The 57,671-nt window shown below is 70.7% G+C and carries 45 protein-coding genes, 1 tRNA gene and 1 pseudogene; 17 read left to right on the top strand and 30 right to left on the bottom strand.

All coding sequences use genetic code 11. The features are described from left to right. The first annotated feature begins 76 nt into the window (after nucleotides 1-76). From ACFWM2_RS37050 to ACFWM2_RS37040, 3 genes are all read left to right on the top strand, one after another. Nucleotides 77-625 (top strand): hypothetical protein, encoded by a 549-nt coding sequence (locus ACFWM2_RS37050; RefSeq protein ID WP_383289608.1) that lies wholly within the window; start codon nucleotides 77-79, stop codon nucleotides 623-625. A gap of 568 nt (nucleotides 626-1,193) precedes the next feature. Then, nucleotides 1,194-1,577, top strand: coding sequence for an RRQRL motif-containing zinc-binding protein (locus tag ACFWM2_RS37045; RefSeq protein WP_383289605.1), 384 nt, complete (start codon nucleotides 1,194-1,196; stop codon nucleotides 1,575-1,577). A 447-nt stretch (nucleotides 1,578-2,024) separates the two neighbouring features. Next, nucleotides 2,025-2,846: a hypothetical protein gene (locus tag ACFWM2_RS37040; protein WP_383289602.1), complete on the top strand. Its 822-nt coding sequence runs from the start codon at nucleotides 2,025-2,027 to the stop codon at nucleotides 2,844-2,846. A gap of 188 nt (nucleotides 2,847-3,034) precedes the next feature. On the opposite strand, the gene ACFWM2_RS37035 is transcribed toward ACFWM2_RS37040, so the two are convergent. The 11 genes from ACFWM2_RS37035 to bldG form a co-directional block, all read right to left on the bottom strand. Further along, a tRNA-Thr gene (locus ACFWM2_RS37035) sits at nucleotides 3,035-3,108 on the bottom strand. Nucleotides 3,109-3,215: 107 nt separating this feature from the next. Further along, entirely contained in the window at nucleotides 3,216-4,856 is a 1,641-nt protein-coding gene (locus ACFWM2_RS37030; RefSeq protein WP_383289599.1) for an alpha/beta hydrolase, read from the bottom strand. 322 nt (nucleotides 4,857-5,178) lie between these two features. After that, nucleotides 5,179-6,384: a DNA polymerase III subunit delta' gene (locus ACFWM2_RS37025; protein WP_383289596.1), complete on the bottom strand. Its 1,206-nt coding sequence runs from the start codon at nucleotides 6,382-6,384 to the stop codon at nucleotides 5,179-5,181. 361 nt (nucleotides 6,385-6,745) lie between these two features. Then, nucleotides 6,746-10,159, bottom strand: a complete 3,414-nt coding sequence (tmk, locus tag ACFWM2_RS37020) for a dTMP kinase (protein ID WP_383289593.1) — start codon at nucleotides 10,157-10,159, stop codon at nucleotides 6,746-6,748. A 148-nt stretch (nucleotides 10,160-10,307) separates the two neighbouring features. After that, entirely contained in the window at nucleotides 10,308-13,121 is a 2,814-nt protein-coding gene (topA, locus tag ACFWM2_RS37015) for a type I DNA topoisomerase (RefSeq protein WP_383289590.1), read from the bottom strand. A 257-nt stretch (nucleotides 13,122-13,378) separates the two neighbouring features. Then, nucleotides 13,379-13,576, bottom strand: coding sequence for a hypothetical protein (locus tag ACFWM2_RS37010; RefSeq protein WP_383289587.1), 198 nt, complete (start codon nucleotides 13,574-13,576; stop codon nucleotides 13,379-13,381). 588 nt (nucleotides 13,577-14,164) lie between these two features. Next, nucleotides 14,165-15,682, bottom strand: a complete 1,518-nt coding sequence (locus ACFWM2_RS37005) for a methyltransferase (protein ID WP_383289584.1) — start codon at nucleotides 15,680-15,682, stop codon at nucleotides 14,165-14,167. Between the two features lie 501 nt (nucleotides 15,683-16,183). Beyond that, nucleotides 16,184-16,783, bottom strand: a complete 600-nt coding sequence (locus ACFWM2_RS37000) for a small secreted protein (RefSeq protein ID WP_383289581.1) — start codon at nucleotides 16,781-16,783, stop codon at nucleotides 16,184-16,186. Between the two features lie 205 nt (nucleotides 16,784-16,988). Beyond that, nucleotides 16,989-19,394: a sodium-translocating pyrophosphatase gene (locus ACFWM2_RS36995; RefSeq protein WP_383289578.1), complete on the bottom strand. Its 2,406-nt coding sequence runs from the start codon at nucleotides 19,392-19,394 to the stop codon at nucleotides 16,989-16,991. A 318-nt stretch (nucleotides 19,395-19,712) separates the two neighbouring features. After that, on the bottom strand, nucleotides 19,713-20,156 hold the full coding sequence (locus ACFWM2_RS36990; RefSeq protein WP_383289575.1) for an ATP-binding protein: 444 nt from the start codon (nucleotides 20,154-20,156) through the stop codon (nucleotides 19,713-19,715). Nucleotides 20,157-20,285: 129 nt separating this feature from the next. Next, entirely contained in the window at nucleotides 20,286-20,627 is a 342-nt protein-coding gene (gene bldG, locus ACFWM2_RS36985) for an anti-sigma factor antagonist BldG (RefSeq protein WP_010986038.1), read from the bottom strand. An 80-nt stretch (nucleotides 20,628-20,707) separates the two neighbouring features. Here bldG and ACFWM2_RS36980 point away from each other — a divergent pair, with 80 nt between their 5' ends. Further along, the gene (locus ACFWM2_RS36980; protein ID WP_383289571.1) at nucleotides 20,708-23,470 is read left to right on the top strand and encodes a DEAD/DEAH box helicase; all 2,763 of its coding nucleotides are present in this window, start codon (nucleotides 20,708-20,710) and stop codon (nucleotides 23,468-23,470) included. Here the strand turns inward: ACFWM2_RS36980 and ACFWM2_RS36975 are convergent. The 7 genes and pseudogenes from ACFWM2_RS36975 to ssd all read right to left on the bottom strand — a co-directional run. After that, nucleotides 23,391-23,738, bottom strand: a pseudogene (locus tag ACFWM2_RS36975) (Rv3654c family TadE-like protein); the annotation flags it as partial. The gene ACFWM2_RS36980 and the pseudogene ACFWM2_RS36975 overlap by 80 nt on opposite strands. Nucleotides 23,739-24,028: 290 nt before the next feature. Beyond that, nucleotides 24,029-24,430: a TadE family type IV pilus minor pilin gene (locus tag ACFWM2_RS36970; RefSeq protein WP_383289568.1), complete on the bottom strand. Its 402-nt coding sequence runs from the start codon at nucleotides 24,428-24,430 to the stop codon at nucleotides 24,029-24,031. Continuing rightward, nucleotides 24,417-24,635, bottom strand: coding sequence for a DUF4244 domain-containing protein (locus tag ACFWM2_RS36965; RefSeq protein ID WP_383289565.1), 219 nt, complete (start codon nucleotides 24,633-24,635; stop codon nucleotides 24,417-24,419). Before ACFWM2_RS36965 ends, ACFWM2_RS36970 begins: the two co-directional genes overlap by 14 nt. A gap of 148 nt (nucleotides 24,636-24,783) precedes the next feature. Continuing rightward, nucleotides 24,784-25,557, bottom strand: coding sequence for a type II secretion system F family protein (locus ACFWM2_RS36960; protein ID WP_383289561.1), 774 nt, complete (start codon nucleotides 25,555-25,557; stop codon nucleotides 24,784-24,786). Continuing rightward, entirely contained in the window at nucleotides 25,554-26,426 is an 873-nt protein-coding gene (locus ACFWM2_RS36955; protein ID WP_383289558.1) for a type II secretion system F family protein, read from the bottom strand. The genes ACFWM2_RS36960 and ACFWM2_RS36955 overlap by 4 nt, the downstream gene beginning before the upstream one ends. Beyond that, nucleotides 26,407-27,882, bottom strand: a complete 1,476-nt coding sequence (locus ACFWM2_RS36950) for a TadA family conjugal transfer-associated ATPase (RefSeq protein WP_383289555.1) — start codon at nucleotides 27,880-27,882, stop codon at nucleotides 26,407-26,409. Before ACFWM2_RS36950 ends, ACFWM2_RS36955 begins: the two co-directional genes overlap by 20 nt. After that, the gene (gene ssd, locus ACFWM2_RS36945) at nucleotides 27,879-28,973 is read right to left on the bottom strand and encodes a septum site-determining protein Ssd (RefSeq protein ID WP_383289552.1); all 1,095 of its coding nucleotides are present in this window, start codon (nucleotides 28,971-28,973) and stop codon (nucleotides 27,879-27,881) included. The genes ACFWM2_RS36950 and ssd overlap by 4 nt, the downstream gene beginning before the upstream one ends. A gap of 585 nt (nucleotides 28,974-29,558) precedes the next feature. Between ssd and ACFWM2_RS36940 the strand changes: the two genes are divergently transcribed. After that, on the top strand, nucleotides 29,559-30,392 hold the full coding sequence (locus tag ACFWM2_RS36940) for an HAD family hydrolase (RefSeq protein WP_383289549.1): 834 nt from the start codon (nucleotides 29,559-29,561) through the stop codon (nucleotides 30,390-30,392). A 402-nt stretch (nucleotides 30,393-30,794) separates the two neighbouring features. Here the strand turns inward: ACFWM2_RS36940 and ACFWM2_RS36935 are convergent, their stop codons facing one another. Continuing rightward, entirely contained in the window at nucleotides 30,795-31,619 is an 825-nt protein-coding gene (locus ACFWM2_RS36935) for an oxidoreductase (RefSeq protein WP_383289546.1), read from the bottom strand. A gap of 147 nt (nucleotides 31,620-31,766) precedes the next feature. On the opposite strand from ACFWM2_RS36935, the gene ACFWM2_RS36930 reads away from it, so the two are divergent. Then, nucleotides 31,767-32,747 carry an ATP-binding protein gene (locus tag ACFWM2_RS36930; RefSeq protein ID WP_383289543.1) on the top strand — a complete coding sequence of 327 codons (981 nt, stop codon included), beginning with the start codon at nucleotides 31,767-31,769 and terminating at the stop codon, nucleotides 32,745-32,747. 66 nt (nucleotides 32,748-32,813) lie between these two features. Here the strand turns inward: ACFWM2_RS36930 and ACFWM2_RS36925 are convergent, their stop codons facing one another. Next, complete coding sequence (locus ACFWM2_RS36925) at nucleotides 32,814-34,085, bottom strand: hypothetical protein (RefSeq protein WP_383289540.1); 1,272 nt, start codon at nucleotides 34,083-34,085, stop codon at nucleotides 32,814-32,816. A 337-nt stretch (nucleotides 34,086-34,422) separates the two neighbouring features. Between ACFWM2_RS36925 and ACFWM2_RS36920 the strand changes: the two genes are divergently transcribed. Beyond that, nucleotides 34,423-36,864, top strand: a complete 2,442-nt coding sequence (locus ACFWM2_RS36920) for a bifunctional SulP family inorganic anion transporter/carbonic anhydrase (RefSeq protein ID WP_383289537.1) — start codon at nucleotides 34,423-34,425, stop codon at nucleotides 36,862-36,864. Nucleotides 36,865-36,955: 91 nt separating this feature from the next. Here ACFWM2_RS36920 and ACFWM2_RS36915 read toward each other — a convergent pair whose 3' ends face one another. Continuing rightward, entirely contained in the window at nucleotides 36,956-37,672 is a 717-nt protein-coding gene (locus ACFWM2_RS36915) for a hypothetical protein (RefSeq protein ID WP_383289534.1), read from the bottom strand. Next, nucleotides 37,669-38,328: an RNA polymerase sigma factor gene (locus ACFWM2_RS36910; protein WP_383289531.1), complete on the bottom strand. Its 660-nt coding sequence runs from the start codon at nucleotides 38,326-38,328 to the stop codon at nucleotides 37,669-37,671. The genes ACFWM2_RS36915 and ACFWM2_RS36910 overlap by 4 nt, the downstream gene beginning before the upstream one ends. 184 nt (nucleotides 38,329-38,512) lie before the next feature. Here ACFWM2_RS36910 and acs point away from each other — a divergent pair, with 184 nt between their 5' ends. From acs to ACFWM2_RS36885, 5 genes are all read left to right on the top strand, one after another. Beyond that, nucleotides 38,513-40,513, top strand: a complete 2,001-nt coding sequence (acs, locus tag ACFWM2_RS36905; RefSeq protein WP_383289528.1) for an acetate--CoA ligase — start codon at nucleotides 38,513-38,515, stop codon at nucleotides 40,511-40,513. 194 nt (nucleotides 40,514-40,707) lie between these two features. Then, on the top strand, nucleotides 40,708-42,141 hold the full coding sequence (gene nhaA, locus ACFWM2_RS36900) for a Na+/H+ antiporter NhaA (RefSeq protein WP_383289525.1): 1,434 nt from the start codon (nucleotides 40,708-40,710) through the stop codon (nucleotides 42,139-42,141). 61 nt (nucleotides 42,142-42,202) lie between these two features. Further along, on the top strand, nucleotides 42,203-42,691 hold the full coding sequence (locus tag ACFWM2_RS36895) for a phage holin family protein (RefSeq protein ID WP_383289522.1): 489 nt from the start codon (nucleotides 42,203-42,205) through the stop codon (nucleotides 42,689-42,691). Beyond that, entirely contained in the window at nucleotides 42,688-43,638 is a 951-nt protein-coding gene (locus ACFWM2_RS36890) for an alpha/beta fold hydrolase (RefSeq protein ID WP_383289519.1), read from the top strand. The genes ACFWM2_RS36895 and ACFWM2_RS36890 overlap by 4 nt, the downstream gene beginning before the upstream one ends. 160 nt (nucleotides 43,639-43,798) lie before the next feature. Further along, a complete protein-coding gene (locus tag ACFWM2_RS36885) occupies nucleotides 43,799-43,978 on the top strand; it encodes a hypothetical protein (protein ID WP_383289517.1) in 180 nt (59 codons plus the stop codon). A gap of 112 nt (nucleotides 43,979-44,090) precedes the next feature. Here the strand turns inward: ACFWM2_RS36885 and ACFWM2_RS36880 are convergent, their stop codons facing one another. The 3 genes from ACFWM2_RS36880 to nth are packed head-to-tail and all read right to left on the bottom strand — an operon-like array spanning nucleotide 44,091 to nucleotide 47,095. Next, a complete protein-coding gene (locus ACFWM2_RS36880) occupies nucleotides 44,091-45,290 on the bottom strand; it encodes a MarP family serine protease (protein ID WP_383289514.1) in 1,200 nt (399 codons plus the stop codon). Nucleotides 45,291-45,303: 13 nt separating this feature from the next. Then, a complete protein-coding gene (locus ACFWM2_RS36875) occupies nucleotides 45,304-45,999 on the bottom strand; it encodes an NUDIX hydrolase (RefSeq protein ID WP_383289511.1) in 696 nt (231 codons plus the stop codon). Nucleotides 46,000-46,051: 52 nt separating this feature from the next. After that, complete coding sequence (gene nth / locus ACFWM2_RS36870) at nucleotides 46,052-47,095, bottom strand: endonuclease III (RefSeq protein WP_383289508.1); 1,044 nt, start codon at nucleotides 47,093-47,095, stop codon at nucleotides 46,052-46,054. Nucleotides 47,096-47,430: 335 nt separating this feature from the next. Between nth and ACFWM2_RS36865 the strand changes: the two genes are divergently transcribed. Beyond that, the gene (locus ACFWM2_RS36865) at nucleotides 47,431-48,105 is read left to right on the top strand and encodes a Crp/Fnr family transcriptional regulator (RefSeq protein ID WP_016642758.1); all 675 of its coding nucleotides are present in this window, start codon (nucleotides 47,431-47,433) and stop codon (nucleotides 48,103-48,105) included. A gap of 273 nt (nucleotides 48,106-48,378) precedes the next feature. Beyond that, nucleotides 48,379-49,206, top strand: a complete 828-nt coding sequence (locus ACFWM2_RS36860) for a nucleotidyltransferase (RefSeq protein WP_383289505.1) — start codon at nucleotides 48,379-48,381, stop codon at nucleotides 49,204-49,206. Between the two features lie 63 nt (nucleotides 49,207-49,269). On the opposite strand, the gene ACFWM2_RS36855 is transcribed toward ACFWM2_RS36860, so the two are convergent. The 4 genes from ACFWM2_RS36855 to ACFWM2_RS36840 all read right to left on the bottom strand — a co-directional run bounded on the left by ACFWM2_RS36855 (nucleotide 49,270) and on the right by ACFWM2_RS36840 (nucleotide 51,688). Then, nucleotides 49,270-50,100, bottom strand: coding sequence for an MBL fold metallo-hydrolase (locus ACFWM2_RS36855; protein WP_383289502.1), 831 nt, complete (start codon nucleotides 50,098-50,100; stop codon nucleotides 49,270-49,272). Further along, nucleotides 50,097-50,966: an NUDIX hydrolase gene (locus ACFWM2_RS36850; RefSeq protein ID WP_383289499.1), complete on the bottom strand. Its 870-nt coding sequence runs from the start codon at nucleotides 50,964-50,966 to the stop codon at nucleotides 50,097-50,099. Before ACFWM2_RS36850 ends, ACFWM2_RS36855 begins: the two co-directional genes overlap by 4 nt. Nucleotides 50,967-51,065: 99 nt before the next feature. Beyond that, the gene (locus ACFWM2_RS36845; protein ID WP_383289496.1) at nucleotides 51,066-51,533 is read right to left on the bottom strand and encodes a RidA family protein; all 468 of its coding nucleotides are present in this window, start codon (nucleotides 51,531-51,533) and stop codon (nucleotides 51,066-51,068) included. Beyond that, on the bottom strand, nucleotides 51,530-51,688 hold the full coding sequence (locus ACFWM2_RS36840; RefSeq protein ID WP_019063748.1) for a DUF4177 domain-containing protein: 159 nt from the start codon (nucleotides 51,686-51,688) through the stop codon (nucleotides 51,530-51,532). Before ACFWM2_RS36840 ends, ACFWM2_RS36845 begins: the two co-directional genes overlap by 4 nt. Nucleotides 51,689-51,760: 72 nt before the next feature. On the opposite strand from ACFWM2_RS36840, the gene ACFWM2_RS36835 reads away from it, so the two are divergent. After that, on the top strand, nucleotides 51,761-52,738 hold the full coding sequence (locus ACFWM2_RS36835) for an ArsA family ATPase (protein ID WP_383289493.1): 978 nt from the start codon (nucleotides 51,761-51,763) through the stop codon (nucleotides 52,736-52,738). Next, entirely contained in the window at nucleotides 52,735-54,153 is a 1,419-nt protein-coding gene (locus ACFWM2_RS36830; protein ID WP_383289490.1) for an ArsA family ATPase, read from the top strand. Before ACFWM2_RS36835 ends, ACFWM2_RS36830 begins: the two co-directional genes overlap by 4 nt. Before the next feature lie 333 nt (nucleotides 54,154-54,486). Here the strand turns inward: ACFWM2_RS36830 and wblA are convergent, their stop codons facing one another. After that, nucleotides 54,487-54,825, bottom strand: a complete 339-nt coding sequence (gene wblA / locus ACFWM2_RS36825; protein ID WP_383289487.1) for a transcriptional regulator WblA — start codon at nucleotides 54,823-54,825, stop codon at nucleotides 54,487-54,489. A 408-nt stretch (nucleotides 54,826-55,233) separates the two neighbouring features. Between wblA and ACFWM2_RS36820 the strand changes: the two genes are divergently transcribed. Next, on the top strand, nucleotides 55,234-57,516 hold the full coding sequence (locus tag ACFWM2_RS36820; protein WP_383289484.1) for a transglycosylase domain-containing protein: 2,283 nt from the start codon (nucleotides 55,234-55,236) through the stop codon (nucleotides 57,514-57,516). Nucleotides 57,517-57,671: the final 155 nt, after the last annotated feature.

Below are 57,671 nucleotides of genomic sequence, written 5' to 3'. Positions count from 1 at the left end.
GGCGATGAGCAAGTCTGCCAAAGTCGAGGAGCCTGGAGAGGACCTCCTACGGGAAACGATCAGACACACTCTCGCGGTGCTGGTCTACGTTACCGGCGCGGTGGCTATCGAGTACGGTAGGCGATTCCTAGAAGCCAGCAAAACACCGACCGTGGTAGCAGTGACTGTCTTATGTCTAGAGTTCGGGTTCACCCTGAGTGCTATTACTACAATGGTTCGAGCACTTATCGAGCTCGTTCAGGCATTGCGAGAATTGGGCGGCCATGTTGGTTTGCACAAGGCACTTAAGGCTTTGAGGGCGGTTGATCTACGGAGACTACTCCTGAGGGTGCCCGTTGTAGGTGTGATAGTCGCTCTTCTTGCTTACGCAATCATATTGGTGGGCGAATTTATTGCTGCTGGAAACTGGTTCGCCCTCATCTTCGTTCTGATTATGATTCCCGTCTTGCTGTATATTGCTGCCACCTTCAGCATCACAGGAGGCGAACTGCCTATCGAAGCAGACATCATCTCAACAGGCGCCTTTGTTTGCCTAGCAGTGTTGCTAGGGGGCGTCATTTTGGGCATTCCATTCAAGTTGTTGGGAGCCGACGTATTGGGATTCTTTGCGGGGCTGATTAACTGACCAACCTGTGCCGTTCGGAAACCAATGCTGCCGCTCGGAGTGGGTCCGACGCATCCCGAGTGCACTGCGGATCTCTGTGCGATGCGAGATTTGGGAGGGGAGATTTTCGAGGCGGCCGATCTCAACGGCGCAGATATCTCGACGGCGCGCGGTTTCACCGTGGAGCAATCGGTTGTTGCGGATACAACGTCGGAGACCATGCTGCCGGAAGGCATGAGCGAGGATCCATGGGGGAACTCGCCCCCGCCGCCGAGCCGGAGGCGCCCGCACCACCCCCCGTGGCGAATCGGCCGGCACAGCCGCCCGCGGCCAAGCCGCGCTCGCGTTGACCGGCCACGCCGAAAGGCAAGGGCACACCGCCGCGCACCTTCGATGAGCTGCTGAGCCAGGCTCGCACACTCGCCGCATCGTGGTTGGACGGGGAGCTGAACGCGGAGGGCATCCGTACCAGGGTGCACTGCTCGGCTGCCAACGCCCTGCGCGACGCGTTGAAGGCCTAGCGCGCCGACGGCCGTCCGCTGCACTCCGTGGACGCGCAGGGCGACGGGCGCGAGGCTGAGGCCGCCTGATGTCCGCCGTCTACGGCAAGTGCTACGACCCGACCGGCGCCCGCTACGGCGTGCCCACCTACCCCCGGCGGCTGGCCCCCGACGGCTACGCCACCCGCCGGCAGCTCCGTGCCAAGGGGCTGCGTCCGGGTGGTCAGCCGATCGCGGCACAGGTGATGCGGGTCAACCGGCGACGCGGCAACGTCCGCGTCGCCTACCTCTACCGGGTCGACCGTGCCCAGCCGGTTCGGCCGATGACGTCGCGCAAGTGGGGTGCGCTCGCGCTGGCGATGCTCGCCCGCCGCACCTGCCCCCGCCGCCTGCTCGATGTCGGCTACTGCATCCCGCGCTCTTACGGCATCTGCGGCATGTGCATCGACGCCGAGGAACAGCACGCCACCTGACCTGCTCAACCACCCTCCGGCGAGGTCCGGTCGCCCACCTCCTACAACGACGGCCGGACCCCGCCTTTCCTCCCCATGGAAGGAACCTCAGTGAAGCACCCCGACGACGACGAACTCTTCAACCGCCTCGAAGCCGAGATGACGGCCGACTCCGGGGGAGAGGTAATCGACCTCGACAAGGCCCGATCCGCCCGCACCGAGTCGGCCAACCCGACCACCCGACCCAGCACCGAACCGTCGGCCGACTCCGTGCCGAATGGGTCGTACCCGCATCCGATCGCCCTGCTGCGATCAAGACTGATCCCGTCGACGCCCGCGCGGCTCGCTCACGACGTCGCTGCATCCGCTGATCAGCAAGCCCCCAGGTTGGAGCCACTCCGGCCTGGGGACAGCGCCGGCAGGAGGCAGGGTTCCCAAGCACAGGCTGTGCCGACATCATGAGCCAGCGTGAAGGACTTCGTGATTCCCCTCGTACTAGCTGTGATCGGGTTTGCTGCAACCGGACTGGGAGCCGTCGTTGGAGCACGATCAACCAAGTTCGGCGCCGAGAAAAGCGCCGAGGCTGTCCGAAGGCAAGTGCAAGACCAGGGGGCCGTTGAGCATGCTCATTGGCTAAGGCAGCAGCGCTTCACTACATATGAAAGCTTCCTCGAAGCCTGGGACGAGTGCCTGCGTATCACCCAAGCATCCGCAGATTCTGATGCGCCAGACTCAACGGGCCTAGACGAGCTTCGGTTGGCCGCGGACCGTATGGCGGAGCGCGCACGACGCATCGCGATCCTAGGTCCCCCGGACGTCACGCATGCGGCTGAGTCTCTGGCGGAGACGATGCAGGAAGACGTCAAAGTCGCCGCCCGGTTCATCGAGGTGACCCAAGCCGCGGTGGCGGAGGTCGATGGACGCCCTGTATCCGCAGATGCCGTCTCCGAGCAAACAGCTGAATACCAGCACCGCATCCAACAGGTTGCGGAACTAGTCACTTCCCATCGCAGTCAGGGGGGTGACCCTCGCGAGCTTGATGGGCACCCCATGCTGCGGGCAGCGATGGAGAGCATGGAGCGATATCGACAGGCCTCGCGAGAGGTGCGGGAAGCACTGAGCACGAACCTTGAGCGACTCTCCGCGGCTGCGAGCGAGGCGTTCTCAATGGGGGACGTACTCACACGCAACAAGGAAGCGCGAGAACTCAGCCGGGAACGGTTCACGAACGCGGCGCGGGAGGCGCTCAGCAGGGCATCCATGCCCGACCTGCGATCCGATCGAGAGTAAGCAATCCCTGCGCTGCTACCTCAGCAGCGGCTCCGGGGCGGAAGCGCTTCACACCCCCATCTGAACCCGTGACTGAGACCAGAACTGAGACCAGCGACACGCAAGAGGCCCGCTTCTGCCCCCACCACCGCATCTGCCAAAAGCAAAAGCCCCAGGTCACGGCGAGTGAGAGTCTGGGGCTTCTACAGAGCCGCCTTCGGGATTCGAACCCGAGACCTACGCATTACGAGTGCGTTGCTCTGGCCATCTGAGCTAAGGCGGCGCGCTGTCCGCACTATGGTGCGATCAGCAACGTCGGTAAGTCTACACAGTTTCCAAGGGTGCTCCGTACACGCCCCGGGGCCTGCGCCACCGGGGCGTGCGGAGGTGCTATGAGCAGCGCTTTCCCTTGCTGGGCGGGGTGCCCTGGAGCAGGTAGCGGTTGATCGCGGAGTCGATGCAAGCGCTCCCGCGACCGTACGCGGTGTGGCCGTCGCCGTTGTACGTGAGGAGGGTCGCGGAGGAGAGCTGGTCGGCCAGGGACTGCGCCCAGGGGTAGGGGGTGGCCGGGTCCCGGGTGGTGCCGACCACCAGGATCGGGGCCGCGCCCTTCGCCTCGATGCGACGGGACTCACCGGTGGGCTTCACCGGCCAGTACGCGCAGTTCAGGGAGGCCCACGCCAGGCCCTTGCCGAAGACCGGGGAGGCCTTTTCGAAGTCGGGCAGCGCCTTGTCCACCTGGTCGGGGCCGGAGAAGGCCGCCGGAAGGTCCAGGCAGTTCACGGCCGCGTTGGCGAACATCAGGTTCGTGTACTTACCGTCCGCGTCCCGCTCGTAGTAGCTGTCCGACAGGACGAGCAGACCGGCGCCGTCCTTCTCCTTCATGGCCGAGCCGAGCGCCTCGCGCAGCTGCGGCCAGGCCCCCTCGTCGTACATCGCCGCGATCACGCCGGTGGTGGCCAGCGCCTCCCCGAGCTTGCGTCCGTCCACGTCGCCCGTCGGGATGGGCTCCTTGTCGAGCCGCGTGAAGAACGCCTTCAGGTTCTTGCCCACCTGGTCCGTGCTCGTGCCCGCGCGGCCCAGCGGGCAGTCGCTCTGGCGCACGCAGTCCTTCGCGAAGGACTGGAACGCCGTCTCGAACCCGGCCGTCTGGTCCTCGTTCATCCTGCGGGCCGACAGCGACGGATCCATCGCCCCGTCCAGCACGAGGCGCCCCACCCGGTCCGGATAGAGCCCGGCGTACGTCGCCCCGAGGAACGTGCCGTACGAGGCGCCCACATACGTCAGCTTCCGGTCGCCGAGCGCGGCGCGCAGGACGTCCATGTCGCGAGCCGCCTCGACCGTCGACACGTGCCGCAGGAGATCGGCCGAGCGCTTGCCGCAGCCCTCAGCGAACTTCTTGTAGGCGCCGACCAGTTGGGTCGTCTCCTGCTTGTCGTCCGGGGTGACGTCCGTCTGCGTGTACGTGTCCATCTGCCGGCCGGAGAGACATTCGACCGGCTCGCTGCGGGCCACCCCGCGCGGGTCGATCGCCACCATGTCGTAACGGGCACGGACCGCCGCCGGGTAACCGATGCCCGCGTACGACTGCAGATAGCCGACCGCCGAGCCGCCCGGGCCACCGGGGTTGACCAGCAGCGAGCCCAGGCGCTCGCCCGGGCCCGTGGCCTTCTTGCGGGCGACGGCCAGCCTGATGCTGCCGGAAGCCGGCTTGGCGTAGTCGAGCGGCGCCTTCATCGTGGCGCACTCGAAGCCGGGGACGCCGCAGGTGCGCCAGCTCAGCTTCTGTCCGTAGTACGGCGACAGCGTCGACGGCGTGGCACGGGGCAGCGCGGCCAGCACCGCGTCCGCCGTCGACGTGCTGGTCGAACCGCCCGATGAGCAGGCGGAGATGAGCAGCGCGGTGGTCGCGAGCAGCGTGCCGCCGGTGCGGAAGGGGGGACGGAAGGGGGTACGGAGGGCCCGGATCGTGCGACGGGACGCGGTCGGCCGGTGGGTACGGATCGGCCCGAGGGGGCGCCTGATGTGCATCCCGCGAGCGTAACCGTGCGCGATGGCTTGATCACCATTAGCGACCGATGCGACTCGTACGAGTGATGCCGTCAACCAGCCGCTCCCGAAGGCCCGATGAACGGCCCCCCGATGGCAGGAGGCGGCCCGACCCACCGACAGGCACGAGGCCAATCCGGCCCGCCCACGGCACGAAGGCCAGCCCGACCGCAGCGACGGCACGAGGGTCAGCTCGACCGCGGCGAAGGCACGAGGGCCAGCCCACACGCAGCGGCGGAACGAGGACCAACCCGACCCACCCACGGCAAGAGGGCGGAGCCCACACGCAGCAACGGTACGAGCGTCAGCCCGCGCGCAGCGACACCGTCATCGCCTCCACCGCGAGCAGCGGTGCCACGTTCCGGTCGAGAGCCTCGCGGCAGGCCCCGATCGCGTCGATGCGGCGCAGGGTCGCCTCAGGCGAGCTGCCGCGCGCTATGCGCTCCAGGGAGTCGTGGACCTCCGTGTTGGCGATGGCCACGCGCGAGCCGAGCTGCAGGGCGAGCACATCGCGGTAGAAGCCCGTGAGGTCGATCAGGGCCAGGTCGAGGCTGTCGCGCTGCGTACGCGTACGCCGGCGCTTCTGCCTGTCCTCGAGGTCCTTCATGACGCCGGCGGTGCCGCGCGGCATCCGGCCGCCCTTCTCCGCCCCGAGCGCCACCTTCAGGTCCTCGGTCTCCTTCACGTCGACCTCTTCGGCGAGCTGCTTGGCGTCCTCCGACGCCGTGTCGATCAGCTCCTGGGCGGCTTTGAGGCAGCCACCGATGTCGTCGACACGAAGCGGCAGCTTGAGGACGGCGGCCCGGCGGGAGCGGGCCCGCTCGTCCGTGGCCAGCCGGCGGGCCCGGCCGATGTGCCCCTGGGTGGCGCGGGCGGCGGCGGCCGCGACGGCCGGCTCGATGCCGTCACGGCGTACGAGGATGTCGGCGACCGCGTCCACCGGCGGGGTACGCAGTGTGAGCAGGCGGCAACGGGAACGGATCGTCGGCAGGACGTCCTCGATGGACGGGGCGCACAGCAGCCAGACCGTGCGGGGGGCCGGCTCCTCGACCGCTTTCAGAATCACGTTGCCCGCGCCCTCGGTGAGGCGGTCGGCGTCCTCCATGACGATGACCTGCCACCGCCCGTTCGCCGGGGACAGCTGGGCGCGGCGGACCAGGTCGCGGGTGTCCTTGACGCCGATGGAGAGGAGGTCGGTGCGGATGATCTGCACATCGGCGTGCGTGCCCACCAGGCTCGTATGACAGCCGTCGCAGAATCCGCAGCCGGGCACGCCGCCCAGCGCGCGGTCGGGGCTCACGCACTGGAGCGCCGCGGCGAAGGCGCGGGCCGCCGTGGAGCGGCCGGAGCCGGGCGGGCCGGTGAAGAGCCAGGCGTGCGTCATCTTCGACGCCTCGGGAGGTGCGGTGCTGGTCGTGTTCGCCGTCACCAACGCGTCGGCGTCACGGGCGGCCGCGGCGAGCTGAGAAGTCACCTTCTCCTGACCCACCAGGTCGTCCCATACGGGCATGGGGCACCGCCTTTTCGTCGCACTTCGCCTTGCCGCGTCCCATTGTGCGGGAGGGGACTGACAACGCCGCCCCGCCGGCCACCCCGACGGGCCTCAGCGCCGGCAACCGCTCCGACCGGCGTCAGCGCCGACGCCCGCCTTGACCAGCGTCAGCGCCGACGCGCCTTGACCAGCCTCAGCGCCGACCGCTGCCTCCACCGGCCCCAACGGCCGACGCCCTCCTGACCGGCCTCAGCACCGTCCCCTGCCCCAGCGCCAGTGCACGCCTTGACCGGCCTCAGCACCAGCGCACGCCTTGACCGGCCTCAGCACCAACCCGTGCCTCCACCGGCCCCAACGCCGACGCCCGCCCCAAGCGGCCTCAGCGCCGACGCCCGCCCTTGCCGCGCCCGTCGTCCCAGTCGTCGTCCTCGTGCGGGCCGAGCAGCTCGTCCGCGAGGGTCGGCAGGTCGTCCAGCGGGGTCTCCTCAGCCCAGTCGGAGCGGGGCCGGCGGCGCGGACTGCCTTCGGCGTCGACCTGAGGGAGTTCACGGGTGCGGTCGTTGCCGTCATCGGGCCGGTGACCCTGGCGCTCGTCGCGGAAGAAGCCCGGCGGGACCCTGTCCGCGGGGTCACCCGCACCGTCGTCCTGCACCGGAGCCGCGCCCCGGTCACGTACGGGCCCGGTGCCCGCGTCCCGCGGAGCGGCACCCCCGTCCCGTACCGGAGGCAGCACAGTCGTCTCGTCCGCGGCCCCCGGAACCACGGGAGGCAGCACCGCCGTCTCATCAGCCCCCGGCGCCACCGGAGGCAGCACCGCCGTCTCGTCCGCCGCGCCCTTCGGCGCCGGCGGAATCGGCAGCTTGGCCGTCTCCTCGGCATCGGACCGCGAGCCGGAACCGGAGCCGGAACCCCGACCCGTACGGGCCTTGGAACCCGAGCGGGACCCGGAACCCGAGCCCCCACCCGTACCCGCCCCGGAATCCGCATCGCCGCGTCCCTCGGAATCGCCGGGCCGGACAGGCCGCAGTACGGCCGTCTCGTCCACCGGCCCGCCGGACGCGTTCGACGGCGTCACGACCGGCGTCGGCACGGTCGTCTCGTTGCCGGAATCCGACGGCGACGCGGACGCGCTCGACGCGGCCGAACCGCCCTCCGACGGCTCCGCCGAAGTCACCGCGGCCGCCGCGGCGGCACCCGCCGCGGCCGAAGCAGCCGCGGCCTCCGCCGCCGCCCGCCGCGCGGACTCCGCCCGCAGCAGGGCCTCCTCGGCCTTCCGCTGCTTCTCCACGCGGCGCGCCTCCGCCTCGGCCCGCAGCCGCGCCTCCTCCTCGGCCTGCTTGCGCAAGCGGTCCTGCTCGGCGGCCCGCGCCTGCTCCTCGGCGAGCTTGCGGACCCGCTCCTCCTCGGCACGGCGGCGGGACTCCTCGGCGCGTACCCGGGCCTCCTCGGCCTGGCGCTCGGCCTCGCGCCGCTGGGCCTCCTCCAGCTCGCGCTGCTTGCGCTCCTCCTCCTCGGCGCGCAGCCGGGCGAGCTGCTCCTGGCGCTCACGCTCCAGGCGCTCCTCCTCGGCCTTGCGCGCGGCCTCCGCCTCGGCCTTGCGGCGCAGTTCTTCCTCGGCCGCCTTGCGGGCCTCTTCCTGAGCCTTCACCTCGGCCTCGGAGAGGGGCAGCATCACGTCGAGGCGGTGCCGGATGACCGTGGTGACCGCCTCGGGCTCCTGGCCCGCGTCGACGATCAGATAGCGGGCAGGTGCGGCCGCGGCGAGCGTCAGGAAACCGGACCGCACGCGCGTGTGGAACTCGGCGGGCTCCGACTCCAGCCGGTCGGGCGCCTCCGTGAACCGCTCGCGAGCGGTCTCCGGCGAGACGTCGAGGAGCACGGTCAGATGCGGCACCAGGCCGTCGGTCGCCCAGCGCGAGATCCGCGCGATCTCGGTCGGCGACAGATCACGTCCGGCCCCCTGGTACGCCACCGAGGAGTCGATGTACCGGTCCGAGACGACGACGGCACCCCGCTCCAGCGCGGGCCGCACCACGGTGTCGACGTGCTCCGCACGGTCGGCCGCGTACAACAGCGCCTCCGCGCGGTGCGAAAGCCCCGCCGACGACACGTCCAGCAGAATCGACCGCAGGCGCTTGCCGACCGGCGTGGCCCCGGGCTCCCGCGTCACGACGACCTCGTGGCCCTTGGCCCGGATCCACTCCGCGAGGGCCTCCGCCTGCGTCGACTTCCCGGCGCCGTCGCCGCCCTCCAGGGCGATGAAGAAGCCGTTCGTGGCCGCCGCCTGCTCCGGGTCGTCGCCGCCGCGCAGCGCGTCCCGCAGGTCGTGCCGCAGTGGCACTCCGGAGCGGTCGTCGACCTTGGCGAGCACCAGCGCGGCGACCGGCAGCAGCAGCGCGCCGACCAGCATCAGCGTGAACGCCGCACCGCCGTGGGCGAAGACGAACTTGCCGTTCTCCAGCCGGTGCGGGCCGATGCCGGCGGCCACCAGGGGCGCAACGAGCGCGCCGAGCGCCACGAACACCCGTACGACCGCGTGCAGATGCTCGGTCGTCCGCGGCCGCCGGTACTCCTCGGTCTCCTGGTCGAGCAGCGTGTGCCCGGTGTTGGCGGCGACGCCCGCGCCGATGCCCGCGAGACCCATGATCAGCAGCACGGTGGTGACGTCCGGGACGAGCCCGGCGGCGAGCAGCGCGATCCCGGTGAAGGCGATCGCCAGCGCGAGCAGCCGGCGCCGCGACAGCGACGGCAGCACGGCGGGCGCCGTACGGATGCCGATCACGACGCCCGCGGTCAGCGCGAACACCAGCAGCCCGTACGTGACCGGTCCGCCGCCCAGGTCCTTGGCGTGCAGCACGGAGACGGCGACGGCGGCCGCGACGGCCCCGGCGACGGCCGCGCAGGCCGGCACCAGCAGCGGGACGGCTCCGGTGCGGCCCTTGTCGACGCCCGAGCCGGTCTTGGGACGGCGCAGGCCCTCGAGGGGCGACCGCGCGCGCGGGGTGCGGGTCTCGGGCAGTTCGAGGAAGGTCAGCACCGACAGCGAGGCGGCGAACAGCCCGGCCGCGACATACGACGCGAGCGCCGCCTGGTGCTGGTCGAACCAGGCGATCCCGGCGCCCAGCAGGTTGTTGAAGAGCGATACGACGACCAGTCCTGCGGCCGCGATCGGCACCGCCACGAAGCTGGTACGCAGGGACAGGCGCCGCAACGCGTCCAGGTGGTCCGGCAACGGGCGTACCGTCGCGCCCTCCAGGGGCGGCGCGGGCAGCAGCGCGGGCGCGGCGCTCTCGCGGCACACCGTCCAGAAACGCTCGGCGACACCGGTCACGAAGGCGGTCACCAGGAGCACGGCCAGCGCGTCGTCCGGGGTCCAGTCGATCCACAGCGGCGCGACGATCAGCAGCCCGGCCCGCAGTCCGTCCGCCCCGACCATGGTCCAGCGCCGGTCGAGCGGGCCGTCCTGGGAGGTGAGCGAACTGAGCGGTCCGAGAAGTACGGCGCCGAAGAGCAGCGTGGCGAGAACGCGCGCCCCGAAGACCGCCGCCACGGCGAGGCTCACTCCGCGGTAGCCACCGCCGAAGGAGCCGCCCGCGATGGCCGCCTGAAGTGCGAGGACCACGAGGACGAGCAGGGCGAGGGTGTCGCCGACACCCCCCACGAGCTGCGCGCTCCACAACCGTTTCAGCTGCGGTTGGCGCAGCAGAGCGCGGACGGCGCGCTCCCGGGAATCTGCGACCAGGGCGTCGTCGGAGGCCGGATGGTGGGCCGTTGGCTGCTCGGCTCGCGTCATCCTGACAGCCTATCCGGAGGCGCCCGGTCCTCGAAGGGGCGGCCCGAACATGTGGACGCCCCCACACCAGGAGGTGTAGGGGCAGACACATAACAAGCCACCGCGCGGACGCGCCTCCGAGAGGCCGAAGCCACCCGCAGTCCCGGAGTCAGCTCTCCGAAGCCGCCGTCTTCTTGGCAGCGGCCTTCTTGGCAGGTGCCTTCTTGGCGGCCGACTTCGAAGTCGTCGTCTTCTTTGCGGCCGTTTTCTTGGCGGGAGCCTTCTTCGTCGCCGTCTTCTTGGCGGGGGCCTTCTTGGCGGTCTTCTTGACCGGGCCCTTGGCGCGCTTCTCGGCGAGCAGCTCGAAGCCGCGCTCCGGAGTGATCTCCTCGACGCTGTCGCCGGACCGCAGGGTCGCGTTGGTCTCGCCATCGGTGACGTACGGCCCGAAACGGCCGTCCTTGACGACGACGGGCTGCCCGCTGACCGGATCCGCGCCCAGCTCCTTCAGCGGCGGCTTGGCGGCCGCACGGCCACGCTGCTTGGGCTGCGCGTAGATCGCCAGCGCCTCTTCGAGCGTGATGGTGAAGAGCTGGTCCTCGGCGGTGAGCGACCGCGAGTCCGTGCCCTTCTTCAGATACGGCCCGTAACGGCCGTTCTGCGCGGTGATCTCCACGCCCTCGGCGTCCTTGCCGACGACCCGCGGCAGCGACATCAGCTTCAGGGCGTCGTCGAGCGTCACCGTATCCAGCGACATCGACTTGAACAGCGAGGCGGTACGCGGCTTGACGGCGTTCTTGCCCGTCTTCGGGGTGCCCTCGGGGAGCACCTCGGTGACGTACGGGCCGTAGCGGCCGTCCCTGGCGATGATCTGGTGGCCCGACACCGGGTCGGCGCCGAGCTCGAAGTCGCCGCTCGGCTTGGCGAGCAGCTCCTCCGCGAGTTCGACCGTCAGCTCGTCCGGGGCCAGGTCCTCGGGCACGTCGGCGCGCTGGTGGTTCTCGGAGTCCTTCTCGCCGCGCTCGACGTACGGCCCGTAGCGGCCGACGCGCAGCACGATGTCGTTGCCGACGGGGAAGGAGGACACCTCGCGGGCGTCGATGGCGCCCAGGTCGGTGACGAGCTCCTTGAGGCCGCCGAGGTGGTCGCCGTCGCCGTTGCCCGCCTCGGCGGCGCCGGTCGCCTCGCCTTCGCCGAAGTAGAACCGCCTGAGCCACGGCACGGCCTGCGCCTCGCCCCGGGCGATGCGGTCGAGGTCGTCCTCCATCTTGGCGGTGAAGTCGTAGTCGACGAGCCGCCCGAAGTGCTTCTCCAGGAGGTTGACCACGGCGAAGGACAGGAAGGACGGCACGAGCGCCGTGCCCTTCTTGAAGACGTAACCGCGGTCGAGGATCGTGCCGATGATCGACGCGTACGTCGATGGGCGGCCGATCTCGCGCTCTTCGAGCTCCTTGACCAGGCTGGCCTCGGTGTAGCGGGCCGGAGGCTTGGTGGCGTGGCCGTCGACCGAGAGCTCCTCGGCGGACAGCGGGTCGCCCTCGGTGACCTGGGGCAGCCGGCGCTCCCGGTCGTCCAGCTCCGCGTTCGGGTCGTCCGCGCCCTCGACGTACGCCTTGAGGAAGCCGTGGAAGGTGATCGTCTTGCCGGACGCGCTGAACTCGGCGTCACGGCCGTCCGCGGAGGTGCCCGCGATCTTGACGGTCACGGAGTTTCCGACCGCGTCCTTCATCTGGGAGGCGACGGTCCGCTTCCAGATCAGTTCGTAGAGCCGGAACTGGTCGCCGGTCAGGCCCGTCTCGGCCGGGGTGCGGAAACGATCACCCGAGGGACGGATCGCCTCGTGCGCCTCCTGCGCGTTCTTGACCTTTCCGGCGTACGTCCGCGGCTGGGCCGGGAGGTAGTCGGCGCCGTACAGCTGGGTGACCTGGGCGCGGGCGGCGGTGATCGCCGTCGCCGACAGGGTCGTGGAGTCCGTACGCATGTAGGTGATGAAGCCGTTCTCGTACAGCTTCTGCGCCACCTGCATGGTCGCCTTCGCACCGAAGCCGAGCTTGCGCGAGGCCTCCTGCTGGAGCGTCGTCGTACGGAACGGGGCGTACGGCGAGCGGCGGTACGGCTTGGACTCGACCGAGCGGACCGCGAAGTCCGTGTTCTCCAGGGCGGCGGCGAGTGCCCGGGCGTTCGCCTCGTCCAGGTGGAGCGTGTTGGCGCCCTTGATCTGGCCGAGCGAGTCGAAGTCGCGGCCCTGGGCGACGCGCTTGCCGTCGACCGCGGTCAGCCGGGCGATCAGGTTGGACGGGTCGCTCGCGTCGCCGGTGCGGCCGGTGCCGAAGGTGCCGGTCAGGTCCCAGTACTCGGCGGAGCGGAAGGCGATGCGCTCGCGCTCCCGCTCGACGACGAGACGGGTCGCCACGGACTGGACACGGCCCGCCGACAGCCGCGGCATGACCTTCTTCCACAGGACCGGCGAGACCTCGTAGCCGTAGAGACGGTCGAGGATGCGGCGGGTCTCCTGGGCGTCGACCATGCGCTGGTTGAGGTCGCGCGGGTTGGCGACGGCCTCGCGGATCGCGTCCTTGGTGATCTCGTGGAAGACCATCCGGTGGACGGGGACCTTGGGCTTCAGGACCTCGAGGAGGTGCCACGCGATGGCTTCGCCCTCGCGGTCCTCATCGGTGGCGAGGAAGAGTTCGTCGGAGTCCTTCAGCAGGTCCTTGAGCTTCTTGACCTGGGCCTTCTTGTCAGCGTTGACCACGTAGATCGGCTGGAAGTCGTTCTCGACGTCCACGCCGAGACGGCGCACCTCGCCGGTGTACTTCTCCGGCACCTCCGCGGCGCCGTTGGGGAGGTCGCGGATGTGCCCGACGCTCGCTTCGACGACGTAGCCGGGGCCGAGATAGCCCTTGATCGTCTTCGCCTTGGCAGGCGACTCGACGATGACGAGTCGGCGGCCGCCGTGTGCGGTGTCGCTGGTCGGGGACAACTTCGCTCTTCTCTCCGGTCGACGCGGGGGTCTCCCCGGGGCTTGCTCCCGGGGGTCGTGTCGTGCTGACGCTGCGGAGTGTGACGGTACATCCCGCCCCCGTGTCAAACGGGAAAAGCCCGCAACGGCCACTCGAACGGTAACCCGACTACCGCCATTCCTGCCGCCCGGAGTGGCCACCAGCCGTTTCTGCCCCATCCGGAGGGTGACCTCTCAATTACGAGGGGCCAGCGGGCGGGCAGCCGGGGAACGAGGCGTCACACGCGCGTGAAGCACCACGCGCCGAGCGCGAGCGCGCCCGAGGCCGCGAGGGTCGCGACCATCGCCGATGCGACGGGGTTCACACCGAGCGCGACGGGCTCGCGGTGGCGCAGCCGCGCCGCGGTCCACGTCACCAGTCCGCCTCCGAACAGGGCGAACACCGCCCCCACGAAGATCGCCGGTCCGCTTTCCATGGGTCTGTCCTTCCGCCCGGGTACCCAGGGTCGGGAGGCTGGCACGCCCGGGAATCGAGCGGGCGACGCCACGGTGAACGCGGGGCGGACGGGAACCCATGGGTCGCCATGGGGCGCTTGTGCCGTGCGGTGCCTGAGCCTTGGCGGCCGGGTGTCCCGTCGTCCGCACGACATCGACGTCCGCCCCAACTGTGGCGAATCTGTCGTTCCGGGCGGCGCGGTCCGGCGTCCGGCCTGTGGTCCGGCACGGGATCGGGCCCGTGGTCCGGCATGGATCGGGTCGAACACCGGGCGCGCCGTGGGGGTTGGCAATTCGACGCGAATACGTCGCCTGCGGGGGACGCGGGTACGTCGCCGGGGGCGTGTCACCGGCGTAGGGGTCGCCCGTGGCCCAGGGCCTGTCGATCCAGGAGCGCGCCCGAGTCGGACGGCGAGGCGGCCTCGCGTCACCGGTGCAGAGAGCAGCAGTCGCGCGTCACCGGCGCGGAGAGCAGCGGCCACGCGTCACCGGCGCAGGGATCAGCAGTCGCGCCCCGCCGGCGCAGAGAGCAGCCGCGCGTCACCCGTACGCCGAGGTGGCCGCGCGCGTCACCCGGTCGGCTCGATGAACCCCTGCTCCACCAGGAGCCGGATCTGCGCCGGCGTCCGGTCGCGCAGCAACACAGGATCCTCGCCGACCAGTTGGGCGATGGCGTCGAGAATGCGCCCGGCGCTCAGCGTGCCGTCGCACACGCCCGCGAAGCCCGCGCCGACGGTGTCCACCTTGGTGGCCCGCCGCATCCCGCGGTGCTGACGCAGCACCACGTGCTCCGGGTCCTCGGCTCCGGGCAGCCCGACCTGCTCCTGGACGACCTCGGCCACCAGCTTGAAGTGCCCCGCGAGCAGCGCCGCGTCGTCGTGGGCTCGCAGATAGTCGACGCGGTCGAAATGCGTGCGCACGGTGTCGCCGAGCGGCTGTTCCACGGAGTGGGGCCACTCCTCGACCGTGACCGACGGCTGCGCGGCCGCAGCCTTCCGCAGCGTGATCCACCCGAAGCCCACCGCCCGCACCTTGCGCGCCTCGAACTCGTCGAGCCAGGCGTCGTACCGCGCCTGGTACTCGGCCGGATCATTGCGGTGGTCGCCCGCGTCGCGCAGCCACAACTCCGCGTACTGCGTGACGTCCTGCACCTCGCGCTGCACGATCCACGCGTCACAGCCGCGCGGCACCCAGGACCGGAGCCGGTCCTGCCAGTCCTCCCCTTCCACGTGCTGCCAGTTGGCGAGGAACTGCGCGTATCCCCCGTCGTTCAGCCGATCCCCCGCCTGCTGAACGAGCGTGCGGCACAGATCGTCCCCGCCCATCCCGCCGTCCCGGTACGTGAGCCGGCCGCCGGGAGAGATCACGAACGGCGGGTTCGAGACGATCAGGTCGTACGTCTCCTCGCCCACCGGCTCGAAGAGGGAGCCCTCCCGCAGATCGGCCTGAGGCGCACCGGAGAGCGCGAGGGTGAGCGCGGTCATCTGCAGGGCGCGGGGGTTGAGGTCGGTCGCCGTCACGCGCGTGGCGTGCTGCGCGGCGTGCAGCGCCTGGATCCCGGAGCCGGTGCCGAGGTCGAGCGCGGAGGCGACGGGCGTCCGCACAGTGATGCCGGCGAGCGTCGTGGAGGCCCCGCCCACACCGAGTACGACGCCTTCGTCCCGGCTGCCGATGCCGCCGGCGCCGCCGACCGCGCACCCCAGGTCGGACACGATGAACCAGTCCTCGCCGTCCGTCCCGCCGTACGGCCTGACGTCCACGGTCGCGGCCACTTCGTCCCCGCCGACCGCGGTCAGCCAACCACTGTCCAGACAGTCGGCGACGGGCAGTACGTCCGCCACGCGCGCGTGCGGCACGGGCTGCTGCAACAGGAAGAGCCGTACGAGCGTCTCCAGCGGCGTGTCCCCGCGGGTCGCCCGGAGCGCGGGAACGGTCTCGCTCCGCGCCAGCGCCGCGTACGCGGGAGCGCCGAGCAGGTCGAGCATCCCGTCGACGGTGAAGGAGGCCCCGAGCAGGGCCTCGCGCAGTCGCGCGGCAGCGTCGGGACGGTCGGACGAGGGCAACGGGGACAGGCTGGTGTGACTCACCCATCCATTGTGACCCGCAACGCCTCCCCGGGCCGTCGGGTCCCCCGAGCACGGACACCGAGAATCGTCCCGCGGAGCGGGCGGGCGCAGCACCGGCGGGCGTACGGGCGTTCGGGCGCCTCACCCGGCGCCCCGCCCTGCACCCTCACGCCCTGAGCGCCTCGCACGCGGGGCGCATCGCACGTATCTCACGCCCAGCGCATCGCACACACATCACGCCGGGCGCATCACACGCGCGCCCCGCGCCTCGCACACACCTCACGCCGGGCGCACCGCGCGCAAGCGCAGCGCACGCACCACAGGCGGGGCGCACCGCACGTGGCACACGCCGGGCGCACGCCAAGCACCCTCGCGCCCGGACGCCGGCCTCGCGCACCACGCGCCACGCGCCTCACCCCACGCCCCACCCAGAGACTCGCCCAGGCGCCGCCAGGTGTCCCCGGGAACCCCCGGACCCACCCCCGACCCCCGGGACCCCCCGGAGGGTCCCCAAACCGAAGCTCAGCCCTTGGTGGCCCCAGCCCCCGCCGACGCGGACGCGGACTTGCAGCTCTCCTGCTTCGCCATCGCCTTGCCCACGTCTCCCTCCTCGAGCTTCTTCAACGCGTCGTTCCCGCTCTTGCTCAGCTTGTCGAGCTGGGTGGCGATGCCCTTGAGACCATCGGCGAATTTCGCCTGGTCCTTGGTGTCGAGCCCGTCGACCTGCTTCTTCAGGTCGGCATACGACGAGGAGATGCCGTTGAGTTCGTTGACCGCGTCCGTCTGCTTCTTCTTGCCGTTCTCGACGTCCGGGGCCCCCGCCTTGTCGACGGCGCCGCCGATCGCCTTGTAGGCGTCGGACATGTCCTGGAAGGCCTTGGAGTCGGTCGACTGGACGGCTGCCGGCGTGCTGTTGTCCGAGGTCTCCTTCTGGATCGCGGCGTTGGCGGCCTCGATCTTCTGCGCCTGCGGCTGCACCGCGTCGCAGACCTGCTTGGCCCAGGAGTTCAGCTTGTCGTTGTTGCCGCTGTCGCTGCTGCATCCCGACAGCGCCATCACCAGTACCGCACCGCCGGACACAGCGGCCGCGAGCTTCTTGTTCACCGGATTGGTCCCTTCCATGGCTCTCGGCCCCGGAACATACACGCCAAGTGGGCGACAGCCCCGTGTCCAACGTCTGCTTTATGCGTTATTGCAGCCATTTGCACCAGAGAGAGAAGGCTCACGGAGAGGGCGTGCACACACACGGACGGGCGGGCGGCACGTCAATGCGCGCCGCCCGCCCGCCCGTTGGCCGGTATCCCGACCAGCAGTGAAGTCCCGTGAGCTACGAAACCACTGCAGGATCAGCCGACTTGGCCACCCTTTCCGAGTTGCCTTCGTCACCCACGGCGATACCGCGCCGCTTGGAGACGTACACCGCCACCACGATCACCAGCAGCGAGAGCACTGCGATGAGGACGCGCATGCCCACGCTCTTGTCGTCGCCGTAGGAGAACTTGACGACCGCGGGCGCGATCAGCAGCGCCACCAGGTTCATCACCTTCAGCAGCGGGTTGATCGCGGGACCGGCGGTGTCCTTGAACGGGTCGCCGACCGTGTCGCCGATCACCGTCGCGGCATGGGCCTCGCTGCCCTTGCCACCGTGGTGACCGTCCTCGACGAGTTTCTTCGCGTTGTCCCACGCACCGCCGGAGTTGGCGAGGAAGACCGCCATCAGCGTGCCGGTGCCGATGGCGCCCGCGAGGAACGACCCGAGCGCGCCGACCCCGAGCGTGAATCCGATCGCGATCGGGGTGAGCACGGCGAGCAGACCGGGAGTGGCCAGCTCGCGCAACGCGTCCTTGGTGCAGATGTCGACGACGCGCCCGTACTCCGGCTGCTCGCTGTAGTCCATGATCCCGGGGTGCTCGCGGAACTGCCGCCGCACCTCGTAGACCACGGCCCCGGCGGACCGCGACACCGCGTTGATCGCCAGCCCCGAGAAGAGGAAGACGACCGCGGCGCCCGCGATGAGACCCACCAGGTTGTTGGGCTGCGAGATGTCCATCATCAGGTTCAGCGGCGCGCCCGCGCCGGAGACCTTCTCGCCCACGTCGTCCGCGGCCGTGAAGATCGCGTCGCGGTACGACCCGAAGAGCGCCGACGCCGCGAGTACGGCGGTGGCGATGGCGATGCCCTTGGTGATGGCCTTGGTGGTGTTGCCCACGGCGTCCAGGTCCGTGAGCACCTGCGCGCCCGCGCCCTCGACGTCGCCGGACATCTCGGCGATGCCCTGCGCGTTGTCGGAGACCGGCCCGAAGGTGTCCATGGCGACGATGACGCCGACCGTGGTGAGCAGACCGGTGCCGGCCAGTGCCACCGCGAAGAGCGCCAGCATGATCGACGTACCGCCGAGCAGGAAGGCCCCGTACACGCCGAGGCCGATCAACAGGGCGGTGTAGACGGCCGATTCGAGACCGATGGAGATACCGGCGAGGACGACGGTGGCCGCGCCGGTGAGCGAACTCTTGCCGATGTCCCGGACGGGACGGCGCGTGGTCTCGGTGAAGTAGCCCGTCAGCTGCTGGATCAGCGCGGCGAGCACGATGCCGATGGCGACCGCGATGAGCGCGAGAACCCGCGGGTCGCCGTCGTTACCGGCGATGGCCTTGTCGGTGACGCCGTCGAGGTCGCCGTACGTGGACGGCAGATAGACGTAGACGGCCACGGCCACCAGGACCAGCGAGATCACCGCGGAGATGAAGAACCCGCGGTTGATCGCGGACATGCCGCTGCGGTCGGAGCGCCGGGGCGCCACCGCGAAGATGCCGACCATCGCGGTGAGTACGCCGATCGCGGGCACGATCAGCGGGAACGCGAGCCCGGAGTCACCGAACGCCGCCTTGCCGAGGATCAGCGCGGCGACCAGCGTCACCGCGTACGACTCGAAGAGGTCGGCGGCCATACCGGCGCAGTCGCCGACGTTGTCGCCCACGTTGTCGGCGATGGTCGCGGCATTGCGCGGATCGTCCTCCGGAATGCCCTGCTCGACCTTGCCGACCAGGTCGGCGCCGACGTCGGCGGCCTTGGTGAAGATGCCGCCGCCGACACGCATGAACATCGCGATCAGCGCGGCACCGAGGCCGAAGCCCTCCAGGACCTTCGGTGCGTCGGCCGCGTACACCAGCACTACACACGAGGCGCCCAGCAGACCGAGCCCCACCGTGAACATGCCGACGACGCCGCCCGTGCGGAAAGCGATCTTCATGGCTTTGTGCGAGACGGCGGTGAGATCCTTTTCGGGCTCACCCTCCGCCGGAGTCGCTTCCCGTGCCGCGGCGGCCACGCGGACATTGCTGCGTACGGCGAGCCACATGCCGATATAGCCGGTGGTCGCCGAGAACACCGCACCGACCAAGAAGAAGATCGATCGGCCGGCACGCTGATTCCAGTCGTCCGCGGGCAGCAGCATGAGCAGGAAGAACACCACCACGGCGAAAACTCCGAGGGTGCGCATCTGCCGCCCCAGGTAGGCATTCGCGCCCTCCTGGATCGCCGTCGCGATCTTCTTCATGCTGTCGGTGCCCTCGCCGGCCGCGAGAACCTGGCGTACCAGGATCCCGGCGACCACGAGCGCCGCGAGCGCGACGATCCCGATCACCATCACGATGAGCCGGTTGTCGTCGGTCAGTACCGCGGCCGCGAGGGTTGTGGGGTGGTCAAACTGCTGAGGGGTAGAAAGCCCCGCCATTCGTCCTCCTTGACGCCTGTGCTGAGCTCAAGATGTGGACGGATTGTAGGTACCGGAACCTGATCAAAACAGATGGCGGTAAGTGGAATTGGCCTTCACATGCTCTACAGCAAATGATCGGCCGGTACACACGGAACCCGAAAGCGGTAACGCCCTAAAAGCGTTGACGCTTGATCGAATAATCGCGTGATTGATCGTGAATCATTTCACGAAAAGGCCGGGAGCGGCCGCCGCGCACGCAAAAGGGCCCTGCTGAGCAGGGCCCTTGAGGTTCTACGGGTACTTCGCTTGGGTTCTGCAGGGGGTACGACGGGAGGGTCAGGGAAGAGGCAGGCCGGGCGGCGTGGTCGGCCAGCTCATCCTGATCAGTCCGCCGTGCTCGCCGGCGGTCACCTCCACGTCGTCGACGAGGCCGCTGATGACCGCAAGGCCCATCTCGTCCTCCTCGGTCTCCACGTCCGGTTCGTCGCTCGCACCGCGGGCGCCCGGCACCTTGTCTCCGGGAGCCGTCCGCGGGGCCTCGTCACCGACCTCGATGGAGAACAGCTTCTCCTCCTCGATCAGCGACACATGAACCGGCGCCGAGATGCCGCCGCTCTGATGCAGCCCGACGGCACGAGTACAGGCCTCGCCCACGGCGAGTCTGACTTCGTCGAGTACGGCCTCGTCCACTCCGGCCCTGCGCGCAACCGCTGCCGCCACCAGTCGGGCGGTCCTGACGTGCTCGGGCAGCGCGCTGAAGCGGAGTTCAACGGTGGCCATGCATCCCCCTAAGAACTACGGGCGTGCTGTCAGGGGGCCGGGCCGCCGAGACCCGGTCCCCCGTCCTTGCTTCTGCCGTCATGGGCGCGCGACTTCTGCCGTCCGGTGGCTCGCGGCCCGTCAGACGGGTCAGTCGGTGGCCGCCACCGCTTCCTCGACCGAGGTGTGGATCGGGAACACCTTGGTGAGTCCGGTGATGCGGAAGATCTTCAGAATGCGCTCCTGGTTGCAGACCAGCCGCAGCGAGCCCTCATGGGCACGCACCCGCTTCAGTCCGCCAACCAGCACGCCGAGCCCGGTGGAGTCGAGGAAGTCCACACCTTCCATGTCGACGACAAGATGGAAATTGCCGTCGTTCACCAGCTCGACCAGCTGCTCGCGCAGCTTGGGCGCGGTATATACATCGATTTCGCCACCGACCTCGACGACCGTACGATCGCCGACGGTACGGGTCGACAGGGACAGGTCCACGGATCCTCCAGCACCTTGCTATCGAGCGGTCGCCCCAAGGGACACCTCGGCAGAGCCCCCGGGACGGTTCGCCAGCCGCGATGGCATTCAATCACTTACCGGCAGGCGTGTACGACGCCTTGGCTCCATTGTCCGTCACGCCAGTGACACACTCGGACCCGATGGCCAAGAATCACCGATCCGATGGATCCTCGGCGGACACCGCTTCCCGCCCCTCGCCGGGCACGGTCCTGGACCGGCTCGCCTCGGGGCCGAGTCGTGCTTCGCGCATCACTCATACGGAGCACTTGCCCCCACGTGCGGGTCGGCATGCCGTCTGGCCGGACCGGATCCGTCCGGAGGTCATCGCGGCGGTGCAGGCCTGCGGTATCGAACATCCCTGGGCCCACCAGGCACGGGCCGCCGAGCACGCCCTGGACGGCGAGTCCGTGATCGTCGCCACGGGCACGGCCTCCGGCAAGTCCCTGGCCTACCTCGCCCCGGTCCTGTCGGCGCTCCTCGACGGCTCCGAGGCCGCGAACGGCCGCGGCGCCACCGCCCTCTACCTCGCCCCCACCAAGGCCCTCGCCGCTGACCAGCGCCGATCCGTGAAGGAACTTTCACAACCCCTCGGCCATGCGGTACGCCCCGCCGTCTACGACGGCGACACGCCGGTCGAGGAACGTGAATGGGTCCGCCAGTACGCCAACTACGTGCTGACCAACCCCGACATGCTCCACCGCGGGATACTGCCGTCGCACGCCCGCTGGGCCTCCTTCCTGCGCTCCCTGCGCTATGTCGTCATCGACGAGTGCCACACCTACCGGGGCGTCTTCGGCTCCCATGTCGCGCAGGTGCTGCGCCGCCTGCGCCGCCTCTGTGCCCGCTACGGCTCCTCTCCCGTCTTCCTGCTGGCCTCCGCGACCGCCGCCGAGCCCTCCGTCGCCGCCGGCCGGCTGACCGGGCTCCGGGTCGTCGAGGTGGTCGACGACGCCTCCCCCCGCGGCGAGCTCGTCTTCGCCCTGTGGGAGCCCCCGCTCACCGACCTGCACGGCGAGAAGGGCGCCCCCGTCCGGCGTACCGCCACCGCCGAGACCGCCGACCTGCTCACCGACCTGACCCTTCAGGGCGTACGGTCCGTAGCGTTCGTACGCTCCCGGCGAGCCGCCGAGCTGATCGCGGTGATCACCCAGGAACGGCTCGCCGAGATCGACCGCTCCCTCGCCCGGCGTGTCGCGGCCTACCGCGGCGGCTACCTCCCCGAAGAACGCCGCGCCCTCGAACGCGCCCTCCACTCCGGCGAACTCCTCGCCCTCGCCGCCACCACCGCCCTCGAACTCGGCGTCGACGTCTCCGGCCTGGACGCCGTCCTCATCGCCGGCTACCCCGGCACCCGCGCCTCGCTGTGGCAGCAGGCGGGGCGGGCGGGACGCTCCGGACAGGGCGCCCTGGCGATCATGATCGCCCGCGACGACCCACTGGACACGTTCCTCGTGCATCACCCCGAGGCCCTCTTCGACCAGCCGGTCGAGTCCACGGTCCTCGACCCCGACAACCCGTACGTCCTCGCACCCCACCTCTGCGCGGCCGCCGCCGAACTCCCCCTCACGGACGAGGACCTGGAGCTCTTCGGCCCGGCCACCGCGGAACTGCTGCCGCAGCTGGAAGCCGCGAAGCTGCTGCGCCGCCGGACGTCGGCATGGCACTGGACGCGCCGCGAACGGGCCGCGGACCTCGCCGACATCCGCGGCGGTGGCGGCACCCCGATCCAGGTCGTCGAGTCCGGCACCGGACGGCTGCTCGGCACGGTCGACGCGGGTGCCGCGCACACCGCGGTGCACGAGGGCGCGGTCCACCTCCACCAGGGCCGTACGTACCTGGTGCGCAAGCTGGACCTGGAGGACTCCGTCGCCCTGGTCGAGGAGGCCGCCCCGCCGTACTCGACGGTCGCCCGCGACACCACCGCCATCTCCGTCCTGGAAACGGACGTCGAAGTCCCCTGGGGCGAGGGCCGGTTGTGCTACGGCTCCGTCGAGGTCACCAACCAGGTCGTCTCCTTCCTGCGCCGCAGACTCATCACCGGCGAGGTGCTCGGTGAGACCAAACTCGACCTCCCTCCTCGTACGCTCCGCACCCGCGCCGTCTGGTGGACCGTCACCGAGGACCAACTGGACGCGGCCCGGGTGAACCCGGAGATCCTCGGCGGCGCCCTGCACGCCGCCGAACACGCCTCGATCGGCATGCTCCCGCTGTTCGCCACCTGCGACCGCTGGGACATCGGAGGTGTCTCCGTCCCGCTGCACCCGGACACCCTGCTGCCCACCGTCTTCGTGTACGACGGCCACCCGGGCGGCGCGGGCTTCGCGGAGCGCGCCTTCCACACCGCCCGCGAATGGCTCACCGCCACCCGGCAGGCCATCGCCTCCTGCGAATGCGACGCCGGCTGCCCGTCCTGCATCCAGTCCCCCAAGTGCGGCAACGGCAACGATCCCCTGCACAAGCGGGGTGCTGTGCGGTTGCTCACGGTGCTGCTGCAGGGGGCGCCGAAGCCGGGAGAGGGCGAGCGGCCGACACCGGAGGGTTCGGCCGGCCCGGACCCCCAGGCCTCGGTCAGCCCAGATCCGCAGGGCTCGGCCCGGCCGGACCGGCAGGCTTCGGTCAGCCCGGACCCGAAAGGCTCGGCCAGCCCGGGCACCCAGGGTTCGGCCGGCTCGGACCCTCAGGCCGCAGATGGCCCGGAGCCGCAGGCCTCGGCCGGCCCGGGCACCCAGGGTTCGGTCGGCTCGGACCCTGGGGGCTCGGCTGGCTCGGACCCGCAGGGCTCGGCCGGCCCGGCGGACCCGCAGGGCCCGCTCTCGACCTGACCTCGGCGGCGAAAGGCCCCCGGCCCGACGCCGCCGTGACGTCCGAGATCTCGCCCTCGGTCGCGCACCGCGCGAGCCGGGCACCCTGGGCCCGCGCCACCCGCTCCGCCTCGGCGCACGCCGCCGCAGCGCCCTCCGTCCAGTGATCCGCCGCCGCCAGCGCGGCGAGATCGGCGGCGCCCGCCGCGCGATGACGGGTCACGACGGCCTGCCCCATGGCCAGTACGGCACCGAAGACCACGCACAACGCCGCGATCGCGCACACCACCCAGACGGTGGCCGAGCCACGGTCCGACGCGGCGAGGCAGGCGCCTTTGCCGACGCCGGTGGGATTGCCGGCACCGACGCCGGGATCGGTGCCAGTGCCGACGCCGGGCTCGGTGCCAGTGCCCGTGCCCGTGCCCGTGCCCGTGCCCGTGCCCGTGCCCGTGCCCGTGCCAGAGGCTCCGGCGACACCCTCGCCGGTATCAAGCCGGGCACCGATCTCGGTGCCGAACTCTGTGCCGATTTCGGTGCCGAACTCGGTGCCGAACTCTTTGCCGAGTCGCCTCCTCCTCATCACCCCGCCCCCACCGTCTCCTCGGCCAACGCCACGGCCTCGTGGCGCAGTTCGAGGGTGAGGCCGTCCGGACCGGGCGGGTGTGCCACGACCGCCACGTGCACCAGGTCCCCGTCACGGCTCACCGTCACGCGCGCTCCGCTCGGTGCCGCCTGGCGGGCCACCGCCACCACCGCGTCCGGGGGATCCTGCCGGGCCGCCGCCCGCGCCCCGGCCCGCGCCGCGTCCACGCACTGGATCTGCGCGGACGCGGCGAGCAGCGCCCAGACGAGGGCCATCGCGAAGAGCACGAGGGCCGGCAACACCACCGCGGCCTCCGCCGTAACGAACCCCCGGTCCCGGTCCCGCTCACACCCGCGGTCACTTCCGAACCACGAACGCACACCGTCACATGCGGACATCGAGCGCCCGCCCCACGATGGCCTGCAACTCCGCACTGACCTGCCCACTGGACAGCACCTTGTAGAGCGCCGCGGCGAATGCCACCGCCGCGATGACCCCCATCGCGTACTCGGAGGTGACCATCCCCGCATCCCTCCCTGCCGCCCGCGCCCGGCGCACCCTGGTCGCCAGGACACACACCGCTGCTCGTACTGCCTTGCTCATCTCAACCCCCGTAAGGTCCACATCCGTTGGCCCATCGGCGGCCATCCGGTCGCCATCGACCACCTACCGCTGATCAGCTACTGCCGATCACTCGCTGTTGCTCGCTCGCACTGCCCCGCGCACCACCACCCCGGCGCTCGCCGTCCCGTCAGCCGCCACCCCCTCCCAGCACCCCTTCCGCGAGCCCGATCACCACAGGCAGCACTCCGACCGCGATGAACGCGGGCAGAAAGCACAACCCGACCGGCGCGGTCACCATGACCCCCGCCCGACGTGCTCGCGCGGTTGCCGTTCGGCCCCACTCGGCGCGTGCCTCGGCGGCGAGCCGGGCGACAGGGACGGCTGCCGGAACGCCCGACTCGTCCGCCCGTTCCAGAAGCCGGGCCAACGCTCCGGCACCCGGAAGGGCGGCCAACTTGCGCCACGCTTCGACCGGTTCACCCCCGAGCCGGACCTGCGCCGCGCCCTGCGCCAGCCGCTCCCCAACAGGTCCGCGCAGCGCCTCTCCCACTGCTTGGGCGGCCGTTACGGGACTCGCCCCGGCCGTGATGCAGGCCGCCAGCAGATCCGCGGACAGCGGGAGTTGGCATGCCGCCAGTGCCGCGTCGTACTCCTCGCTCGGTCCGTCTCCCCGGCGCGATCTCCAGCGCCAGGCCCCGAAGCCGGCGACCAGCCCGAGCAGAAGGCCGGCAATACCGCCGACCAACACCCAGCCGGCGCACACCGCCCCGGCCACCGGCAGCCATCGCCGGACCGCGCCCCCCGCCCGGAATCGCCGCCGCCGCGGTGTCGCCTCCAGAAGCAGCACCGTCGCCACTCTCCGGCGCACCCTTCGCTCACGCCTGGCCGCGCCGACGATCCACCAGACAGCCGACACCACGCACACGACGCCCCACAGCCTGTGGACAACCTCCGTGCTCACACCGCCTCCGCTCCTCGTACGATCCGCAGCGCCCACCACAGCCCCACGCCCTCCAGCACCGCGCCCACCAGCAGACATCCCAAGCCCGGGGTTGTGTGCAGCAGCACATGCAGTGGATCGGCGCCGAGTGCCGTGCCCAGCAGGAGACCCAGTACCGGCAGTCCGGCCAGCATCACGGCCGTGGACCGGGCACCGGCCAACTGGGCGCGCAGATCAGCACGTTGATCCCGCTCAGCACGCAGCGCCTCCTCCAGCCGGTCGAGACCGGCCGCCAGGCCCGCGCCACGGTCCACCGCCACTCGCCAGCACGCGGCGAGTCCCGACAGGCCGTCGGCGCCCGGCTGCCGGGCCGCGTCGGAGAGCGCGCCGGGCACCTCCCCGCCGAACCGCGCCGCCGCCAGCACCACCGCCTGCGCCTCACCGAGCCCGTCCGAGTCACGTGCCGCGCGGAGCAACGCCTCGCCCGGCTGGCGCCCGGCGCGGACCTCGCCCGCGAGCGCCCCGCACAGTGCGATGACCGCATCGCCCCGCAGCTGCCGCTCCCGCCTTTCCTCGCCGGCCTGTCGTACGCGCCGCAACAGAGGTACCCCGACGGCACCGGCCAGCAGAGGCAGCACGGACGCGCCCAGCACCGCGATCACCAACCCGGCGACCGCGGACCACCATTCGGCCCGCAGCCGTTCCCGCAGCCGCCGCACCCCGACGACCGCCCGCTCCCACGGCGACGGCCCGATCTCCAGCACCTCGCCGCCCGCGCGCAGCAACCGGGCCCGCCGCGCCGCCGTGTCCCGGCCGCCCATCACCCAGGCCGCCGCCCCCGCACACGCCATGGCCGCCCCCACCGACATCTCACCGATCGCCGTAGTCATCCCGGCACCCGTCCCCGTCCCCGTCCACATGCCGTCCGCCCCTCAATTCCGCGCCGCCCTCACGGCCCCTCGCCTTCGCGCTCCACCCGCTTCCCCTGCTCCCTTCGATCCCGGACCGGAGCAGCCCCCGCAGCCGCTCCCATCCCCGCTCGTACGCGAACGCCTCAGCGCCCCACCGCAACGCGGGCACCGTCACCACCAGTCCCGACGGATCCCGCTCCAGCACATGCACCTCGGCGATCCGACGCCGCCCGGCCCGGTCCCGTACGAGATGCAGGACCACCGACAGTGCGGCGGCCAACTGGCTGTGCAGGGCGGCCCGGTCCAGCCCCGCGGCCGTCCCCAGAGCCTCCAGCCGGGCCGGGACCTGGGCCGCCGCGTTCGCATGGACCGTCCCGCAGCCGCCTTCATGGCCGGTGTTCAAGGCGGCCAGCAGGGAGACGACTTCAGGCCCCCGGACCTCTCCGACCACCAGCCGGTCGGGTCTCATGCGCAGGGCCTGGCGCACCAGGTCCCGCAACTCGACCAGCCCGACACCCTCCTGGTTCGCGGGGCGCCCCTCCAGACGGACCACGTGCGGGTGCTCGGGTCGCAGCTCGGCCGAGTCCTCGGCGAGCACGATCCGCTCGCCGGGGCCGACCAGACCCAGCAGCGCACTCAGCAGCGTCGTCTTGCCGGTGCCCGTGCCTCCGCTGATGAGGAAGGACAGCCGGGCGTCCAGCAATGCCCGCAACACCCGGTCCCCGCCCGGCGGGACCGTGCCCGCGGCCATCAGCTCGTCGAGTGTGAAGGCTCTCGGCCGTACGACGCGCAGCGAGAGGCATGTGGAGCCGACCGCCACCGGTGGCAGCACGGCATGCAGCCGGGTGCCGTCCGGAAGCCGGGCGTCCACCCAGGGACGGGCGTCGTCCAGCCGTCTGCCGGCCACGGCCGCCAGCCGCTGCGCGAGACGTCGTACCGCCGCCGCGTCCCGAAAGGAGACGGTGGTCAGCTCCAGGCCTCCGCCCCGGTCCACCCACACCCGGTCCGGCGCCGACACCAGGACGTCGGTCACCGACGGGTCGGCGAGCAACGGGTCCAAGGGGCCGCTGCCGACCAGTTCGGAACGCAACGACTCGGCCGCGCCCAGTACTTCGGCGTCTCCGAGCACCCGCCCCTGTTCACGCAGCGCCTCGGCCACCCGCGCGGGCGTCGGCTCGGCACCGCTCTCGGCGAGCCACCGCCGCACACCGTCCAGCAGCCCCGTGCCCGCCCCCGAAGCCGGGCCCGTCCCCGCATCTGGGCCGGCGCTCCCGCCGGACCCCCAGCCCGAGCCGCCGGGGCCCGGGCGCGAGCCAAGGGACCCCCGGCCCGATCCACCGGACCCCCGGCCCGATCCATCGAACCCTCGATCCGATCCACCGGAGCCCGGGTCCGAGCCGTCGAACCCCCCGTCCGATCCCGGGTCCCGCCTCATACGCCCGCTCCCTCGACCGGAACCCGCTCCCAGAAGGCGGTGCAGAAGCGGGCGAGCGGTCCTCGCGCCGCCCCTCCCGGCGGGAGACCTTCGGCCAACCGCTGGGACTCGGCAGGCACTTCACCGACGAGTGGGAGCCCGAGCAGGCGGGCCACCTCGCGGTCGTCCAGCCCAGGGGCGTACGGACCGCGCACCGCGACGCGCAGATCGCGCAGCACCATGCCGATCACCGACGCCACCCGCCCCGCGGAGGCAATCGCGCGCAGCTCGGCCGGGACCACCAGGACTCCGAGGTCGATCTGGGCGAGCGCCTCGGCGACGCCTTCGTCGATCCGGCGCGGCAGGTCGACGACGACCGCGCCTCCGCGCCGTCTGGCCGCGGCGAGGACGGCCCGGACCGCCGGGGCCGGAACGGTGACCGAGTCGCCGCGGTCCCAGCTGAGGACACGCAGCGCGTGCAGCTCGGGGAGTGACTCCTCCAGGGCGCCGCCGCCGACCCGGCCGCGCGAGGCGGCGAATGCGGGCCAGCGCAGGCCCTCCGCCGTCTCGCCACCCAGGAGTACGTCGAGTCCGCCGCCCAGTGGGTCCGCGTCGACGAGCAGGGTGCGCCGGCCCTGGCGTGCCGACGTCACGGCGAGGGCGCAGGCCAGCGTGGACGCTCCGGCGCCACCGCGGCCGCCGATCACGCCGACGGTGAGCGCGGGCCGGCCGACGCCTTCGGCCACGTCGGCGATGCGGTCGACCAGCCACCGCTCCCCGTCGGGCAGCATCAGGACATGGTCGGCGCCGATCTCGACGGCTCGCTGCCAGACCCCGGAATCGTCCTGATCCCGCCCAACCAGCACCACTCCCCTTCTGCGCTTGGCGCCGCGCACCCGGCGCACCGCGTCGTCGCCGACGAGGACGAGCGGGGCCGATTCCCAGCCACCTCCGCGCTCCGGCACCCCGGGATGGACCTCCGCTCTGGCGCCCGCCGCCGCGCACAGGCGCAGCAGGTCGTCCAACAGCTCCACGTCCTCGGTGACGATCAACGGTCCGCCCTGCCGCCCGTCGGCGGTGGGCGTACGGCCGTCTGTGATGGCTCCCGCCACGATCTCCAGCCCCCTTCACTGCTGCGTCAGCGGGGCCTCGACGACCCCGCGATTCCCGCCCATGTGAAGAACCGGCAACCGGTCTCCATATGAACGGCCGATACGAACCGGCCAAACGCGTCCGACAAACGGAACCGGTCATGGAACTTGCCACCGGCGGGACGCGCTGGAATCACGGTGCAGCGATCCGGAAAATCGTGTGGATCTTGGTCGATAACTGTGGACAACTCAGTGGCTGTGAATATCGCCCTCACCCATACCGGTGACCCGTGTACGACTTCCACAGAGCAGCGCCACGGCTACACAGCGTGACGGATCATGGGCATACGTCGCCAAGGCGCGAAGGCGCCACGCGGCCGCTCAAGGGCCTTGAAGGAAGGGCGAAAAGAGGGGGAAAAACGCACCCGGACATGCGACGACCCCCGCCGGGGGGGAGAGCGGGGGTCGTCCCCACGGTCCGACTCGGGGGGGGAGGAGCCAGACCGGGTTAGCACGGTCGCGAACGATCCGTGACTTCCATGGTGTACCCGAGAGCCCTCTCAGGCAAACCCACGCGCCACACACTACGCCGAATGGTGGGCGCCTATGCTCAGGCTCGTGGAAAACCACTCCTTGCCCCGCACAGCGGCCTTCTTTGACCTGGACAAGACGGTCATTGCGAAGTCGAGCACGCTCACGTTCAGCAAGTCGTTCTACCAAGGCGGCCTGATCAACCGCAGAGCCGTGTTGCGTACCGCATATGCCCAGTTCGTGTTCCTGGCGGGCGGCGCCGACCACGACCAGATGGAGCGGATGCGCCAGTACCTGTCCGCGCTGTGCCGGGGATGGAACGTCCAGCAGGTGAAGGAGATCGTCGCCGAGACCCTGCACGCCCTGATCGACCCGATCATCTACGACGAGGCCGCCTCCCTCATCGAGGAGCACCACAGCGCGGGACGCGACGTCGTGATCGTCTCGACGTCCGGCGCCGAGGTGGTCGAGCCGATCGGCGAACTGCTCGGCGCGGACCGGGTCGTGGCGACCCGCATGGTGGTGGGCGACGACGGCTGCTTCACGGGGGAAGTGGAGTACTACGCCTATGGGCCGACGAAGGCCGAGGCGGTGAAGGAGCTGGCCGCGTCGGAGGGGTACGACCTCGATCGCAGCTACGCCTACAGCGATTCGGCGACCGATGTCCCCATGCTGGAGTGCGTCGGCCACCCCCATGCGGTGAACCCGGACCGCGCGCTGCGCCGCGAGGCGATCGCCCGGGGCTGGCCGATTCTGGACTTCCACCGTCCGGTCCGGCTGAAGCAACGGCTGCACGGGCTGTCGGTGCCGTCCCGACCGGCGCTCGTCGCGGCGGCCGCGGTAGGTGCGGCGGCGGCCACGGCGGGGCTCGTCTGGTACGCGAGCCGGCGGCGCGCGACGGCGATGTGATTCCCCATGGGTGCGCCGATGTATTCGGTCACCCATAACTGCGCCCGATTCACACCTGTTTGAAGGTAAAAGTAAAGAAGTACTACGAGGGCTTCCGCTTCCTGCGGACCTGGAGTACAAAGGGGTTAACGGCCCGCGAGACCAAGGACATCCGAGAGGATCACCTTTAAACGCAACCAGGCCCCACGGACCGAGCATGAACACCAGGCACCCACGCGACGTCGACCCGTCGATTACGGGCCAGCCGCACCAGGTGACGGGCCACAGTTCCCGACCTGATGGGCAATATTTCGAGGACGCTTGGTAACCCGGTGAACATGCCAGCGGCGGTACGAGAATTCGTACCGCCGCAACCCTGTTCAGGGAGTTTTTCGCCCTCTGCGTAGAGGGCGTTTTCGCGTCCTACGCCGCTCCGCGCTGCAGCGCCTCGCACACCGCCGTCGACTCACGCGCGCCCAGTTCCGTCGCCTTGCCGCAGTGGGTGATCCAGGCAGCCATGCCGTCGGGGGTGCCGGAGGCGTAACCGTCCAGGGCCGCCACATAGGCGGCGCGGCCGAGTTCCCCGTGGCCGACCTCGGCCGGGCAGACCGACTTCGGATCCAGACCGCTGCCGATCAGGACGATGCGCTCGGCGGCACGCGCGACCAGGCCGTTGTGCGAGCCGAAGGGGCGCAGTGCGAGCAGCTCGCCGTGGACGACGGCGGCCGTCACCAGCGCGGGGGCCGAACCGCCGGCGATGATCAGCCGGGAGAGACCTTCGAGGCGGCCGGCAACCTCGCTCGCGTCCGGCAACGGCAGCTCGACGAGCGGCTCGTCGACCGGCTCACCGTCCTGGCGCGGGCGTCCGACCGAGTCCCCCTGGTCGGCGGCGGCCAGCAGATGCAGCCGCGCCAGCACCCGCAGGGGCGACTGCCGCCAGATGGACAGGAGCTGACCCGCCTCGGCGGTCAGCCGCAGCGCCGCACCGACCGTCTGCGCCTCGTCATCGGTGCTGAAGTCGGTGCGCCGGCGCACCTCTTCCAGAGCCCAGTCGGCACCGGACAGCGCCGCGGAACCGCGCGCCCCGCGCAGCCCCGCCTCAGACGTGATCTCGTTACTGCGACGGCGCATGATCCGGTGCCCGTAGACCCGGTCCACGGCCTTGCGCACGGATTCCACGGACCCGGCCACGCCTGGCAGCGTGCCCAGGGCCGCGAGCGGATCTGCGGTCGCGCCTGTCGTACTCATGAGTACGACCCTACGCGCCCGGCCGTTCACCCGGCTTTCACCCCTCGTCGGGCTCCGCACCCTCTTTGTCCGGCCCGCCCCACGAAGGAGTGGACTTCTTCTCGACTGCGCGCGCGGGGACACCGCGTCCGCACTATCTTCCTGAACATGAAAATTGCTTTCGTTGGGAAGGGCGGCAGCGGCAAGACCACCCTGTCCTCGCTCTTCGTCCGTCACCTCGCGGCCACCGGCGCACCCGTGATCGCGGTGGACGCGGACATCAACCAGCACCTGGGGGCCGCGCTCGGCCTCGACGAGGAGGTGGCCGCCGCGCTGCCCTCGATGGGCACACGGCTGCCGCTGATCAAGGACTACCTGCGCGGTGCCAACCCGCGGATCGCGTCCGCCGAGGCGATGATCAAGACGACGCCACCCGGTGAGGGATCCCGGCTGCTGCGGGTGTCCGAGGACAACCCGGTGTACGACGCATGCGCGCGGCCGGTGGAACTCGACGGCGGCACCGTCCGTTTGATGGTCACCGGCCCCTTCACCGAAGCCGACCTCGGGGTCGCGTGCTACCACTCCAAGACGGGAGCGGTGGAGCTGTGCCTCAACCACCTGGTCGACGGCCCCGGTGAGTACGTGGTGGTCGACATGACGGCCGGCTCGGACTCCTTCGCCTCCGGCATGTTCACCCGCTTCGACATCACGTTCCTCGTCGCCGAGCCGACCCGTAAGGGGGTCTCCGTCTATCGCCAGTACAAGGAGTACGCCCGCGACTTCGGCGTCACCCTGAAGGTCGTCGGCAACAAGGTGCAGGGCCAGGACGACATCGACTTCCTCCGCGCCGAAGTCGGTGACGACCTGCTGGTGACGGCGGGGCACTCGGACTGGGTGCGCGCCATGGAGAAGGGCCGCCCGCCCCGGTTCGAGCTCCTGGAGGACGTCAACCAGCAGGCGCTGAGCACCCTGCGGGAGGCCGCCGACGCCACGTACGAGCAGCGCGACTGGGCGCGCTACACCCGCCAGATGGTGCACTTCCACCTGAAGAACGCGGACTCCTGGGGCAACGCGAAGACCGGGGTGGACCTGGCCGCGCAGGTCGACCCCGGCTTCGTCATCGGCGAGGGCTTGCTGGCCGCCTCGTGAGCGGCCGGCCCCGTACGGGAGCCTCTGACGGCCGCCTGGTGAGCGGCCGGCCCGTGGGTGAGACGGTTACTGCTTGACCGCCGGGGCCCCGGGGACGCCCTTCGGGGCGGGGGCCGGGTGGCCCGAGAGGAAGGGCGCCCAGCCCCCCTTCGGGGCCTGACCGACCTTGAGCGAGCGCATCTTCTCGAGAGTCCCCGGGTCCTGGGCGTCGAGCCAGTCGGCGAGCTGGCGGAAGGAGACGCAGCGGACCTCGGACTTGGTGCACACCTTCTCGATGACCTCGTCGAGGGCGCGCATGTAGGTGCCGCCGTTCCACGACTCGAAGTGGTTGCCGATGATCAGCGGCGCGCGGTTGCCGTCGTAGGCGCGCTTGAAGCCGTCGAGGAGACTGTCACGCATCTCGTCTCCCCAGTACTCCTGCTTGTCGGGGTCGCCCTGCGTCGCGGTGCCGGACTGGTTGACCATGAAGTTGTAGTCCATGGTCAGCTGCTCGTAGGAGTGCCCGCGGAAGGGCACGAGCTGCATCGACAGATCCCACAGCCCCTCCTTCTTCTTGGGCCAGAGCTGGTCGTTGACCCCGCTGGTGTCGTAGCGGAAGCCGAGTTCCCGGGCGGCCTTCATGAAGTTCTTCTGCCCCTCGAGGCAGGGCGTGCGGGCGCCGATGAGCTCCTTGTCGTAGTCGAAGGGCAGGGGTGACGCCTTCTTCATCCCGGTGTTGGTCTTCCAGGACTTCACGAACGACTTCGCCTGGGCGATCTCGCTCTTCCAGTCCGCGACCGACCACTCGCCGACACCGCCGCCGCTGCCGCAGAAGTGGCCGTTGAAGTGGGTCCCGACCTCGTTGCCCTCAAGCCACGCCAGGCGCAGCTGCTTCACGGTCTCCTTGATGCCCCGCTCGTCGTTGAAGCCGATCTCCGAGCGTCCCGGTGAGTGCTGCGGGGGCTTGTAGAGGTCGGCCTTCTCCTCCGGCAGCATGTACACGCCGCTGAGGAAGTACGTCATCGTCGCGTTGTTTTCCTTGGACACCTTGCGGAAGTGCGAGAACAGCTTCTGGCTGTCCTCGCCGGCGCCGTCCCAGGAGAACACCACGAACTGCGGCGGCTTCTGACCGGGCTTCAGCCGCTCCGCTCTGGGCAGGTGCGGCTGCGCTCCGGTGTACGCGGTGGAGCCGTCGCCGATCAGACGTACCGCGCTCTTGGGCGCCGGGGCGCCGGGAGCCTTCTTCGCGCCGTGCGCGCCGTGCGCGGAACCGGTGGTGCCGGTCGCGCAACCGGCGAGCACCGTGGCGCAGGCCGCGGCGACTGCGACGCCCGCGGCGATCCTCTGGGTGGCGGCCATCTTCCGCCCACCTTCTTCCTTCAGTCAGGGCAACGCTGCTTAGGGCGTTCTCGGGTGATGTGCAGGGACATGCCGACAGCGCCGTCAAGGTCGCATGGACCCCCGAGGGAATTTGTATGACAAGCCGATGAAAATTCCGATTCACCCCTGAGAGTGATTTACTGACCTATTTGCGCTCATTGCCCACACTCGCCCTTTACTTTGCATTACGATCCATTTACCGAATGTTGAAATATCCCGCCGCTGCACGCCGTGACCCACGGCCGCGACCCGCCCTCCGCCACCGAGCGGGGGACCACCTGTTCCGCGACCGCGCCGCCCCGGAGGAGACGGGAACATGTCTGCCTGCGTCCCCACCCGCGCCGCCGACTCGACTCGGCCCGCGCGCATCCACCAGCCCCACAGCCCCCCGCCGACGCCGCCGCGCCGATTCCGTATCGCGGGCGCCGACTTGTCGGCCTCCATCGCGGTCTTCCTGATCGCTCTGCCCCTGTCCCTGGGCATCGCCCTCGCCACCGGTGCGCCACTCCAGGCCGGTCTGGTGGCCGCCGCCGTCGGCGGGCTCGTCGCCGGACGCCTCGGCGGCTCCCCGCTCCAGGTGAGCGGCCCCGCCGCCGGCCTCACGGTGGTCACCGCCGAACTGATCCACCGCTACGGATGGCGTACGACGTGTGCCATCACCGTCCTCGCCGGCCTGACCCAACTCGGCCTGGGCTGCCTGCGCGTGGCCCGTACGGCGCTCGCCGTCAGCCCCGCCGTCGTACACGGCATGCTGGCCGGCATCGGGGTGACCATCGCCGTCGCACAGCTGCACATCGTGCTCGGCGGCACACCGCAGAGCTCCGTCCCCGCCAACCTCCGTGCGCTGCCCGCCCAGTTGGCGCACCTGCACCCCGCCGCCGTGATGATGAGCGTGCTGACGCTGACGCTGCTGCTGGCCTGGCCGCGGATTCCAGGGCGGGTCGGAGGCGTCCTGCGCAAGGTCCCGGCCGCGCTCGTCGCCGTAGCCGGAGCCACCGCGACCACCGCGCTCGCCGGACTGACCCTGCCCATGGTCGACCTGCCGTCCTGGAGCAGCCACGCGCTGGCCGGGCTGCCCGAGGGGCCGGTGCTCGGCGTCGCCGCCGCCGTCCTCACCGTCACGCTGGTGTGCAGCGTTCAGTCGCTGCTCGGCGCCGTCGCCGTGGACAAGCTCGTGGCAGCCAGACGCCCGGACGTGCGGGCGCGCGTGGGCCGTTCGAACCTCGACCGCGAGCTCCTCGGCCAGGGCGCCGCCAACATCGTGTCCGGGGCGCTCGGCGGGCTGCCGGTCGCCGGAGTCGCCGTGCGTAGTTCGGCGAATGTGCACGCCGGCGCCGTCAGCCGGAACTCCGCGATGCTGCACGGCGTTTGGGTAGTAGCAGCCGCACTGCTGATGGTCCCCGTCCTGGAGCTGATCCCGCTCGCCTCGCTCGCCGCCCTGGTGATGGCCGTCGGCATCCAGATGGTCTCCCTGCACCACATCCGCACGGTCACCCGCCACCGCGAGGCGCTGGTGTACGCCGCCACCATCGTCGGCGTCGTGTTCCTCGGCGTCCTGGAGGGCGTGCTGCTGGGGGTCGCCGCGGCCGTGGGCGTCGCCCTGCACCGCCTCGCCCGTACCCGCATCACGCACGAAGAGACGGAAGGAATCCATTACGTACGCGTACGAGGGCAGTTGACGTTCCTCGCGGTGCCCAGGCTCAGCCGTGCGCTGCATCTGGTGCCGCAAGGGGCCCAGGTCGTCGTGGAGCTGGACGGTTCGTTCATGGACCACGCGGCGTACGAGTCACTGCAGGACTGGCAGAGCGCGCACCTCGCGCAGGGCGGCTCGGTCGAGTTCACCGGCCGTCGGACCGGGGCCCGGATCGCCGCCGAGTTCCCGAGCGCCTCCCAGTGCCGGTGCCGTCCCTGGACGCCCTGGCGCAACCACCGGTGCGAGCCGGCCACCAGTCCGGGGCACGCGCAGACCGACGCCCACGCGGGAGAGCCGGCGGAAGGCGCCGGTTCCGCCCGGCGGAGCGGGCACCAACTGGCGCGCGGCATCAGCGCGTTCCAGCGCAACACCGCGCCACTGGTGCGTGGTGAGCTGGCCCGCCTCGCCCGCGAGGGGCAGCGGCCGTCGCAGCTCTTCTTGACCTGCGCCGACTCCCGGCTCGTGACGTCGATGATCACATCCAGTGGTCCCGGCGACCTCTTCGTCGTACGCAATGTGGGCAATCTGGTGCCGCCGCCCGGCGAGGAGAGCGGGGACGACTCGGTGGCCGCCGCGATCGAGTACGCGGTCGACGTACTCCAGGTGCGGTCCATCACCGTGTGCGGGCACTCGGGGTGCGGGGCGATGCAGGCCCTGTTGAACACCGAGCCCGGCGGGGCGCAGACGCCGCTCAAGCGGTGGCTGCGGCACGGGCTGCCGAGCCTGGAGCGGATGGCGACCGCCGACCGCCCCTGGCCCCGGCTCGCCGGGCGGGCGCCCGCCGACGCGGTGGAGCAGCTGTGTCTGACCAACGTGGTGCAGCAGTTGGAGCATCTGCGGGCGCACGACTCCGTGGCCCGCGCGCTGCGGGAGGGCGCGCTCGAACTGCACGGGATGTACTTCCATGTGGGCGAGGCCCAGGCGTATCTGCTGGCCGACACCGAGGCCGGGGCCGACGCCGGCCAAGGCACCGGCACCGGGGACGGATCCGGCGCCAACCCGCCCGAGTCAGCAGCGGTGTTCGCGCATGTGGGGGCGGCGGAGGACCTGCGCAATCCCGCGTGAACGGTGACTCATCGGCGGCCTGGACCGGGGGCGGCCGACGACCGGTGTGCGGTCCGATCGGGGTCGGCCGCACACCGGTCACCGGGCCGGCTCAGGAAGCGGTGAGCCGGACGTTCTTGCCCGTCGGCACCGGGACCAATTTGTGCGGGGGCGACTTCACCGGTCGGCAGGGCTCGACCGCGCCCCGGGCGGCGTAGATCGTCATGCTCATCGCCAGGTGCTTGGAGGGCGGCTTCTGGTTCTCGAAGGCCAGGGAGTCGCCGCGCTGGAGAGTGACCTCCCAGCGGACCTTCTTCCCCCACTGCCGTGCCTCGCTGCCCCCCGTCCCCCCGGGCTTGTGCGCCGCAGCGGACTTTTCGGTGTCGTCGCCGAAGAAGCCACCCGGAATCCGCTCCCCGCGCGGGTGCCTGCATTCATAGCCGGGATCGAGGACGTCGCTGATCACGGTGATCCCGTCCGGGCGCAGCCGCTCGGCGAGTTCCCGCTGTCCCGCGATGTCCAGGGCCATGTCCGTCAGGGTGAGGGTCACGCTGCCGTCGTGGTGGCGCTCCACGGCGTACGCCGCCGAGTCCGCCGGCGATCCGGGCACGACCACGACGGCCAGCCCGGCCGCGACGCAGGCGGCGAGGGCGAGGGCGGCGCGCCGTCGGGTGACCACACGGCGTACCACCGCGCCCCGCACCGAAGCCGTCGGCTCACCCGGCCCGGCCTCGCTCACCACCGTCTCCCTCAGCTCCGTCTCCCTCAGCCCGATCTCCCGCTTGAGTTCGTCGAGCAGCCGGTCCTCGAATGTCGTCTTCGTGTTCATGCCTCTCCCCCGATCGCCTTTGCCCCGTGTGCCGCCGTGGCGGCGCCGGCCGCACCGGCCGCCGTGTCCGTGCCGGTCGCGTAATCGAGCGGCGGCGCGGGCGCCGGGCCCTCGGTCTCCGCGCGCAGCGCCTTGCGTGCCCGGTGCAGCCGCACCCGGGCGGTGACCTGGCGGATGCCGAGCGCGGCCGCCGTCTCGGTGACCGTGAGCTGGTCGACCGCGATCAGCTCCATGACGGCCCGCTCCCCCTCCGGCAGCCGTTGCAGCGCCGCCACCGCCCGCCGCCCCGGGCTCTCCGCGTCGAGCTTCTCCTCGAGGCGGGTGATGTCGTCGGCGCCGAGCAGCCGCCGGCCCAGGATCCGCTGATCGCGCTGGGCCTCGCGGGCGACCCGGCGGCGCTCGGAGGAGACGACGTTGCGTGCGACGCCGTACAGCCAGGCCGTCTCACCGCCGAGCGCGGGCCGGTAGGTGTGCGCGGAGTCGAGGACGGCCACGAAGATCTCGGCGGTCAGGTCCGCGACGGTGTGCGGATCGTCGACACGCCGGGCCACGAAACGTGTCACGGCGTCCACATGACGCCGGTAGAACTCTTCGAAGAGCTGCGGGTCACGTGCCGCCGCGGCGGGCCCGCCCCGTATTCGTTCCACCCGGTCCACTCGGTGTCTCCTTCGCTCCAAGGGCACTTCGCCTGTTCTTGGGCCGAGAACCAGGAAGCGTTACCGAGTGAACCCCACAGCTGTCCTGTCCGTGCCCCTGAGTGGGGCGCCCCGTGACCCGCCCCACAGGTCTAAACCATTTTCAGGACGGCCCTTGTCATCGTGCCCCCCGGTCTGATGAGCTGTGGTCTGGGACACAACGGACACCCTGGGAAAGGGAGATGTCGTGAGCAACGAAAGCCTGGCCAACCTGTTGCGCGAGGAGCGCAGGTTCGCGCCGCCCGCCGACCTGGCCGCGAACGCCAATGTCACGGCGGAGGCGTATGAGCAGGCCAAGGCTGACAGGCTCGGCTTCTGGGCCGAGCAGGCCCGTCGGCTGACCTGGGCCACCGAGCCCACCGAGACCCTGGACTGGTCGAACCCGCCGTTCGCCAAGTGGTTCAAGGACGGCAAGCTCAACGTCGCGTACAACTGCGTCGACCGCCATGTCGAGGCCGGGAACGGCGACCGGGTCGCCCTCCACTTCGAGGGCGAGCCGGGAGACAGCCGGTCCATCACGTACGCCGAACTCAAGGACGAGGTGTCGAGGGCCGCCAATGCCCTGACGGAGCTGGGAGTTCAGAAGGGCGACCGGGTCGCCGTATATCTGCCGATGATCCCCGAGGCGGTCGTCGCGATGCTCGCGTGCGCCCGGATCGGCGCCGCGCACTCGGTCGTCTTCGGCGGGTTCTCGGCCGACGCGATCGCGGCCCGGATCGCCGACGCGGACGCCAAGCTCGTCATCACCTCGGACGGCGGCTACCGGCGCGGCAAGCCGTCGGCGCTCAAGCCGGCCGTCGACGACGCCGTCAGCCGTACGGACGCCGTCGAGAAGGTGCTCGTCGTACGCCGTACGGGCCAGGAGGTCGCCTGGACCGAGGGCCGGGACGTCTGGTGGCACGAGATCACCGCGAAGCAGTCCCCGGAGCACACGCCCGAGGCCTTCGACGCCGAACACCCGCTGTTCATCCTCTACACGTCCGGTACGACGGGTAAGCCCAAGGGCATCCTGCACACCTCCGGCGGCTATCTCACCCAGGCGTCCTACACCCACCACGCCGTCTTCGACCTCAAGCCGGAGACCGACGTCTACTGGTGCACGGCCGACATCGGCTGGGTCACGGGCCACTCGTACATCACCTACGGGCCGCTCTCGAACGGCGCGACGCAGGTCATGTACGAGGGCACGCCGGACACCCCGCACCAGGGCCGCTTCTGGGAGATCGTCCAGAAGTACGGGGTGACGATCCTCTACACCGCCCCGACCGCGATCCGTACGTTCATGAAGTGGGGCGACGACATCCCCGCGAAGTTCGACCTCAGCAGCCTGCGGGTGCTGGGTTCCGTGGGCGAGCCGATCAACCCCGAGGCCTGGATCTGGTACCGCAAGCACATCGGCGGCGACCGCACCCCGATCGTCGACACCTGGTGGCAGACCGAGACCGGCGCGATGATGATCTCGCCGCTGCCGGGCGTCACCGAGACCAAGCCGGGCTCCGCTCAGCGGGCCCTGCCGGGCATCTCGGCGACCGTCGTCGACGACGACGCGAACGAGGTCCCGAACGGCGGCGGCGGTTATCTCGTGCTCACCGAGCCGTGGCCGTCGATGCTGCGCACCATCTGGGGCGACGACCAGCGGTTCCTCGACACGTACTGGTCGCGCTTCGAGGGCAAGTACTTCGCCGGGGACGGCGCCAAGAAGGACGAGGACGGGGACATCTGGCTGCTCGGCCGGGTCGACGACGTGATGCTCGTGTCCGGGCACAACATCTCGACCACCGAGGTCGAGTCGGCGCTCGTCTCGCACCCCTCGGTCGCCGAGGCGGCGGTAGTCGGCGCGGCGGACGAGACCACCGGGCAGGCGATCGTCGCGTTCGTGATCCTGCGCGGCACGGCCTCCGCCGAGGACGAGGGGCTCGTGGCCGACCTCCGCAACCACGTGAGCAGCGCGCTCGGGCCGATCGCCAAGCCCAAGCGGATCCTGCCGGTGGCGGAGCTGCCGAAGACCCGCTCCGGGAAGATCATGCGGCGTCTGCTTCGGGACGTCGCGGAGAACCGGGAGCTCGGTGACGTCACCACGCTCACCGACTCCACGGTCATGGACCTGATCCAGGAGAAGCTCCCCGCGGCACCCAGCGAGGACTGACAGCGCTCCCCCAGGGGCACCCGGCAGACGCGCCGGGTGCCCCTTTTGCGTTTAACGTGAAGATCGCCGGATACGCCCCGCGGCACCTTGAGTAAGCTGAGGAACGCGTCAACAACACGACAAGTAACCCAAGGTGCGCCGGGAAGTCTGGTCGGCATGTGCTCCGCCCTGCCTACCGACCGGAGGTCCACCCCGTGGCCGCGCCCAGCAACAGCACCCGCAAGTTCCTCGGACGACTCTCGCTGCCCGAGCGGACGTTCGTCGCGGACGCGCTGCGCGCCGAGACCGTCGGCGGTGTACTGCTCCTCGTCGCCGCGATCGCCGCGCTGATCTGGGCGAACGTACCCGCCCTGCGCGACAGCTACGAGAGCGTCCGCGACTTCCACCTGGGCCCCGCCGCCCTCGGCCTCGACCTCTCCGTTCAGCACTGGGCCGCCGACGGACTGCTCGCCGTCTTCTTCTTCGTGGCAGGCATCGAGCTCAAGCGCGAACTGGTCGCCGGCGACCTGCGGGATCCCAGGGCCGCGGTGCTGCCGGTCGCGGCGGCGGTGTGCGGGATGGTGGTCCCGGCGCTGGTGTACACGCTCGTCAATGTCACCGGCGGCGGTTCCCTCAGCGGCTGGGCCGTCCCCACCGCGACCGACATCGCCTTCGCGCTCGCGGTCCTGGCGGTCATCGGCACGTCGCTGCCGTCCGCCCTGCGTGCCTTCCTGCTGACGCTCGCCGTCGTCGACGACCTCTTCGCCATCCTGATCATCGCGGTCTTCTTCACCGAGCGGATCGACTTCGCCGCGCTCGGCGGGGCCGTCCTGGGCCTGGTCGTCTTCTGGCTGCTGCTGCGGAAGAACGTACGCGGCTGGTACGTGTACGTCCCGCTCGCGCTCGTCAACTGGGGGCTGATGTACAACAGCGGCATCCACGCCACGATCGCCGGTGTCGCGATGGGCCTGATGCTGCGCTGCCACCGCCACGAGAGTGAGGAGCACTCCCCCGGCGAGCACATCGAACATCTCGTACGCCCCCTGTCGGCGGGCCTCGCCGTGCCGCTGTTCGCCCTGTTCAGCGCGGGAGTGGTGGTCTCCGGCGGAGCGCTCGGCGATGTGTTCACCCGGCCCGAGACGCTCGGTGTCGTGCTCGGCCTCGTGGTCGGCAAGGCGGTCGGGATCTTCGGCGGGACCTGGCTGACGGCCCGGTTCACCAAGGCCTCACTGAGCGAGGACCTGGCCTGGCCGGACGTCCTCGCCGTGGCCTCGCTCGCCGGCATCGGCTTCACCGTCTCGCTGCTCATCGACGAACTCGCCTTCAAGGGCGAGCCGGTGCTGGCCGACGAGGTCAAGGCGGCCGTCCTCATCGGCTCGCTCATCGCGGCCGTACTGGCCGGGGTGCTGCTGAAGATGCGGAACGCCAAGTACCGGGGCCTGTGGGAGGACGAGGAGCGCGACGAGGACCGCGACGGCATCCCGGACATCTACGAGCAGGACAACCCGGCGTACCACCTGCGCATGGCCGCGATCCACGAGGGGAAGGCGGCCGAGCACCGCAGACTCGCCGCGGAGAAGGCGGCGGAGCGACAGCGGCTTGCCGAAGTGGCGGGCGGGGCAAGCGAGGAAAGCAACGGTCCGGCATGATCTGACACGACCGCCCGCACACAGGCAACCGCCCATACACATGCAGATGAGGGAGATCGCGATGAGCGCACCCGACGGCAGCCCGGTCGGCGCCGAACGCAGCATCGGCCAGCTGTTCGCCTCGGCGACGACCGAGATGTCCGCGCTGGTGCACGACGAGATCGCACTGGCGAAGGCGCAGCTCAAGCGCGACGTCAAGCGCGGTGCGGTCAGCGGCGGCGCGTTCTCCGTGGCCGGGGCGGTGCTGATCTTCTCCCTGCCGATGCTGAGCTTCGCCCTGGCGTACGGCATCCGGACCTGGAGCCACTGGAATCTCGCCGTCTGCTTCCTGCTGTCCTTTGCGGCGAACGTGCTGGTCGCGGGGGTCATCGCGCTCATCGGCGTGGTCTTCGCGAAGAAGGCCAAGAAGAGCAAGGGCCCGCAGAAGGTCGCCGCCTCGATGAAGGAGACCGCGGGCGTCCTGCAGAACGTCAAGCCGCATCCGCGCGCGGTCGGCCCGCAGGACCGTGTCCCCGAGGCCATCGAGGCTGTGGCACGCTCATCCTCATGACGGACCCCGCCACACCTTCGGCGCAACCCACTTCGGTCGTACGCATCGACGTCCCCGGCGGGAAAGCGGTGACCCACCGGGATGTCGCGGCCAACGGCGCGCGCTTCCACATCGCGGAGATGGGCGACGGGCCGCTGGTCCTGCTGCTGCACGGCTTTCCGCAGTTCTGGTGGACCTGGCGCCATCAGCTGGTGGCGCTCGCCGACGCCGGCTTCCGCGCGGTCGCGATGGACCTGCGGGGCGTCGGGGGCAGCGACCGTACGCCGCGCGGTTACGACCCGGCGAACCTCGCGCTCGACATCACCGGGGTCGTCCGGTCCCTCGGCGAGCCCGACGCGGCGCTGGTCGGGCACGACCTGGGCGGATATCTGGCGTGGACGGCGGCCGTGATGCGCCCGAAGCTCGTCCGCCGGCTCGCGGTGTCGTCCATGCCCCACCCCCGGCGCTGGCGCTCGGCCATGCTCTCGGACGTCAAGCAGACGACCGCGGGTTCATACATCTGGGGGTTCCAGCGGCCCTGGATCCCGGAGCGCCAACTCGTCGCCGACGACGGCGCCCTGGTGGGCCGTCTGGTACGGGACTGGTCCGGTCCCCGGCTGCCGGACGACGAGGCCGTGGAGATGTACCGGCGCGCCATGTGCATCCCGTCCACGGCCCATTGCGCGGTCGAGCCGTACCGCTGGATGGTGCGCTCGATGGCCCGCCCGGACGGCATCCAGTTCAACCGGCGCATGAAGCGGCCGGTGCGCGTGCCGACGCTGCATCTGCACGGCTCGCTGGACCCGGTGATGCGTACGCGCAGTGCCGCCGGTTCCGGTCAGTACGTCGAAGCGCCGTACCGCTGGCGGCTGTTCGACGGTCTGGGGCACTTCCCGCACGAGGAGGACCCGGTCGCGTTCTCCACCGAACTGGTCAATTGGCTGAAGGATCCCGAGCCGGACCGGTGACGGGCCGTAAGACTTTCCGCGTCCGATCGGTGACCGTTTGAACACGTTCAGCAGCCGCACGGGAACGCCTGTCCTTCGAACAGCCAAATGCCTCGCGCATAGGCCGATTGGGGGGTCGGGACGCGGTTACCGACCATGAGGCACGGGCAGACGTCGGGGTATGGGCTGGACGCACGTCAACAGTGACGCAGCACGCAATCGCCGCTCGGCCACGGGCCTGAGCTCCCATCAGAGGGGCGCCCCGCAGCTGCCGGGCACCGATCTCAGGCTGGGAATCCCGCACATTCTGCGCCGCCGGGCCCGCTGGGTATCGGCGCGGCTGCGTCACCCGCGCGGCTGACCTTTCGCGTACGGCCGCATCACTCACGCGGCCGAGTCCACGTGGCCGTGGCAGACCCGACGGGACTGCCACACGCCGGACCTCTCACTTCCCGGGCCATCACCCGCGAGGCCTACAGTGCGCAGCTGTCGCTGTCCACCTGCTGGTTGGCCGTACGCCCCTTGGTGACGTCCTCCTGGATCTCGTCCGCGGTGAGCGCGTAGCCGGTCGCGTCGTCGTCGAGGGACTTCGCGAAGACCACGCCGTACACCCGGCCGTCGGGCGTGAGCAGCGGTCCGCCGGAGTTGCCCTGGCGCACGGTGGCGTAGAGCGAGTAGACGTCGCGCCGGACCGTGCCGCGGTGGTAGATGTCCGGGCCGTTGGCGGTGAGACGACCGCGCACACGCGCGGGCTGGACGTTGTACGAGCCGTTCTGCGGGAAGCCCGCGACGATCGCGCTGTCGCCGCTGGCGGCGTCCTTCGACGTGAACTGCAGCGCGGGCGCCTTCAGGTTGGGCACGTCCAGTACGGCGATGTCGCGCTCCCAGTCGTAGAGGACGACCGTGGCGTCGTACTTCCTGCCTTCGCCGCCTATCTGGACGGTGGGTTCGTCGACGCCGCCGACCACGTGCGCGTTGGTCATCACACGGCGGTTGCCGAACACGAAGCCGGTGCCTTCGAGGACCTTGCCGCAACTCTGGGCCGTGCCCATGACCTTGACGATCGACTTCTGCGCGCTCTTGGCCACCGGGCTCTTGGCGAGCGCCGGGTCGGGGGGCTGTACGTCGGTGATGTGCTCGTTCGCGAACGGGCTGAAGACCTGCGGGAAGCCGTTCTGCGCGAGGACCGAGGAGAAGTCGGCGAACCAGGTGTCGGCCTGGGTGGGCAGCGCCCGTGACACACCGAGCAGCACCTTGGAGTTGCGCACTTCCTTGCCGAGCGTGGGCAGGGTGGTGCCGGCCAGGGCGGAGCCGATCAGCCAGGCCACGAGCAGCATGGCCACCACGTTGACGAGGGCGCCGCCCGTGGCGTCCAGGGCGCGGGCGGGGGACCAGGTGATGTACCGGCGCAGTTTGTTGCCCATGTGCGTGGTGAGGGCCTGGCCGACGGAGGCACAGACGATCACGACGACCACCGCGACGACGGCGGCGGCGGTGCTCACTTCGGCGTGGTCGGTCAGGGCACCCCAGATGACGGGGAGCAGATAGACCGCGACGAGACCGCCGCCCAGGAAGCCGATCACCGACAGGATGCCGACGACGAAACCCTGGCGGTAGCCCACGATCGCGAACCACACGGCGGCGACCAGCAACAAAATGTCCAGCACATTCACGGCGCCCACCCTGTCATGAGCGCCAGTCGAGCGGGACCTGCTTGTCATGGTCCCAGGGCTGCTCCCAGCCCGCGTAGTGCAGGATGCGGTCGATGATGCCGGCCGTGAAGCCCCAGACGAGGGCGGATTCGACCAGGAATGCCGGACCTCGGTGGCCGCTCGGGTGCACGGTCGTCGCGCGGTTGTCGGGGTTCGTGAGATCCGCCACGGGGACCGTGAAGACCCGGGCCGTCTCGGCCGGATCGACCACGCCGACCGGGGTCGGGCGGTGCCACCAGCCCAGCACCGGCGTGACCACGAAACTGCTCACCGGGATGTAGAGCCGGGGCAGCACGCCGAAGAGCTGGACGCCGCCCGGGTCCAGCCCGGTCTCCTCCTCGGCCTCGCGCAGCGCGGCCCGCAGGGGCCCGTCGGTGCCCGGGTCGCCGTCCTCGGGGTCGAGGGCGCCGCCCGGGAAGGAGGGCTGGCCCGCGTGCGACCTCAGGGAGCTGGCCCGCTCCATGAGCAGCAGCTCCGGGCCCCGCTCCCCCTCGCCGAACAGGATGAGCACGGCGGACTGACGGCCCGCGCCGTCGGCCGGCGGCAGGAAGCGGCTCAGCTGGAGCGGCTCCACCGTCTCGGCGGCGCGCGCCACCGGGTCGAGCCAGCGGGGCAGACCGTCCTTGCTGAGCGTCACCCGGCCGTTGTCCGTGTTGCTCGCGCGCGTCATCGGCACCCCCGTTCTGCTGTTCCCAACGCCTGCGGGTGCGTGGATCGTTCCGTCATCCGGACCCCAGTGGCGGTGCGGGGATGCCGCCCGCGTCCAGGTACGCCTGCGGCGGATTGAGCCGCTGGCCGGGGAAACCGCCCTTCTCGTACTTCAGGAGCTTCTTCGCCTTCTCGGGGTCCGTCTCGCCCTCCCCGTACGCCGGGCAGAGCGGGGCGATGGGGCAGGCGCCGCAGGCGGGCTTGCGGGCGTGGCAGATACGGCGGCCGTGGAAGATCACGTGGTGCGAGAGCATCGTCCAGTCGCTCTTGGGGAAGAGCGCGCCGACGGCCGCCTCGACCTTGTCCGGGTCCGTCTCGTCGGTCCACTTCCAGCGCCGCACGAGCCGCCCGAAGTGGGTGTCCACGGTGATCCCAGGCCGCCCGAAGGCGTTGCCGAGCACCACGAAGGCGGTCTTGCGGCCCACTCCGGGCAGCTTGACGAGGTCTTCGAGGCGATCGGGGACCTCGCCGCCGAAGTCGTCCCGCAGGGCCTTGGAGAGCCCTATGGCCGCCTTGGTCTTGGCACGGAAGAACCCGGTGGGCCGGAGGATCTCCTCGACCTCCTCCGGGTCGGCCGCGGCCAGATCCTCGGGAGTCGGGTACTTGGCGAAGAGCGCCGGGGTCGTCTGGTTCACCCGAAGGTCGGTCGTCTGCGCCGACAGCACGGTGGCGATCACGAGCTGGAACGGGTTCTCGAAGTCCAGTTCCGGGTGGGCGTACGGGTACACCTCGGCGAGCTCGCGGTTGATCCGGCGGGCTCGGCGGACGAGGGCGGGGTCGGGCGGGGACGCGGGTGGGGTCTTCTTGGCGGCGGCCCTCTTCACAGGCGTCGCCTTTTTGGCGATCGTCGCCTTTTTGGCGATCGTCGCCTTTTTGGCGATCGTCGCCTTCTTGGCAGGCGTCGCCCTACCGGCGGCCGTGGTCGGGGCGGCGGGCGCCTTCTTGGCGGGTGCTGCCTTCTTTGCCGCCGGGGACCTCTCCGCGGGCACTGCCTTCTTTGCTGCTGCCGTCTTCTTGGCCGGCTCCTTCTTCGTCGGCGCCTTGGCCGCAGCCTTCACCGGCGTCGGCTTTGTCGCTTTTGTCGGATTACTCGATCCGTCCGTGGCCTGTTCGCCCACAGCGGAATCACGACGTACAACCACCCGTCCAGCCCCCTAGGCCTGTGCTCTCACCGGCGATTTGGACACCCGGCCAGCCTAAAGCCCGGCACCGACATCCGCCCCGGACCCCGAAGATCGGCCCCCAATTGGCCCCCTGCCGCACTCCCCAGGACGCCAGTGCGGCAGACTTGTGACTGATCACACTGTTTGGACCGCCCGGCAAAATGGGGAACACGGTCCCCTGGCACACGGGGGAGCAAGATCCCCTGAGCAGGTCGACAAGGAGAGAACTCGTGGACGACGTTCTGCGGCGCGCCCCGCTCTTCGCGGCGCTCGATGACGAGCAGGCCGCGGAGCTCCGCGCCTCCATGAGTGAGGTGACCCTCGCGCGCGGTGACGCTCTCTTCCATGAGGGCGACCCCGGCGACCGCCTCTACGTGGTCACCGAGGGCAAGGTGAAGCTCCACCGCACCTCCCCCGACGGCCGCGAGAACATGCTGGCCGTGCTGGGCCCCGGCGAGCTCATCGGCGAACTGTCGCTGTTCGACCCGGGCCCGCGTACGGCCACGGCCAGCGCGCTGACCGAGGTCAAGCTGCTCGGCCTCGGCCACGGCGACCTCCAGCCCTGGCTGAACGCACGACCCGAGGTGGCCGCCGCCCTGCTGCGCGCCGTCGCCCGGCGGCTGCGCAAGACGAACGACCAGATGTCCGACCTGGTCTTCTCGGACGTCCCGGGCCGAGTGGCCCGCGCGCTCCTGGACCTCTCCCGCCGCTTCGGCGTGCAGTCGGAGGAGGGCATCCACGTCGTGCACGACCTGACGCAGGAGGAGCTGGCCCAGCTGGTCGGCGCGTCCCGCGAGACGGTCAACAAGGCCCTCGCCGACTTCGCGGGCCGCGGCTGGCTCCGCCTGGAGGCCCGCGCCGTGATCCTGCTGGACGTGGAACGACTCGCGAAGCGCTCACGCTGACGCTGCATCCCGGCCGTACGTCGACGGGCCCCGCCTTCCAGAGAGGCCGGGCCCGTCGCCGTGTCCGACGCGCCTCGTCAGCCCGTCCGGCGTTTGAGGCGAGCGCGTCAGTTCAGCCCGTCCGGCGTTTGAGGACGAGCGAAACAGCGCGATACGGGGGCCCGGGGGCGGAGCCCTCAGGTAACGGGACGGGTAGGGGCGGAGTGCGCGAAAACCCACCGGGCTCACCGTAAATGGGCCGCCCCGCCGCTCCCGTCAGGGCACAGTGGGCGCATGGCCGGAACCGTGCACCGCAGAGGGCTCGACGCCCAGGGATACATCGAGCGCGAGGGCTCGCTCGGACAGATCCCGCACCCGTTCCGGCCCGTGGTCACCGCGGCACGCGACCGCGTGGCGGACGTCTTCGGAGCGCGCCTGCACAGTGCGTACCTCTACGGGTCGATTCCGCGCGGCACCGCGCGCGTGGGCCGCAGCGACCTGGACCTGCTGCTCGCCCTGCGCGAGGGGCCCACGGAGACGGACCGGGCCGACGCCCGGTCGCTCGATCAGGCCCTCGACAAGGAGTTCCCGCAGATCGACGGCTCCGGGACCCTACTGGTCAGCCGTGCACGGCTGCTGAGCGATCTGGAGACGTACGACCTCGGCTGGTTCGTCGCCTGCCTCTGCACCCGCCTGCTGGGCGAGGACCTGGCCGAATACCTCCCGCGCTACCGCCCTGACGCCCTCCTCGCCCGCGAGACGAACGGGGACCTCGCCCTCTTCCTGTCGCGCTGGCGCGAACGGATCGCCGGCGCCGGCACGGACGACGCCCGGCGCGCCCTGGTGCGTTCCATGTCCCGCCATCTCGTCCGCACCGGCTTCACCCTCGTCATGCCCCGCTGGAACGGCTGGACGAGCGACCTGCACGAGATGGCGGAGGCCTTCGGCCAGTACTACCCCGAGCGGGCCGCCGAGCTGCGGGACGCGGCCGTCCGCGGGTACGCGCCGAGCGGCGAGCCCGCCGTCCTGCGCGCGTACCTCGACGATCTCGGCCCGTGGCTCGCCGAGGAGTACGCGCGCGTGCACGGCATCAAGGCTCCCCGGCCTGACCAGCCGGCCTAGCCCGCCTGGCCGTCCTGGCCGTCCTGGCCGTCCTGGCCGTCCTGGCCGGACAGTCCCGGCGGTCTAGATGAGGCCGTGCTCCTGCAGGTAGTCCATCTGCGCCCGCACGGACAGCTCCGCGGCGGGCCACAGCGAGCGGTCCACGTCCGCGTACACGTGCGCGACGACCTCGCCCGGTGACCGATAGCCGTTCTCGACCGCCGTCTCGACCTGGGCGAGCCGGTGGGCGCGATGGGCGAGGTAGAACTCGACTACACCCTGGGCGTCGTCCAGGACCGGCCCGTGGCCCGGCAGGACGGTCTGCACGCCGTCGTCGACGCTCAGGGAGCGCAGCCGGCGCAGTGAGTCGAGATAGTCGCCCAGACGGCCGTCCGGATGGGCCACGACGGTCGTTCCGCGCCCGAGGACGGTGTCACCGGTCAGGACGGCCCGGTCGGCCGGGAGATGGAAGCACAGCGAGTCGGCGGTGTGCCCGGGCGTCGGTACGACCAACAGCTCAAGACCGCCGACGGTGATGACGTCCCCGTGCGCCAGCCCCTCGTCCCCGAGCCGCAGCGCCGGGTCGAGGGCCCGCACCTTGGTGCCCGTCAGCTCGGCGAACCGCCCGGCCCCCGCCGCGTGGTCCGGGTGCCCGTGGGTCAGCAGCGTCAGCGCGACCCGCTTCCCGGCCTTCTCCGCCGTGGCCACCACGTTCCGCAGGTGTACGTCGTCCAGGGGCCCCGGGTCGACGACGACCGCCAGTTCGGAGTCCGGCTCGGCGAGGATCCAGGTGTTCGTGCCGTCCAGGGTCATCGGGGAGGCGTTGGGCGCGAGGACGTTGACGGCTCGCGCCGTGGCGGGCCCCGAGAGGATCCCGCCCCTCGGCCGGCCGGGAAGGGCTGCTGCGTCCGTCATGCGGGTGCTCCACCGGTCGGGATGTGCTTGGTGAACTCGTCGTGTCCCGGCCAGGAGAGGACCACCTCGCCGTTCTCCAGGCGGGCCTTGGCCAGGACGGGGGTCAGATCGCGGGCCGGCGCGGCGGCGAGGGCCTCGGCGGCCGTGGCGTACGGGAGCAGCTGGCGCAGGGTCGCGATCGTGGGCGGCATCATCAGCAGCTCGCCCCTGTCGTATCCGTCGGCCGCGTCCCCGGGGCGGATCCACACCGTGCGGTCGGCCTCCGTGGAGGCGTTGCGGGTGCGCTGGCCCTCCGGGAGGGCGGCGACGAAGAACCAGGTGTCGTATCGGCGGGGCTCGAACTCCGGAGTGATCCAGTGCGTCCAGACACCGAGCAGGTCCGATCTGAGGACGAGTCCCCTGCGGTCCAGGAACTCGGCGAAGGAGAAGTCACGGGCGACCAGGGCCGCCCGGTCCGCCTCCCACTCCTCGCCCGTCGTGTCACCGACCACCGTGTCTGGGGTGGGCCCGGCGAGCAGGACGCCCGCCTCCTCGTACGTCTCCCGGACCGCGGCGCAGACGATGGCCTGGGCGGTCGTCTCGTCGACGCCGAGCCGGTCCGCCCACCACGCGCGCGTGGGCCCCGCCCAGCGGATCTGCCGCTCGTCGTCGCGGCCGTCCACACCACCGCCCGGATACGCGTACGCGCCTCCGGCGAAGGCCATGGAGGCGCGTCTGCGCAGCATGTGCACCACGGGCGTGGTGTCCGTGTCCTTGAGCAGCATGACGGTGGCCGCCCGTCTGGGGGCGACCGGTGTGAGCGTGCCCGCCGCGAGCGCACGGATCCGCTCGGGCCACTCCGGTGGATACCACTGCCCATTCGCCATGGCCGGAGGCTATCCCGTAGCGCGCTGATGTTCGAGAGCCAACAATCCGCTGCTCCGGGGACGGGTCTCGGACAAAACCGCCGTCCCCGGGGAGGACGCCTACGCCTGGGTCAGCTCCACCTGGATCTCGACCTCGACCGGCGCGTCCAGCGGCAGGACCGCCACACCGACCGCGCTGCGGGCGTGCACGCCCTTGTCGCCGAGGACCTCGCCCAGAAGCTCGCTGGCGCCGTTCAGGACACCGGGCTGGCCGGTGAAGTCCGTCGCAGAGGCGACGAACCCGACGACCTTCACGACCCGCGCGACACGGTCCAGGTCACCCGCGACCGACTTGACCGCGGCGAGCGCGTTCAGTGCGCAGATGCGGGCCAGGTCCTTGGCCTCCTCGGCCGTGACCTCGGCACCCACCTTGCCGGTGACCGGGAGCTTGCCCTCGACCATCGGCAGCTGGCCGGCCGTGTAGACGTACACGCCGCTCTGCACGGCGGGCTGGTACGCGGCCAGCGGCGGGACGACGGCGGGCAGGGTCAGGCCGAGCTCATGGAGCCGGGCTTCGACGGCGCTCATGCCTTCTCCCGCTTCAGGTAGGCCACCAACTGCTCGGGGTTGTTCGGCCCGGGCACCACCTGGACGAGCTCCCAGCCGTCCTCGCCCCAGGTGTCCAGAATCTGCTTCGTGGCATGGACGAGCAGCGGCACGGTTGAGTATTCCCACTTGGTCATGTGGCCGACTGTATCCGCTGTTATCCACAGCCTCCCGCGTAGCCCGGGCGCGGACTGGTTAGGCTCGAAGACGTGAGCAGGCTCCAGGTCGTCAGCGGCAAGGGCGGTACCGGCAAGACGACGGTAGCCGCCGCCCTCGCGCTCGCCCTCGCGACCGAGGGCAAGCGGACCCTCCTCGTCGAGGTCGAGGGCAGACAGGGCATCGCGCAGCTCTTCGAAACAGAAGCGCTGCCCTATGAGGAGCGGAAGATCGCCGTCGCTCCAGGGGGCGGGGAGGTGTATGCACTGGCGATCGACCCCGAACTGGCCCTTCTGGACTACCTCCAGATGTTCTACAAACTCGGGGGCGCGGGACGGGCCCTGAAGAAGCTCGGCGCCATCGACTTCGCGACCACCGTCGCGCCCGGCCTGCGGGACGTGCTCCTGACGGGCAAGGCCTGCGAGGCCGTCCGCCGCAAGGACAAGAGCGGCCGCTTCGCCTACGACTACGTGGTGATGGACGCCCCGCCGACGGGCCGCATCACCCGCTTCCTGAACGTGAACGACGAAGTGGCCGGCCTCGCCAAGATCGGCCCGATACACAATCAGGCGCAGGCCGTCATGCGTGTCCTCAAGTCCCCGGAGACGGCGGTCCACTTGGTGACGCTCCTGGAGGAGATGCCCGTCCAGGAGACCGCGGACGGCATCACCGAGCTGCGCGGGGCCAGGCTGCCGGTGGGCCGGATCATCGTGAACATGGTGCGTCCCGCCGTACTGGACCAGGCCGATCTGGAGTTCGCCGAGACGACTCCGCGCACCGCCATCGCCAAGTCGCTGTCCGCCGCCGGGCTCGGTGGCGCCCGGCGCGGTGGGCTCGCCGAACGGCTGGTGGAGCCGCTTCTGCGGCAGGCCGAGGAGTACGCCGAGCGTCACACCCTGGAGCACGACCAGCGGGCCGTGCTCCAGGAGCTGGGCCTGCCGCTGCACGAACTCCCGCTGCTTGCCGAGGGAATGGACCTGGCGGGCCTGTACGAACTGGCCAAGGAACTGCGTCAGCAAGGGATCTCATGAGTTCGGACCCGGCACGCGCCCAGGGCTCCGGCCCCGCATCCGACCCGGCCCGCGCGATCGACTCCGCAGGCCTCCTGGATGTCGATCCGCTGCTCGACGACCCGAAGACCCGCATCGTGGTGTGCTGCGGCTCGGGTGGCGTCGGGAAGACGACCACGGCGGCGGCCCTGGGGCTGCGCGCCGCCGAGCGCGGCCGCAAGGTGGTCGTGCTCACCATCGATCCGGCCCGCCGGCTCGCCCAGTCGATGGGCATCGACTCCCTCGACAACGTCCCGCGCCGGGTGAAGGGCGTCGAGGGCGACGGCGAGCTGCACGCGATGATGCTCGACATGAAGCGCACCTTCGACGAGATCGTCGAGGCGCACGCGGACCGCGACCGAGCGTCCGCCATCCTGAGCAACCCCTTCTACCAGTCGCTTTCGGCGGGCTTCGCGGGCACGCAGGAGTACATGGCGATGGAGAAGCTCGGGCAGCTGCGGGCCCGCGACGAGTGGGACCTGATCGTCGTCGACACGCCGCCCTCGCGCTCGGCGCTGGACTTCCTGGACGCCCCGAAGCGGCTGGGCTCGTTCCTCGACGGCAAGCTGATCCGGGTCCTGATGGCGCCGGCGAAGGTCGGTGGGCGCGCGGGGATGAAATTCCTGAACGTCGGGATGTCGATGATGACGGGCGCCCTGGGCAAGCTGCTCGGCGGCCAACTCCTCAAGGACGTCCAGACGTTCGTGGCCGCCATGGACACCATGTTCGGCGGCTTCCGCACCCGCGCGGACGCCACGTACAAGCTGCTCCAGGCGCCCGGCACGGCGTTCCTGGTGGTGGCCGCCCCGGAGCGGGACGCGCTGCGCGAGGCGGCGTACTTCGTGGAGCGTCTGGCCGCGGAGAAGATGCCGCTGGCGGGCCTGGTCCTCAACCGGGTCCATGGCAGCGGCGCGGCCCAGCTGTCCGCCGAGCGGGCGCTCGCCGCGGCCGAGAACCTCGACCTCGCCGCCGCCGAGAACGTCGACCTCGCGGCCCCGGAGAGCGACGATTCCGCGTCCGCAGAAAATCTTGCGGAGTCTCGCATTGTGGATCAGGGCGGTGGGAAAGCTGGACTTCGTAACTCTCCCGACACGTACGGCAGTTCAGACTCTCCCGCTGATCTGACGCCCGCATCCTCCGACTCCTCCGCAGGCTCCCCCGCCACGGACGGATCCGTCGAACAACTCACCGCAGGCCTGCTGAGGCTGCACGCCGAGCGCATGCAGCTGCTCTCCCGTGAGCGGCGCACGCGTGACCGCTTCACCGCGCGCCACCCCGAGGTGGCCGTGGCCGAAGTGGCCGCGCTGCCGGGCGACGTGCACGATCTCGCGGGGCTGCGGAGCATCGGAGACCGGCTCGCGGCCGGCCGGCCGGAGCTGCCCGAAGCCGGCGCCTGAGTCCGCGGGACCGGCGCCCGAACTGAAGACGCGGCGCCCGCTCCAGGGCGGGCGCGGTTGTCCGAACCGCGAGAACTCGGCATACGAGCCCGCGGGACGCGGTTTTCGTGCCCGGAGGGCACGACGTCCGGCCCGGAGGGCACGGCTGCCCGGCGTGATGCCGGCCCGGAAGGCGCGCTGCCTGAGCGCACGACATCCGGCCCGGAGGGCGTGTCGCCCGATCCCGAGTGGCGCGACGCCCGAGTCCGCAGACAACGGCAGACACGGGTGGTCGAGCCAGAAGGGCGCGGCATCCGGGCCGGGGCCCGGCGCCCGAGCGGAGGGGCGGTGCCCTCAGCCCACCGCCGCGAAGTTCTCGTACACCTCTTCCTCGTCGAGGGGCAGCAGGCCCGCGCCGCGCTCGTACTCCGTACGCGCGGTCTCGAGCAGACGGCGCCACGAAGTGACCGTCGGCCGCCGGCGCAGCAGTGCACGACGCTCGCGCTCCGTCATGCCACCCCACACGCCGAACTCGACACGGTTGTCGAGCGCGTCGGCGAGGCACTCCGTGCGCACCGGACATCCGGTGCACACCGCCTTGGCCCTGTTCTGCGCTGCTCCTTGAACGAACAGTTCATCCGGATCGGTAGTGCGGCAGGCCGCCTGCGCACTCCAGTCGGTTACCCAGCCCATACCGGCGCCGTCCTCTCCCGAATCGAGGCTCCCCCACGGCGGCAGCGGCATATTCACCGCCGCCAGTTGAGGACGTTACGGAAGGTGGGCACAGCGCAACACCCCCTTCGGGCCCAATCTTGAATGGCCCGAACGGACTATGCGTAAGCGGCAGATCACCCGGGGGAGTGAGCGGAGGACATGCGTGAGCTTCCCGGCGAACCGGGACAGTTCAGTTGAGTCACAACGGACGCCACGTGACACACAAGGCGGATTCGGACACGCCCCCAACAAATAATTGGGAGACCTCCGGAACGATTCGGGGTCGTCGGACGTACTTGATACGTGGCCCTACTGCTGTGACAGTTGGGAGCAGCTTAGGCCAAGGCATATACGCGTGTCCGGCGAATCAGAACGTAGGCTGCCCTCATGCCAAAGAAGCGCTCGGGCGGTGGTCTGTCCCCATCGCAGCAGGCCGCCAAGTTCCTCGGTGTCAGTGTGCTCGCCGGAGCGGTGCTGGCCGGAATCGCACTGCCCGCGGCCGGCGCGCTCGGCCTCGCAGCCAAGGGCTCCGTCGAGGGATTCGACGAGATTCCGGCCAATCTCAAGCGCCCCCCGCTGAGTCAGCGCACCACCATCCTGGACAATCAGGGCGGCCAGATCGCCACGGTCTACTCACGCGACCGCACGGTGGTCGACCTCAAGGACATGTCGCCGTACATGCAGAAGGCGATCGTCGCCATCGAGGACTCCCGCTTCTACGAGCACGGCGCGGTCGACCTCAAGGGCATCCTCCGCGCGGTCAACCAGAACGCGCAGAGCGGCGGTGTCGCCCAGGGCGCGTCCACGCTGACCCAGCAGTACGTGAAGAACGTCTTCATCGAGGAGGCGGGTGACGACCCGACGAAGGTCGCCCAGGCCACCCAGCAGACCCTCGGCCGCAAGATCCGCGAGCTGAAGTACGCGATCCAGATCGAGGACAAGCTCGGCAAGAAGCGCATCCTCGAGAACTACCTGAACATCACGTTCTTCGGAGAGCAGGCCTACGGCGTCGAGGCCGCGGCCCAGCGCTACTTCTCCAAGCCCGCCAAGGACCTGAACCTCCAGGAGTCCGCGCTGCTCGCGGGCATCGTCCAGTCGCCCAGCCGGTACGACCCGGTCAACGACGAGGCGGAGGCCACCAAGCGGCGCAACACCGTCCTGCAGCGCATGGCCGAGGTGCACGACATCTCGCAGCAGGAGGCCGACAAGGCCAAGAAGGCCCCGATCGACCTGCACGTCAGCAAGCCGAAGAACGGGTGCATCACGGCGGTCAAGGGCGCCGGCTTCTTCTGCGACTACGTGCGCGAGGTCTTCCTGACCGACGAGGTCTTCGGCAAGACCAAGGAAGCCCGCGCCAAGGTCTGGAACCAGGGCGGCCTGACGATCCGTACGACGCTCGACCCGCAGGCACAGGAATCGGCGCAGGCGTCGATCAAGGACCACGTCAACAAGAGCGACGACGTGGCGACCGCTGCCTCCGTCGTCGAGCCCGGCACCGGCAAGATCCTCGCGATGGGCCAGTCGCGTCCGTACGGCTTCGGCAAGCACGAGACACAGATCAACCTCTCGGTGGACAGCGGCATGGGTGGCGGCGCCGGCTACCAGCCCGGTTCGACGTTCAAGCCGATCGTGGCCGCGGCCGCCATAGAGGGCGGCAAGTCGGCGACGCAGCAGTACTCGTCGCCGTACGAGATGGAGTACCCGAGCCCGGTCGCCATCTGCAACGGCAAGAACTGGTCCAATCTCCGCGGTGAGAAGCTCACCAACGAGAACGAGTCGGAGCACGGCCCGTACGGCATGAAGGAAGCGACCGCGAAGTCGGTCAACACCTACTACGTGCAGCTGATCAGCGACATCGGCATCTGCCCGGTGACCGACATGGCGAAGAAGATGGGCGTCCGGCGCGCCGACGGCGGCAAGTTGGCCCAGGCTCCGTCCATCGCGCTCGGCACCCAGGAGATGTCCCCGCTGACGATGGCGAACGCGTACGCGACCTTCGCCTCGCGCGGCATGTACTGCACGCCGGTCGCCATCGAGTCGATCAGCCAGACCGTCGGCGGCGAGAAGAAGTCCCTGCCGGTGCCGAAGTCGACCTGCTCGCGCGCGATGTCGGAGACCACCGCCGACACGATCAGCACGCTGCTCAAGGGCGTGGTCGAGGACGGTACGGGTCAGCAGGCCGGCCTCGGCAGCCGCCCCAGCGCGGGCAAGACCGGTACGACCGACTACCGCTACGCGGCCTGGTTCGTCGGCTACACGCCGAACATGGCCGGCGCGGTCTGGGTCGGCGACCCCAAGCACGAGCGCCGGATGACCAACATCACCATCGGCGGCGTCTACCACGCCAAGGTCTACGGCGGTGAGGTCCCCGGACCGATCTGGCGCGACATGATGACCGGCGCCCTGGAGGGCAAGCCCGCGCCCGACTTCAACCTCGTCAACATTCCCGACCCCGAGAAGAGCAAGGGCAACGGCGACGGGAAGAACGGCGGCCATGGGAACGGCGGGAACGGGAACGGGGGGAACGACAACGGCGGCCTGACGACCGCCGGCGGAACGAACGGCGGCACGGTCCCGACGCCTTCGTTCTCGATCCCCGAGGGCTTCATCCAGGGACAGAGCAACGGCGGCAACACCAATGGGAACGGGAACGAGGGGAGGACGGGCTAGCCCGTCTCCTTCCTGGCCGGCCCCTCAGCGGGCCGGCCGCCCTCGACCGGGCACAGGGGTGGGGGGGGAGGAGGGGGGGGGAGGGGGGCCCCACCCACACGGACGGAGGGGTGGCGCTTCGCCGAGACAGCCCCACCCGCCTTCGGAGACGTCTC

It is taken from the genome of Streptomyces sp. NPDC058371 (assembly GCF_042723265.1).
Lineage (GTDB): Bacteria > Actinomycetota > Actinomycetes > Streptomycetales > Streptomycetaceae > Streptomyces.
This window is presented reverse-complemented; position numbering and strand designations above follow the sequence as displayed.

Bases quoted from the DNA above. Each gene is read 5' to 3' on its own strand.
- ACFWM2_RS36925 (WP_383289540.1), bottom strand. From the start codon at position 34,085: ATGGCCGCCACCCAGAGGATCGCCGCGGGCGTCGCAGTCGCCGCGGCC.
- ACFWM2_RS36890 (WP_383289519.1), top strand. From the start codon at position 42,688: ATGACGGACCCCGCCACACCTTCGGCGCAACCCACTTCGGTCGTACGC.
- ACFWM2_RS36995 (WP_383289578.1), bottom strand. From the start codon at position 19,394: ATGGCGGGGCTTTCTACCCCTCAGCAGTTTGACCACCCCACAACCCTC.
- ACFWM2_RS36855 (WP_383289502.1), bottom strand. From the start codon at position 50,100: ATGACGGACGCAGCAGCCCTTCCCGGCCGGCCGAGGGGCGGGATCCTC.
- ACFWM2_RS36820 (WP_383289484.1), top strand. From the start codon at position 55,234: ATGCCAAAGAAGCGCTCGGGCGGTGGTCTGTCCCCATCGCAGCAGGCC.
- ACFWM2_RS36970 (WP_383289568.1), bottom strand. From the start codon at position 24,430: ATGTCCGCATGTGACGGTGTGCGTTCGTGGTTCGGAAGTGACCGCGGG.
- ACFWM2_RS37010 (WP_383289587.1), bottom strand. From the start codon at position 13,576: ATGGAAAGCGGACCGGCGATCTTCGTGGGGGCGGTGTTCGCCCTGTTC.
- ACFWM2_RS36955 (WP_383289558.1), bottom strand. From the start codon at position 26,426: ATGACTACGGCGATCGGTGAGATGTCGGTGGGGGCGGCCATGGCGTGT.
- ACFWM2_RS37025 (WP_383289596.1), bottom strand. From the start codon at position 6,384: ATGCCCGTATGGGACGACCTGGTGGGTCAGGAGAAGGTGACTTCTCAG.
- ACFWM2_RS36875 (WP_383289511.1), bottom strand. From the start codon at position 45,999: ATGACGCGCGCGAGCAACACGGACAACGGCCGGGTGACGCTCAGCAAG.
- ACFWM2_RS36915 (WP_383289534.1), bottom strand. From the start codon at position 37,672: ATGAACACGAAGACGACATTCGAGGACCGGCTGCTCGACGAACTCAAG.
- ACFWM2_RS36840 (WP_019063748.1), bottom strand. From the start codon at position 51,688: ATGACCAAGTGGGAATACTCAACCGTGCCGCTGCTCGTCCATGCCACG.
- ACFWM2_RS36935 (WP_383289546.1), bottom strand. From the start codon at position 31,619: ATGAGTACGACAGGCGCGACCGCAGATCCGCTCGCGGCCCTGGGCACG.
- ACFWM2_RS37000 (WP_383289581.1), bottom strand. From the start codon at position 16,783: ATGGAAGGGACCAATCCGGTGAACAAGAAGCTCGCGGCCGCTGTGTCC.
- ACFWM2_RS36885 (WP_383289517.1), top strand. From the start codon at position 43,799: ATGGGCTGGACGCACGTCAACAGTGACGCAGCACGCAATCGCCGCTCG.
- ACFWM2_RS37045 (WP_383289605.1), top strand. From the start codon at position 1,194: ATGTCCGCCGTCTACGGCAAGTGCTACGACCCGACCGGCGCCCGCTAC.
- ACFWM2_RS36940 (WP_383289549.1), top strand. From the start codon at position 29,559: ATGCTCAGGCTCGTGGAAAACCACTCCTTGCCCCGCACAGCGGCCTTC.
- ACFWM2_RS36980 (WP_383289571.1), top strand. From the start codon at position 20,708: ATGGCATTCAATCACTTACCGGCAGGCGTGTACGACGCCTTGGCTCCA.
- tmk (WP_383289593.1), bottom strand. From the start codon at position 10,159: ATGACGCGAGCCGAGCAGCCAACGGCCCACCATCCGGCCTCCGACGAC.
- ACFWM2_RS36950 (WP_383289555.1), bottom strand. From the start codon at position 27,882: ATGAGGCGGGACCCGGGATCGGACGGGGGGTTCGACGGCTCGGACCCG.
- ACFWM2_RS36860 (WP_383289505.1), top strand. From the start codon at position 48,379: ATGGCCGGAACCGTGCACCGCAGAGGGCTCGACGCCCAGGGATACATC.
- ACFWM2_RS36920 (WP_383289537.1), top strand. From the start codon at position 34,423: ATGTCTGCCTGCGTCCCCACCCGCGCCGCCGACTCGACTCGGCCCGCG.
- ACFWM2_RS36930 (WP_383289543.1), top strand. From the start codon at position 31,767: ATGAAAATTGCTTTCGTTGGGAAGGGCGGCAGCGGCAAGACCACCCTG.
- wblA (WP_383289487.1), bottom strand. From the start codon at position 54,825: ATGGGCTGGGTAACCGACTGGAGTGCGCAGGCGGCCTGCCGCACTACC.
- ACFWM2_RS36830 (WP_383289490.1), top strand. From the start codon at position 52,735: ATGAGTTCGGACCCGGCACGCGCCCAGGGCTCCGGCCCCGCATCCGAC.
- ACFWM2_RS37030 (WP_383289599.1), bottom strand. From the start codon at position 4,856: ATGCACATCAGGCGCCCCCTCGGGCCGATCCGTACCCACCGGCCGACC.
- ACFWM2_RS36850 (WP_383289499.1), bottom strand. From the start codon at position 50,966: ATGGCGAATGGGCAGTGGTATCCACCGGAGTGGCCCGAGCGGATCCGT.
- ACFWM2_RS36990 (WP_383289575.1), bottom strand. From the start codon at position 20,156: ATGGCCACCGTTGAACTCCGCTTCAGCGCGCTGCCCGAGCACGTCAGG.
- ACFWM2_RS36965 (WP_383289565.1), bottom strand. From the start codon at position 24,635: ATGAGCAAGGCAGTACGAGCAGCGGTGTGTGTCCTGGCGACCAGGGTG.
- ACFWM2_RS36895 (WP_383289522.1), top strand. From the start codon at position 42,203: ATGAGCGCACCCGACGGCAGCCCGGTCGGCGCCGAACGCAGCATCGGC.
- ACFWM2_RS36845 (WP_383289496.1), bottom strand. From the start codon at position 51,533: ATGAGCGCCGTCGAAGCCCGGCTCCATGAGCTCGGCCTGACCCTGCCC.